Raw genomic sequence first — 56,929 nt, 5'->3', positions numbered from 1 at the left:
CGCGTTCACAAGGGCCGTATGCTGGTCAAGTTTGAAGAGGTGCAGGACAGAACGGGCGCGGAAGCGCTTCGTGGCGCTCGATTATTGATTGACGCTGATGATGTGCTAGACGAGGATGATGCGTGGTATCCCCACGAGCTGACGGGTTTGAAGGTGCGCACGGTTGAGGGAGAGTCTCGCGGTGTTGTCTCTCGCTTTGTGCCCGGAGCCGCGCAGGACCTGCTGGTGGTGGATTACGGTGGCCGTGAGGTTTTGGTGCCATTTGTGAGGCAGATCGTGCCTGAGGTACTGCTAGACGAGGGCACTATCGTGGTTGATCCGCCGGGCGGCCTCTTTGATGATGAGGAGTGAGCACCGTGCGGTTTGATTTGGTTTCTATTTTCCCGCAGTTCTTTGATGTGCTCGATCTGTCGCTGATGGGCAAAGCGAAGGATTCGGGTGCGGTACAGATTGTTGCTCACGATTTGCGAGATTGGACGCAGGATCGCCATCGCACGGTTGATGATTCGCCGTATGGTGGCGGCGCGGGCATGGTGATGCGCGCGGATATTTGGGGGAGGGCGCTGGATGAAATCCTCCAGATCCGCGAAGAAGATGCCACTGATGATTCGCCTTTAGATAGTTCTGCCGGCGTAAGTGACAGTGAGGATAATCCGCGCGCAGCTCGCCGAGTTTTGGCAGTTCCGACCCCCTCGGGAAAACCTTTGACACAGCGTGATGTGGAGAGCCTGTGCGCCGCCGATCAGATCGTGGTTGCCTGTGGTCGTTATGAGGGTATTGATCAGCGCGTCGTCGATTATTACGCGGGCACGCCAGGCGTGGAGGTGTTTGAGTATTCCATTGGCGATTACGTGCTGAATGGTGGCGAGGTGGCCGCGATCGTGCTCGTGGAGGCGGTAGCGCGCCTACTCGATGGGTTCATGGGTAATCCGAAATCTTTGGACGAAGAGTCATTCGAAGGCAACGTCCTCGAATATCCCTCCTATACCAGGCCGCAAGAGTGGCGCGGACTCGTAGTGCCGGACGTGCTGATGGGCGGCAACCATGCACAGATCGAGTCGTGGAGGAGGGGGAAGTCCCTCGCTAAGACAGCGAGGGTGCGGCCCGATCTAATCGATCAAACGAATCCGCAAACTCTTTCGTTGGAGGACCGGGAGGTTTTGGCGAGGTCCGGGTGGATTGCGCCGCTTGACGGTTCAGCTTGGCAGAGGGTGACGATTCGCCCCGCCATAGCTACGGAGGCTGATGAGATCGCGCAGGTTGCGGCCGCCACGTTCCCGGATGCGTGTCCGGCATACGTAACTGAGCAGGCTCAGGCTGAGCACATCGCGAATAATTTATCGAGTGAGGTCGTTGCCTCGTGGCTGGCGGACCCAAATTTTCGTGTTTTAGTGGCTGTAATAGACGGGCGGATAGAAGCGTATACCCTGGTCATCATGTACGAGGATGGCGACTATCCAAGTGATATTCCCGCCGACCAGATTGCGGCTGCCCCCACCTACATTTCGAAGCTTTACGTGACGAAGAAGTGGAGGGGCTCGGGGCTTGCTGGCGGAATTTTTGAGGCCGCGATTGAGGATGCGAAGCCGCTTGTAAAGGGCACTGAGTTCGTGCTGGGCACGGCTAAGGAGAACAAGCGAGCACGGAGCTTTTACCGCAGGCACGGATTCGTGACTTCAGGTAAGCGCGTATTCATGGTCGGCGATATTCGTGACGTTGACGTGGTCATGACCCGAGCTGTGTAGGGCGCTCTGCTCCTCCGCGCCATTACCTGGGGCCGTGAGGTTGGTAACTACCGTAGGCTTCTAGGTAATCCAGTGTCGACTGCGACCTCGTTATATGGCACAATGGAGCGGTTGGAAAATGGCGGTGAAACCTGCCGCAGGGGGACACCGAAGCCAGATTCCACAAGTGTAGTCGGCGGCTAGGCCGCTAAATGATCAGGTCTGACCTGCGGCAGTTTTGATCGGGAGATTAACATGCAGAAGCTAGATTTCGTTGACGAGCCTTCGCTCCGTAGCGACATTCCGGAATTCAAGGCCGGCGACACCGTCAAGGTGAATGTAAAGGTTACGGAAGGTAACCGTACCCGTATCCAGGTTTTCCAGGGTATTGTCATTGCTCGTCAGGGCGAGGGAGTTCGTGAGACCTTCACCGTTCGTAAGATTTCGTTTGGTGTTGGCGTTGAGCGTACGTTCCCGTTGCACGCTCCGACCATTGAGTCCATTGAGGTTGTGACTGTTGGTCGCGTTCGTCGCGCTAAGCTGTACTACCTGCGTGACCGTCACGGCAAGGCCGCTAAGGTCCGTGAGAAGCGCGCTAACTAATTTTAGTGCTTGTGCATGCCCCGGCATTTGCCGGGGCATGACTTTTATAGAGCCTACTCTTGCGTAAGCGTTTGATGTAGGCACATTGAGCTGGATAGTTTTAAGCTAATGCATTGGGAATAGTCTGAGATTTAGGAGAGTTATGCAGGACTTTGATGCGATCGTCCGGCGCGAGGAGCGCTCTTCTGAATCGGAGGCTACATATCAGCCTCGTCATGCGCATCCGGACGCAGAGAATCAGGGTAAGTCGGCCAAGAAACCCACTGTGTGGGGCCGTGTAAGTGAGGTGTTGCTAATCCTTGTTCTCGCGGTGATCTTATCCTCGTTATTGCGTGTGTTTTTAGTACAGGCGTTTTGGATCCCGTCCAGCTCAATGGAGGATACGTTACAGATTGGCGATAATGTCCTCGTGTCTAGGCTTACGCCGGGCCCGTTCGAGCTTGAGCGCGGTGACGTGGTGGTTTTCCGAGATGCTAATGAGTGGCTCCCGCCTGTTGCAGAGCCGGAGGGAGTGTCTGGGGCGATTGAGAAAGCGCTGGTATTTACTGGTTTGCGGCCGGCCTCGGGCGATCAGCATCTGGTGAAGCGCGTGATCGGTATGGGCGGAGACACGGTTGAGTGCTGTGATGATGGCGGCCGTCTGCTGGTAAATGGCCAGGCGATTTCGGAACCGTATTTGAAGGCGGGTTCGGATAATTCTGTCCAGCCATTTAGCGTGACGGTTCCGCAGGGTCACCTTTGGGTGATGGGGGATAATCGCAATAATTCTGCGGATTCGCGCGCACACATGACTATCCCTGATCTTGCTTTTGTTGATGTGAATGACGTTGTGGGCAAGGTGTTTTGGGTTAGTTGGCCTTTGGGGCATTGGTCGAATCCGACGGATAATTCACCTTTTGCGGACGTGCGGTGAGCCAACTTGAAGCTTGCAAGCACGACTGTTGAGCGTGATCTGTCCCGGTTCGGCACCGTTGTTGGCATGGACGAGGTTGGCCGCGGCGCTCTAGCTGGTCCGGTTGCGGTGGGAGCTGCGGTTTCTCCTGGAGGTGAGCCGGAGGTTGCTTTGGCGGATTCGAAGAACTTGTCGCCTGCCGCTCGGGAGCGCTTAGTATTGGAGGCAGTGAGGTGGGCGTGGCCCACGGCTGTGGGGATGGCATCGGCTGCTGAGGTTGATGAGTTGGGCATTACGGCGGCTTTGAGGAGGGCCGGGCTTCGCGCTCTTGGAACGTTGGCCTCTGCCGGGGTGCGGCCGGGCGTGGTGCTACTGGATGGGTCACATAATTGGCTGACTCCAACGGAGGATTTGTTTGGTGCCTGTGAGGGCCGGGACGCGTTTGTTGCTGTTGGTGAGCCTAGGGTGCAGACCTTGGTAAAGGCCGATGCGTCGTGTTCGGTGGTGGCGGCGGCCTCGATTGTGGCGAAGGTTGTGCGCGATCATTTGATGGTGTCTTTGCCGGATCCTGGGTATGGTTGGTCGGCGAATAAGGGTTATGCGTCGGCGGCGCATCGGGAGGCGTTGGCTAAGATTGGCGTGAGCGCTTATCACCGGCAGTCGTGGCGGCTTTTGAAGGATTAATTCGGGCAGGAAGGGGCTTGGGGATGAATCCTGAGATTGAGAATTACGAGAACAACTTGGAGCTGGATCTGTTCCGCGAGTATCGCGATGTGATCAGCTTGTTTAAGTATGTGGTTGAGTCGGAGCGCCGTTTTTACTTGTGTAATCAGGTGGATTTGCAGGTGCATCCGGTGGGCAATGACGTGTTTTTTGAGTTGCGGCTTGAGGACGCGTGGGTTTGGGATATTTACCGTTCGTCGCGGTTTGTGAAGTCTGTGCGTGTGCTGACGTTTAAGGATGTGAATATCGAGGAGCTCTCCAAGTCGGAGCTAGAGCTCCCATAGCTTGCGAGGGCAGTGTGAGTTCCTGAGGACGGCGTGCTTTCCCTTTCTGGGCACGCCGTTTTTGTGCCCTCTTTGGGCGTAACCTTTTGGCCTGCCTAGGTGAGGCGCTCTGGCCTGACTAGGTGAGGCGCTTTGGTCTGACTGCGTGTAGCGCTGCGTCCGGCCCTTGAATGTGCCCGACCCAAATTGCCCTCCCTACATTCCCGCCCCAAACTGCCCTTCCTGCATTTCCAGCCCAGTTACCGAATCCGACTTTCCGACCCAAACTCCCATATCCGTATTCCCGACCTAAACGGATGTATCCGCATTTCAGACCTAAAGGGTCGAATTAGGCAACAGTTATAGTCAGTTCCCCTCACGCTTGCGACAGCTGCGAGTTAGTAGTTATCGATTCCGACCCAAAATGCCCGAATAAGGGACGCTTTGTGCCGTTTTAGGTCTCATTCGTATTCGAGGACTTATGTGTGCTCGGTTTTGTGAGAGGAAGTGCCGGGTTGAGCAGCTGTTTTCGTCGGTTTCCCTCACGGTTCTGTTCTGGTCTGGAGATGAAACAGCGATTCAGACCTAAAGTGCCCATTTAGGTAGCAGTTATAGTCAGTTCCCTTCACAGTCGTGGTGCTTGCGTTGTGCGGCGTCGGTATTCCGACGGGAAATGTCAAAAAGAGGCCCAAGTTTTGCCACTTTCCCTCACGGTCGTGGTTTCGGCCGGCCCGTCATGCCCCGCAGCAACCGAGGAACCTGCCCACCCGGCTTTTCCCCAGCGCTACTGTTCGCGAGCCCGTCCACACCCGCACCCCGTTAGTGGCGAGCTTTTTTGCGCGAGGAAACAGGATGGTGCGCGGGAGGTGCTGATGGGTAGGACACATAGGTTGGGCCAGGTTGGTGAGGATTTGGTGGCGGAATACCTCACCGGCTTGGGCTGGCAGATTTTAGACAGGAATTACAGGAGGCGGGGCGCGGAGCTCGACATTGTGGCGCGTGATCCGAAGCGGGGAATCGTGTTTGTGGAGGTGAAGACTCGTTCGGCTCGAGGGGCGGCAACTGCGTGGGAGTCGATTACGGAACAGAAGATGCGGTTTTTGCGCCGCGGGGCAGCTGTTTGGTTGTCGGAACATGAGCGGAGCGGCTCCGTGTGCATGGATGCGGTGGTCGTGAAAGTGAGGGGAAGGCTGGCTGATATTGAGCATCGGAAAGGAGTGTTATGAGGCCAATTTTGGTGCGCACGCACGCGGTTGCGTGGTCAGGTATTACGGCGCACATTATTGCGGTTGAGACGCACGTGGGTTCAGGCCTGGTGTCGTTCAACTTGGTGGGTATGCCGGATGCGTCGGTGCGGGAGTCGCGCGATCGTGTGCGGGCGGCCCTCCAGTCGTGTGGTGTTGATTGGTTCGAGCATCGGGTAACGGTAAATCTGTCGCCGGCAGGAATTCCGAAGGCTGGATCCGCGTTTGATTTGGCGATAGCGGTGGGACTGTTGGCTGCGCGGGGAGTGGTTTCGCCTAAGGCCGTTGATGGAGCAGTGTTTATGGCGGAGCTCGGTTTGGACGGTTCGCTGCGTCCGATCCGAGGAGTGCTACCGGCGGTGGTTGGGGCGCGCCGTGAGGGGATGACGCAGGTTGTAGTGGCGGAGGATTCGCTCGCGGAGGCGAGGCTGCTACCCGGAGTGGAGGTTCTTGGTTTCGCTCATTTGCGTGATCTTGTTGCTCATTTCGGAGGCCGTTTGCCCGAGGGGTTGCCAGCTCTTTCCGCGCGCGAGGCCCCAGCTGTGCAGCCGGAGGTTTCGCATGCGCATGATGAGGTTGATTTAGCTGATGTGCGGGGCCAGGCGTTCGCGGCGGAGGGGCTGGTGTTGGCCGCGGCGGGCGGTCACCACTTGTTGTTGGTTGGTGAGCCGGGCGCGGGCAAGACGATGCTTGCTAAACGTTTGCCCACTATTTTGCCGCCTCTCGATGATGAGGATGCGATTGAGGTGACTGCGATCCACTCGATTTGCGGCACGTTCGACCCGTCGCGTGGGTTGATGAGGACTCCGCCAATCGAAACTCCGCATCATAGTGCGACGATGGCGGCGATTATTGGTGGAGGAACCGGGGTTCCGCGGCCGGGAGCGATTTCGCGGGCGCACGCGGGTGTTTTGGTGCTGGATGAGGCAGCTGAGTTTTCGCCCCAGGTGTTGGACGCGATGCGCCAGCCCTTGGAATCGGGGGTTGTGAATTTGCATAGGGCGCGCCATCACGTGGAGTATCCCGCCCGATTCCAATTGGTTCTAGCTTCTAATCCGTGTCCTTGTGGGCATGCGATTAGCCGGCGTAAGTCGTGTATGTGTTCGTCGTTGCAGCGTCGCCGCTACATGAGCCGGTTGTCGGGTCCGTTGCTGGATCGGATGGATATTCAGATACCGATGATGACACCGTCGCCAGCTGAGTTGTCGGATCCACCGGCGTATACGTCTGCGGATGCGCGCAAGCTCGTTGCGCAAGCGCGTGAGCGGGCACGCGAGCGGTGGCGTGGCACGCCTTGGACTATGAATGCACATGTTCCTTCGCGGCTCCTTCATGACCCGAAGTGCGGGATTGAGCCGGCGGTGTATAGGGGTGTGGAGCGCGCGATTGAGGACGGCACTTTGAGTTTGCGCGGTGCGGATCGAGTGTTGCGTCTTGCACTGACGATCGCGGATGTGCGCGGCGCGCGCAGGGTCGGCCTGTCAGAGCTCGTTAGTTCTTTGAAGTTTAGAAATGGGGTTGATAATGCGAATTCCTGATTTGACTAGTGAAAAAGAGGTTGCGTGCGCGTGGAGTGCCATCGTGGAGCCGGGCGACGTGGCTGCGGGGGTGTTGCGCGAGCAAATGGGTAGCGCCGCAGCGCTGGAATGGCTACTAACCCAACCGGACGTAGAGAAGCTTTCGCCGCAGATTTTATTTGACGAGGAGGGCCGCGAGCGCCCGTGGGTGAAGGCACTGAAGAGGTGGTTGCCTCGTGTGGAGGATTTGGATGTTCAGCGCGATTTGGATGCGTTGGCTCGGGTGGAGGGAACGGTGCTCTGGCCGGAGCATCCTGCTTGGCCCGAGGGGCTTAATGATCTGGGATTGGAGGCTCCGGCTGCGCTTTGGGTGCGTGGGGAGCTGAAGGCGATGCCGCGGGTAGCGATTGTGGGGGCGAGGGCATCAAGTTCGCACGGTAATTCGATTGCGCGTGATGTTGCGTTTGAGCTTGCCCGCAAGGGCGTGTGTGTGGTGTCGGGTGGAGCGTTTGGTATTGATGCGGCTGCTCACGTGGGCGCGTTGAAGGTGGGGCAGACGGTGGCGGTGATGGCCGGAGGAGTGTCGTACCTTTACCCGGCTTCCCACGCGGGCCTGTTTGAGCAGATCGAGCTGTCGGGCGCGATTGTGGCTGAGTGCCCGCCGGATTGGCGGCCAGCGCGGTGGCGTTTTTTGAGTCGGAACAGATTGATTGCGGCGTTATCGCAGGCGAGTGTGGTGGTGGAAGCATCATCGAGGTCAGGGGCTCTGGTGACTATTCGCCGCGCCCGGGAGATGGGTAGGCCGGTGGGGGCGTTTCCCGGTTCGGTGTCGTCGCAAATGTCAGCGGGTTGCAATGAGGCGATCCGTGAGGGCGTGACTTTGGTGACTGGCGTTGATGACATTTTGGAGTTGATGTCCGGCATCGGTGATTTCTTGTTTGATATGCCCGAGGGGAAGAAGCCGCGCCTAGATGCTGATGTGCAGCGCATTTTCGATGCGCTTCCAGCGAAGGGATCTGCAACGGTTCGTTGGGTAGCTCGAGCCGCTGGTTTGGGCGTGGATGAGGTGGAGCAGGGGATGACTACACTACTGTTGAAGAAGCTGGTTACGTGCGAGGGTGATGCTTTCGCGCGTTGCAGGTAGCGCACATACGCGGCGCGCCAGGCAGGACTAAAGTTGTGCCACCAGTGGTTGTAGTTGGTCATAGATTTGGGAGGAACATGGAGTTGCACGAGTCAACGCTCGATGTTCTGGCCAGATTTGAGCGCTATATGGCGCATAGTCGAGGCATGGCAGACCTTTCGGTGCACGCGTACATGAGCGATGTGTCCTCTGCTCTTGATTTTTGCCTGGGTGCGAGGCCATTTGATTCGGCTGAACTGACGCCGCGGGCGTTTCGTGCATGGGTTGCAACCAAGGTTCGCGAGGGGGGTTCGAGGGCATCTGTAGCGCGGTACGTGGCAAGTGTTCGCTTGTTTGGGCGATGGATGAAGCGTGAGGGAATCGCTCAGGTTGATCCAACTTTGAAGTTGAGGGCTGCGCGAGTGGATGAAACGCTCCCGCAGACGCTAACGGTCGATCAGGCTCGGTCTTTGTTTAACTATTTGCGCCAGCAAACAGAAGGTGGTGATCCGTGCGCTATTCGCGACTGGGCAATGGTTGAGGTCATGTATTCGTGCGGTATTCGTGTTGCGGAACTGACCGGCTTAAACCTGTCGCATTTGAACGCTGCCGAACGCACTTTGCGAGTTCTGGGCAAGGGCGACAAGGAGCGCGTGGTGCCGTACGGCAAGCCAGCTCATGATGCGCTGCGCGTTTGGATTGAAACGGGCCGCCCTGCCCTCGTTACTGATAGCGGCGAGCAGGCGTTGTTCTTAGGCGCTCGCGGTGGGCGCATTAGTCAACGCATTGTCCGAGGACGCCTGGAGTCCGCATGCGCCAGTGCCGGTGTTCCGGTGATTTCCCCGCATGGTTTGCGTCATAGCGCGGCAACTCACATGTTGGAAGGTGGCGCTGATTTGCGCGCGGTGCAGGATTTGCTGGGGCACTCGTCGCTACAAACTACGCAGCGATACACACATGTGGATGCGCGCCGTTTGAGCGCGATTATGAACCAGGCTCATCCTCGGGCGTGAGTGGGGGGCATGATCGATCGCCAACGGTCCCAGTAGTTATTCTTCCAGGGGCTTGAGTATGGGCTCTCCGAAGATGAGGGCGAGGGGGTTTAAGTACAGGTATTTGTTAACTTTGGCTCCCCAGTGCAGGCAATCTGAATCGTGACCGGCTTCAAGGTGACCAACCACGTCACCGGCTTGTACAAACGAGTTTTTCGCGACTGTGGGAGAGACCGGCTCAAACGTGGAGCGTACGCCGTTGGCATGTCTAATAGAAACTAAGTTCCGGTTGAAGAATTCTCCGGCGTAAACCACTGTGCCGTCGGCAGGAGCGTGAATTGCGGCTCCCGCACCAGGGCAGATGTCCACCCCGCGATGTCCTGACGCCCAGGGACTATTCGGCGGGTCGAATAGGCGTCCAACAGGTATGGGAGGTGCTACCGGCATTTGCCAGGAGATCACCACGGAGGGGTCGTATCCACTATGCGAGGGAGAAAGAGTGGGGCTATGCGAGGCTTCGGATCCGCTATTGGTCCGAGAATACGTGCCGCCCACGGTTTGAAAATGTGTACTTCCCACCCAAGCAGAAGAACTGTAGCCTTCGACGAATGTCTCACCCCGGGCAGGTGCGCCAACCATGCTGAGTAACGCACTGCCCGTCCCAAGGGCGGCCAGCAGAGCCATGAATCGATGCGCTAACTCCATGCAGGGTAGGCTACGAACAACGGTTAGCGGCAGCGATTTCGAAGCAAAAAGATTGTGGATATGCCGGGTTTGTGCTCCCTGTGGAAACACGTATGGGGGCGCGTTGTGTGAGCCGTGAAACATGTGGGCGTAAAAGGAGCCTTCAAAGTTCCTAAACGCCCAGATTTTAGCTAGAATCGACGCGGCACCTGCTTGCAGGTGACTATCGCGCGTCCAAATCCGCGTAAGCGGCGTGACCAGCTTCGGTCCCTTCGGGGTGTTGGCTCGTGGGCGCTAGGGCCTTAGGGCAGTAACTGTAATTTTGAGTGGCTAACGCTGCTCGTGAATGGTGCTTTGCACCGAGAGGAAGAGACATGGCTGTTGTAACCATGCGTCAGCTTCTGGAAAGTGGTGTCCACTTTGGTCACCAGACCCGTCGCTGGAATCCGAAGATGAAGCGCTTCATCCTGACTGAGCGTAACGGCATCTACATCATTGACCTGCAGAAGACGGTCGAGGATATTGACAAGGCTTACGAGTTCGTGAAGGAAATGGTTGCTCACGGTGGCAACATCCTGTTTGTTGGCACGAAGAAGCAGGCTCAGGAAGCTATTGAAGAGCAGGCTGAGCGCGTTGGTATGCCTTACGTGAACCACCGCTGGCTGGGCGGTATGCTGACGAACTTCTCCACGGTTTCTAAGCGTCTTCAGCGCATGAAGGAGCTTGAGGAGATCGATTTCGCGGATGTTGCCGGTTCGGGCCACACCAAGAAGGAACTTCTCATGATGGAGCGTGAGAAGAATAAGTTGCAGCGTTCGCTGGGCGGTATTCGCGACATGGCTAAGCTGCCTTCGGCTATTTGGGTTGTTGACACCAACAAGGAGCACCTTGCGATTGCTGAGGCCCGCAAGCTGAACATCCCGGTTGTGGCTGTGCTTGATACCAACTGTGATCCGGATGAGGTCGATTACGGCATCCCGGGTAACGATGATGCTATTCGCGCTGTTGCGCTTTTGACCCGCGTTGTCGCTGACGCCTGTGCAGCGGGCCTGATGGCTCGTTCGGAGCGTCGTCAGAAGTCGGGCGCTGAGGATGCCAGTGCAGAGCCGATGGCTGAGTGGGAGCGTGAGCTTCTGGAGAGCGCCGAAGGCGAGCAGAAGGCTGAGGACGCCGATAAGGCTGAAGAGGCCGGCAAGGCTGAGGTGGCTGCCGAAGAGCAGGCACCGGAGGCTGAGTAATCTAAGGCTGAGTAAGCCTTTCCACTAATACTTGAAGAGGAAAGATTTTCATGGCGAACTACACTGCTGCCGATGTGAAGGCTCTGCGCGAGCAGACCGGCGCGGGCATGATGGATGTTAAGAAGGCGCTTGACGAGGCCAACGGCGACAAGGAAAAGGCGATGGAGATCATTCGTCTTGCTGGTCTGAAGTCGCTGTCTAAGCGTGAAGATCGTACGGCCGGCGCCGGCCTTATTGCTGGCGAGGTTGTTGATGGCAAGGTCGGCGTTATGGTTGAGGCGAATGCGGAGACCGACTTCGTGGTGAAGAATGAGAAGTTCATTGACTTCGCTTCGAAGGTTTTGGCCGCGGCTGTTAAGAGCGGCGCTACGTCCACGCAGGATCTGCTTGAGCAGCCTGCTGAGGATGGCACGGTTAAGGACCTGGTTGACGGTCTTGGCGCTGTTATTGGCGAGAAGATTGAGGTCGGCAAGGTTGCGCACATGGAGGGCGAGAACGTTGAGTTGTACCTCCACCACTCGTCGGCTGACCTGCCGGCGCAGGTTGGTGTGCTGGTAGCAACTGATGCGGCTGGTGCTGAGGTTGCTCGCGACATCGCGATGCATATTGCTGCGTTCTCCCCGCTCTACCTGGATCGCACGACGGTTCCGGCTGAAGTTCTGGAGAAGGAGAAGGAAACCCTTACGAAGCTGACGCTCCAGGAGGGTAAGCCCGAGCACATCGTTCCGAAGATCGTCGAGGGCCGTCTGAATGCGTTCTACGCGGAGAACTGCCTTGTTGATCAGGATTACGCTCGCGATCCTTCGAAGAAGGTTGGCGACGTTCTAAAGGAGCACGGCGCTAAGGTTACGGATTTCGTTCGTTTCCACGTGGGTGCCTAGTAAGTTCCCGATTGTAGCCCCGACCCTTGCTTGCAAGGGCGGGGCTACGGTCATATATCCGTTAAACTATGTGTTGAGTTAGTGCACCGCGATTTGTATTTGTGGAGGGGTTGCAGCTGATGGCTGAGCAGTCTGGCGCCGGGCGGCGCGTTCTTTTGAAGTTGTCTGGCGAGGTTTTCGGCGGCGGAGAGATTGGCCTTGACCCGTCGGTGGTGAACATGATTGCCGCGCAGATTGCGCAGGCGGTTCGCGAGGGCGTCCAGGTTGCTGTGGTTGTGGGTGGAGGCAATTTCTTCCGCGGTGCGGAGCTGTCTCGGCATGGTCTGGATAGGGCTCGGGCTGACTACATGGGCATGCTCGGCACGGTGATGAACGCGCTTGCGCTTCAGGATTTCTTGGAGCAGCAGGGCGTATCTACACGCGTGCAGTCCGCGATTTCGATGAGGCAGGTTGCTGAGCCTTACATTCCGCTCCGCGCGATCCGTCATTTGGAAAAGGGGCGTGTCGTGGTGTTTGGCGCGGGCGCGGGGTTGCCGTATTTCTCAACGGACACGGTGTCGGCGCAGAGGGCGCTGGAGACGCGCTGTTCGGAGCTGTTAGTGGCAAAGAACGGTGTGGATGGAATTTATACTGCTGATCCTCGAGTGGAACCTGATGCGCAACGTCTCGATTATGTGACGTATTCGGAGGCACTCGCGCGTGGGTTGAAGGTAGTTGATGCGGCGGCGTTCTCACTGTGTCAGGAAAACAGTCTTAACATGCGCGTGTTTGGCATGAATGAGCCGGGCAATGTTACCGACGCGCTACTTGGGAAGAAGATCGGTACGTTGGTAACTAATGAAGATTGCGAGAAGGAGAACTAAGAAATGATCGAAGATGCTCTACTTGAGGCCGAAGATGGCATGGAGCGTGCTGTCGCAGCTGCAAAGAAGGATTTCGGAAATATTCGTACGGGCCGCGCTAATCCGGAGATGTTTAACTCCATTCTCGTGGACTACTACGGTGCGATGACGCCGTTGCAACAGCTTGCTTCGGTGCAGATTCCGGAGGCTCGTATGGTGCTGGTAAGCCCGTATGACCGCGGTTCGGTGCAGGCCATTATTCAGGCGATTCGCGATGCGGATTTGGGTATTAATCCAACGGACGACGGCAATCTGATTCGTTGCACGTTGCCGGCGCTCACTGAGGAACGTCGTCGCGATTACGTGAAGCAGGCTCGTACCCGTGCGGAGGAGGGACGCATTTCGATCCGTAATGAGCGTCGCCGCGCGAAGGAAGAACTTGAGCGGATTAAGAAGGACGGCGAAGCCGGCGAGGACGAAGTTGAGCGCGGCGAGAAGCAGCTTGAGGATCTGACGAAGAAGTTCGTGACCCTTGTTGATAGTGAGCTGGAGGCCAAGGAAAAGGATCTGATGACCGTTTAATACGGTAAGTAGGATGTCTGTGGATTTACGACGTATTACCCATCCGGGGCCAACTGAAAACCATAAGCCGTTACCATCGTCGGGGCGGGCAGGGCGTAACCTTCCCGCCGCGATTGGTGTGGGGGTTGGTTTAGCGGCGCTGTTCCTCGCAGTCTTGTTTATTTCGAACGAGGCGTTTGTGGTGCTGGTGTCAGCTGCTGTGGTGCTGGCCCTGCGGGAGCTCGCAGGAGCTTTCGCACGGAAGAATCGTGAGATCGTGCTACCGCTAGCCTGGGTTGGTGGCGTTGGTATGGTTGTGTGCGCCCATTTTTTGGGCTTGGAGGCCGTGCTGGGCGCGCTGACGGTAACGGTGTTTGCCGTGGCGGTGTGGAAGCTGTTGGATGGGCGTAGTCCGCAGGCGGTGCTAGACATCATGGTGACGACGTTCGCGCTGATTTACGTGGCGTTGTTGGCGTCGTTTGTGGTGTTGATTTTGGATTCTCCGGGCGCGCAGGCCGGTGTGATTACTTGGGTTTTGTTGTGTGTCGCTAACGATACGGGCGGTTGGGCGTTTGGAATCATGTGGGGTAAACACCCTATGGCTCCGAAGATCTCGCCGAAAAAGTCTTGGGAGGGCTTCGCCGGTTCGCTCGTGTTCTCAATCGCTGCTGGTATTGGTGGAATGGTTTGGCTCGGCGGGGCCTGGTGGCTAGGTATCCCGCTGGCGTTACTAACTACGGTTGCCGGAACGTTTGGTGATTTGATCGAGTCGCTGATCAAGCGTGATGTTGGCTTGAAAGACATGTCTAACATGCTGCCGGGTCACGGTGGTTTGATGGATCGGCTCGATTCACTGTTGATGACAGCCCCAGTGGTCTATTTCTTCTTGAAGGTGGCTTTGCAGTGGTAGAAGCAAGCAAGCGCTCGGGCCGCCAGGTGATGCCGACGGATCAGGCTCCGGAGGGTGCGAAAACTCCCGATGCGAAGCCGGTCTTGTCGTTTGCTCCGCGCAGGCGGGGAAAGCCGCCGGCACATTTGGCAGATTTGGATTTCGAGGAGCGCGGCCACGTCCTCGTGGAGCAGGGATTACCTAAGTTCCGGGCGGATCAGTTGTCGCGCCACTACTTCCAGCGTCACATAGCGGATCCTGCGTTAATGAGTGACCTGCCAAAGAACATGGCGGAGCAGGTTGAGAAGTCGCTCATGCCGAGGTTGATCAAGAAGGTTCACACTCTTGCAACGGATGACGGGATGACGCTGAAGCATCTGTGGGAGCTTTACGATGGGGCGCGGGTAGAGTCGGTGCTCATGCGCTATCCGGGCCGCACAACGCTGTGTATTTCGAGCCAGGCTGGTTGCGGTATGGCGTGCCCATTTTGCGCAACCGGTCAGATGGGGCTGACACGTAACCTTTCCACCGCGGAGATCATCGAGCAGGTGCGCATGGCGCATGTGGCGTGTGAGAGTGGAGAAGTTGAGGGCGGTCCAACCCACCTGTCGAACGTGGTGTTTATGGGGATGGGAGAGCCGCTCGCGAACTACCGTTCCATTGTGCAGGCCCTCAAGCGGATGACTGATGAACCGCCGCGTGGGTTTGGCATGTCGGCACGAGGAATAACGGTGTCCACGGTTGGCTTGGTGCCCGGAATCGATAAGCTTGCACAGCTGGGGCTTCCCGTAACGCTCGCAGTTTCGTTGCACGCGCCTGATGATGAGCTGCGCGATGAGCTGATTCCGATTAACTCGCGTTGGAAGGTTGGCGAGTTGCTGGATGCGGCGCGACGTTATTTCGTGAAGACGGGCAGGCGCGTGTCGATCGAGTACGCGCTAATTAAAGACATGAATGATCACGCGTGGCGTGCGAAGCTCCTGGCCGACGAGTTGAATAAGCGCGGACACGGCTGGGCGCATGTGAATCCGATCCCGCTAAATCCAACGCCGGGCTCGATTTGGACTGCCTCCACCCCGCACGTGATGAAGGAATTCGTTGAAACACTGCGTGATAACGGGATCGCAACTACCATTCGTGATACACGTGGATCAGATATTGACGGGGCTTGTGGCCAGTTGGCTACCTCGGTGAAGAATAAAGAGGGGCGTCAGTAATGAGTAGCTTTTTCCCAACAGTGGGATTTTTTCGCAAGGGTTATAACAAGGACGAGGTAGATGCGTTCTTCAAACAGGCACGCGCGGTTTATGAGGGGGATCGTGCAAGTTTGGGAATAACATCCGAACAGGTTCGCCGTACGGTGTTTGCTTTGAAGAGGCGCGGTTACGATCCGGCCGTGGTTGATGCTGCGCTGGATCGTTTGGAGTCGGCTTTTATCTCTAGCGAGCGCGCGAATCACGTGGCGGTTAATGGCGAGGACGTCTGGTTGGATCACGTGGCCGACCGTGCAACGACGCTGTACCCGCGTTTGGTTCGCCCTCTGGGTAACCGTTTTGCGCATCCGGAGGCAAAGGAGCGCGGATACCGGGTTGAAGAGGTGGACGCGTTCCTGGATCGAATTGCTCGTTTCTTTGATGATGAAGAAAAGCTCACCGCTGATGAGATCCGCCAGGTAACGTTTCCGAGTGCGAAGGGCGGCGACGCTTACCTCGAGGGGCCCGTGGACGCGTACCTGTCACGCGCAATCGATATTCTCTTGTCGATCGAGTAGTCATGTCTCGTCCACTTTCACTTCTTGGTTCTACCGGTTCTATCGGAACGCAGGCACTTGATGTTGTGCGTGCTAATCCTTCGATTGTCCAGGTCGTGGCTCTGGCTGCGGGTGGGTCTAATATTGACCTGTTGCTCAAGCAGGCGCAGGAGTTTCAGCCTCGGGTAGTCGCGGTGGCTTCAGGGAATGAGGCCGCTATTGCTAGCGCGATGAGGCAGCGAGGTATTGAAGCGGAGCTGTGGGTTGGCGCGGATGCGATAGTGAGCGCTGCGGGCATGCTAGATGAGGATGGCATCGTTCTGAACGGCGTGACGGGCGGCGTAGGATTGCAGCCTACCCTTGCAGCGCTTGACTCGGGTGCCCGTTTGGCGCTTGCAAACAAAGAGTCGCTGGTGGTGGGCGCAGCCCTGGTTCGGGCGGCTATGCAAAGACCCGGTCAGATCCTCCCGGTCGATTCTGAGCACTCTGCGATTTTCCAGTGTTTGGTTCCGGGCCGCCACGAGAAGGGGCTGACGTCTGAGGTTGTCACGGGTAGGTCGGAGGTAGATCACCTGGTGCTCACGGCGTCGGGAGGTCCGTTCCGCGGTAAGAAGCGCGCCGATTTGCAAAATGTTAGCCCCGCGCAGGCTCTTAATCACCCAACTTGGGATATGGGCCCGGTGGTGACGATAAATTCGTCCACGCTGATGAATAAAGGCCTGGAACTGATTGAAGCGCATGTCTTGTTTGATATCGATCCGGGCGACATTGAGACCGTGGTTCACCCACAGTCAATTGTACATTCTATGGTGACGTTTAAGGATGGAGCTACGATTGCGCAGGCTTCGCCTCCCGATATGCGTTTACCGATTGCACTGTCCCTCTCGTGGCCGCAACGTTTGGATCATGTGCAGCAGCCGGTGAGGTGGAATGAGCGTGCGAGCTGGACGTTCGAACCCGTGGATAACGATACTTTCCCAGCGCTCAACTTGGCTCGGGCCGCAGTTAGCGCCTCGCCGACTCATCCGAGCGTCATGAACGCTTCCAACGAGGTGTGTGTGGACGCTTTCATTCACGGTAATCTGCCCTATCTTGACATCGTGGACACGGTTGCGAAGGTAACCGAGGCGCACGAGGGCATTGCCGAGCCTGATCTTGACGATATTTTGAACGCTGAGGCGTGGGCGCGCGAAAAAACGAAGGAACTTATTGGAGGCCGCGTTTGAGTTACGCGATCGGCATTTTGCTCGCGATTGTGGCGCTAATGATCTCGGTTGCCCTGCACGAGCTTGGCCACATGATTCCGGCTAAAAAGTTCGGTGTCTACGTGCCGCAGTACATGGTGGGATTTGGTCCAACTTTGTATTCGAAGCAGGTAGGGGACACCGAATATGGCGTGAAGGCGATTCTGCTTGGCGGCTACGTGCGTTTGGCGGGAATGTATGCTCCGCCGCGCGAGGGAGTGAAGCTGACCAACCGCAAGGGGCAGATGACTCTTGCGCAGGAGGCTCGTTTGTCCTCGGCAGAGGAGTTGCCTGAGGGACGCGAATGTCAAGCGTTCTACAACCTGTCGGTCCCAAAGAAGCTCATAGTAATGCTGGGTGGGCCGGTAACTAACCTGTTACTCGCAGTGGTTCTTTTTGCGGTAATCGTGCTTGGTTTTGGTTTTAATGTGGCCACAACTACGCTGGACCAGGTTCCCCAGTGTATTGGCACTACTTCGCAAACTTGCACTGAGGAGAATCCGAAGTCTCCGGCGTATGAGGCAGGTTTGCGAGCCGGCGATAAGATCGTATCTTGGGGGCCGGTGCAGGCAAGTGCGTGGGCTGACGTTGTGAGTGCTATTGAGCATCAGGACGGCGCGGCAAAGGTAGTTGTGGAACGCGATGGTGCGTTGCAAGAGTTTGATGTGACACCGGTTCAGGTGGGTGAGCGCAAGGTTGCTGGCATCATTTCCAAGGTGGAACGTGAGCGCGGCACCGCCCGCGACGTCGGTGATATTACGTGGCAGACCTTCAAAGGAACGGCCTCTATCGTGGCTGTTTTGCCCCGCGCCGTGTGGGACGTTGGAGTGCAGCTGTTTACGGATGCTCCTCGAGATCCGAATTCTGTGCTGTCAGTGGTGGGCGTTGGCCGGATTGCAGGTGAGGTTTCTGCAGAGCAGGGCGTGGGGATTGTAGACCGGGCAATGCTTTTGCTGAGCCTGTGGGCGTCCTTGAACATGGCGCTGTTCGTGTTTAACTTGATCCCGCTACCGCCGCTTGATGGGGGACACGTGGCAGGCGCTCTCTGGGAGGGCCTGCGCCGGACTTTCAACCGCGTCACGGGAAGGCCGGATCCAGGGCCGGCGGATACGGCCCGCATGGTGCCAGTGTCTTATGTGATTTTTGTTTTGCTGATGGCCATGACGGTGCTCCTCGTTGTAGCCGATATTATTAAGCCGATTAGCCTAGTCTAGGAACTGTTAATAGTTTGCCAGGAATCACCTGGCGCTGATTTTTGGGAGATGTCATCGTGACCGAGATTGCCCTGGGAATGCCAAAGGTGAACGGAGCCCCGTTCCCGCGTAAGAAGACGCGTCTGATACACGTGGGGGATGTTCCAGTGGGCGGTGGTTCACCGATTTCGGTGCAGTCGATGACCACTACGAAGACCACTGATATTGGTGCAACTTTGCAGCAGATTGCTGAGCTCACCGCCGCCGGTTGCGACATCGTGCGCGTCGCGGTGCCATCGGCTGATGATGCGGAGGCGTTGCCCATTATTGCGAAGCAGTCCACGATCCCCGTTATTGCCGACATTCACTTCCAGCCGCGTTACGTTTTCAAAGCGATCGAGGCGGGTTGTGCGGCAGTACGCGTAAACCCGGGCAACATTCGTAAGTTTGATGACCAGGTTAAAGACATCACGAAGGCCGCGGCGGACGCGGGCGTGTCTTTGCGCATTGGCGTAAATGCTGGCTCGCTCGATCCACGCTTGTTGAAGAAGTATGGAAAAGCAACGCCGGAGGCCCTCGCGGAGTCGGCGATGTGGGAGGCGTCTTTGTTTGAGGAGCACGACTTCCACGACTTCAAGATTTCAGTTAAGCACCACGATCCGGTGACGATGATCCGGGCTTACGAGATTCTTTCGGAAAGCGGCGACTGGCCGCTACACCTTGGTGTGACAGAGGCGGGGCCTGAGTTTCAGGGAACGATCAAGTCCGCAACGGCGTTCGGCGCGCTCTTGCGCCAGGGGATTGGCGACACGATTCGCGTTTCGCTGTCCGCTCCTCCGGTTGAGGAGGTCAAGGTGGGTATCGAAATCCTGCAGTCGCTTGGCCTGCGCGAACGTACCCTCGAAATCGTTTCTTGTCCGTCTTGTGGTCGCGCGCAGGTGGACGTTTACACGCTCGCAAATGAAGTTAACGAGGGGTTGAAGGACCTCACGGTTCCTTTGCGCGTGGCGGTAATGGGCTGTGTTGTGAACGGCCCCGGTGAGGCCCGCGAAGCTGATCTTGGCGTGGCGTCTGGCAACGGCAAGGGCCAGATTTTCATCAAGGGTCAGGTGGTTGACACCGTTCCTGAGGCCGAGATTGTGCCTGCCCTTTTGAAGTATGCGAATGAGATTGCGCAAACGATGGGCCTTGAAGAGGGTTCCGGTAGCGTTGACGTGATCAGCTGATTTTACGGCTTCTAATATCTTGTTAATTCGATGAGAGATGGCATCGTTTCCTCTCATCACGCTTTGCAGTTAGGCTGGTAATCGTGCTTACTAACATGTCTGAATTTTTCCTGCGGACGCTTCGTGAAGATCCCGCAGATGCGGAAGTTGCAAGCCACAAGCTGATGGTGCGCGCCGGCTACATTCGTCGTGTGGCTCCGGGCATCTACACGTGGTTGCCTCTTGGTTTGAAGGTTTTGCGTAACATCGAGCAGGTTGTGCGTGAAGAGATGGCTGCGATTGGGGCCCAGGAAGTCCACTTCCCGGCGCTACTGCCGCGCGAGCCGTATGAGAAAACCAACCGGTGGGAAGAATACGGGCCAAACCTCTTCCGGTTGAAGGACCGCAAGGATGGCGATTACCTGCTTGCGCCAACGCATGAAGAGATGTTTACGCTCGCGGTTAAGGACATGTACTCCTCGTATAAGGATTTGCCGCTTTCGCTGTATCAGATTCAAACGAAGTATCGCGATGAGGCGCGTCCACGTGCGGGCGTGATTCGCGGCCGCGAGTTCGTGATGAAGGACTCTTACAGCTTCGATATTGATGATGAGGGGCTCGCTAAGTCTTATGAGCTACACCGGAAGGCGTATCAGCGTGTATTTGAGCGCCTCGGTTTGCCGTTTGTGATTGTGGCCGCGCAGTCAGGCGCTATGGGCGGTTCGCGTTCAGAGGAGTTCCTCTATCCGAACCCTATGGGTGAGGACACGTTTGTGCGTTCTCCTGGCGGTTACGCAGCAAATGCGGAGGCGGTTGTAACGCCGGTTCCAGATTCCGTGGATTACTCGAATACGCCGGCTAAGGAATTGCGTCATACGCCGGACGCGAAGACCATTTCCGCACTTGTCGATCTTTCAAATGAGCTTTATCCGCGCGAGGATCGTCCGTGGGAAGCGGGGGACATGCTGAAGTCGTATGTCGTGACGCTGACGCATCCCGATGGCACGCGCGAAGTTGTAAACATTGGTATCCCGGGCGACCGGGAGGTAGATGAGAAGCGCCTTGAGGCCGCTTTTGCGCCCGCCGAAGTAGAACAGGCAACGCCCGAGGACCTTGCGAAACATCCGGAGTTGGTGGCCGGTTATTTGGGGCCCGAGGTAGTGGGGCCAAACTCGTCGAACCGAACGACTGACGAGGACGGCAACCCGACGGGCTCGGTGCGCTTCTTCGTTGACCCGCGGGTTGTGGAGGGCACGGCTTGGATCGCTGGTGGTAATAAGCCTGATTACCACGTGTACAACCTGGTGATGGGCCGCGACTTCACGGCCGATGGCACGGTTGAGGTTGCTGAGGTGAAGGAGGGAGATCCGGCCCCGGATGGTTCCGGTCCGCTTGAGCTTGCACGCGGTATCGAGGTAGCGCACATCTTCCAGCTCGGTCGCAAGTACGCAAAGGCGTTGGACCTTTCGGTGCTGGATCAAAATGGCAAGTCGCAGGTGGTTACCATGGGCTCGTACGGCCTGGGTATCTCCCGCGTGGTTGCAGCCATGGCGGAGAGCCACCACGATGATCTTGGCTTGTCTTGGCCAATGGTTGTGGCGCCGTTCCACCTGCAGGTGCTTGCGGCGGGTAAGGGCGAACAGATCGCTGATACCGCGGCTGACATTTCTCAGGCTGTGTCGGATGCTGGTTTCGACGTGCTTTACGATGATCGTCCGAAGGTATCGGCGGGCGTGAAGTTTGCTGATGCTGAACTGCTGGGCATGCCGTATGTCCTTGTTGTCGGGCGCGGCTTGAAGAACGGTGTGGTTGAGTTCCGCGACCGTCGCGGCGGTGTCTCAAAGGAGATTCCGGTTGAAGAAGCAAAGCAGATTATTATTGCCGAGCTTGAAGCGAATAGGGGGTCAGCCAAGTGACATACCGTGAGATTAGGGTTATTGGCGACCCGGTTTTGCGCACGCCATGTGAGTGGATCACTGACATTGACGATTCGGTGAAGAGCCTCGTTGAGGACTTGCTAGAGAACGTCGATGAGGAGGGACGCGCAGGTCTTGCTGCCCCTCAAATCGGCGTTGGGTTGCGGGCCTTTTCTTGGAATATCGATGGCGAGATCGGTTATGTGCTCAATCCGAAACTGGTTGAAGTTTCAAAGGACGAGTACCAGGACGGTGACGAGGGGTGCCTCTCGGTTCCCGGCTTGTGGTTCCCAACAAAACGCGCGTGGTATGCCCGTGTTGAGGGGATTGACCTAGATGGTAAGAAGATTACGGTCGAGGGCGAAGAACTAATGGGACGTTGCCTGCAACACGAAACGGACCACCTGGAGGGAATGCTGTACCTAGATCGCTTGGATCGTGCAACGCGCAAGAAGGCATTGCGCAAGGTTCGTGAAATCATGTAATGATGCGCTAGTTGGTAGAAAGCCCCGCTTTGGCGGGGCTTTTGCCATGATTTAGCGAAGTTTTATGCTCTGACGCGTGCTGGCATTGCACTGCGTTGGAGACGCAGACTAGCGTGAGAGAGATTTTTAGGACACAATGGGGAAAGCACCGCTGGATCGGTTAGCCTTTGACGCTTGAGGACGTAGGGGAAGACGAACCTCAAGGAAAAGGGAGGCACCATGTCCGGAAGTTACACCCGCGGTGTTCTTTTCGTACACTCATGTCCGCCAGCACTATGCCCACACGTTGAGTGGAACGTTGCGTCGGTGCTGGATCAGGACGTGCGTTTGGAATGGACCCAGCAGGGCGCTGTGCCCGGCCTTATGCGCGCTGAGTTTTCTTGGGTTGGCCCCGTGGGAACGGGGGCGCAGTTAGCTTCTGCACTTAGAGGTTGGGACGATCTGCGCTACGAGATCACCGAGGAAGCCGTGCGGGGTTCGGACGGTGCAAGGTGGTGTCACACGCCTGATCTTGGTATTTTCCATGCTCCAATGGATGCTTCGGGGAACATGATGGTCCCTGAGGATCGTATTCGCTCGGCGATGGAGGCAACGGATCCAGCAGAGTTGCGCGAGCGCCTTAATCTTGCATTGGGCGCGGCGTGGGATGAAGAGTTGGAGCCGTTTAGGTACGCGGGCGATGGTGTGTCCGTGCGCTGGCTTCACCGAGTTGGTTAGTGAGGATTATCCGTGGGAATCTCGATTGCCGAAATGCTCGGCTATGACCTGTCGGATGAGCAACCCGAAGAATCAAGTAGCGAGTCTGTAAGTGAGAACTCAGACGCGGATGAGGTCGAGGCGGCAGTGGTTGCCGCTCTCCTCGATGAATCAACGGTTGAGGCACAGGATTTTCGCTCCGATATGAGCCTTGCTGATGATTTTGATCTTGATGAGATCGGCCTTTACGCGGTGATTGCGGCTGTAGAGCAAGACCTCAAGATCAGCTTGAAAGATACTGACGTGGCGCAGTTGCAGACCCTGGAAGATCTCGTTGCCCTAGCCCGTGAAACCAGGGGTTGAATCGCCGAAGAAGCTTTGTACTCTATGTGAAGCGTGCCCCTCGATCCACTAAAAACGTGAACTAAGTTACATAGACTGGACTGTAAGTTCAACCGTTAGGGGTGAGCAATGACGGTCCACGGAAGGGTTTGGCAGCCGCGCGAGAAGGCGCAAGTTTTCCCCACTTGGGCGGCGAAGCTTGCGATGTCGATTACCGGGCTTGTGATGCTCGCGTTTGTATTCGTACACATGCTCGGCAATTTGAAAATTTTTGCATCGCACGAAGACTACAACGCATATTCGAAGTGGCTACGCGAGGCGTTTACTCCGCTCTTGCCATACGAGGGATTGCTGTGGATTGCTCGCATTGTGCTCGGCGCCTGCCTGCTCATCCACGTGTTATGTGCGCTACTCGTGTGGAAGAGGTCCCGGGCTAATACTGCAAACGCGCGGCCGAAGGGTTTGAGCGGCTATTTCGCTAAGATGATGCTCCCTACGGGGATCGTGCTTCTGGCTTTCGTGTTTGTGCACATCTTGGATCTGACGGTTGGAGCGCTGGTGCAGCCGGCTTCATTCCAGCACCCAGACGAGCAGTTTTATGCGGCAACCAACATGATCGCCTCGTTGGATCGGCCGGTTATGGCCGTCTTTTACCTGATCGTGCTGCTCGCTCTTGCCATTCATTTGGCGCACGGTTTTGAGCTTGCGATTAATGACCTCGGCGTAACTTCGAGTTCTTGGCGCAAGTGGATGCGGGCAATCGGGATTCTGCTTGCCATATTGATTTTGGTGGGGGACGCGGCCGTGGTTTTGAGCGCGAATCTAGGAGCGGTGTGATGACTATTTTGAAAGGAAACGTTCTGGATGGGAACGTTCCACAGGCAGATGAGCCGGCCTCGCGCTGGGATGAACACAAACAGCGCATGCGCCTGGTTTCCCCATCAAATCGGCGAAAGTTCCGCGTGCTCGTGGTTGGAACTGGGCTCGCGGGAGCGGGCGCGGCGTCCACGCTCGCGGAGCTTGGATACAACGTTACGGCAGTTACCTATCACGATTCGCCAAGGAGGGCGCACTCGGTTGCCGCTCAAGGTGGAATTAATGCGGCGCGGGGTAAGCGCGTGGATGGTGATGGCTTGCTCCGGTTCGTGACGGACACGATAAAAGGCGGTGACTTTCGAGCACGAGAGGCCGAGGCCTGGAGGCTTGCGCAGGAGTCCAACCGGGTGATCGATCACCTCTGCGCACACGGGGTGCCGTTTGCGCGAGAGTACGACGGGGCGTTGTCGAACCGCTCATTCGGTGGCGTGCAGGTGTCGCGCACGTTTTATTCGCGGGGGCAGACGGGACAGCAGTTGCAGATTGCGGCTCATCAGTCGCTATTGCGACAGGTGGCAGCTGGGCGCGTCGAGTTGTGGATTCGCCACGAAATGTTGGATTTGATTGTCGAGGACGGCCGAGCCGTGGGCGCGGTGGTGCGCAGTCTTATCACGGGTGAACTCACCTGCCTCATGGCTGATGCGGTTGTACTTGCTACGGGCGGGTACGGCAACGTGTACAAGTATTCGACGCTAGCTAAGAACTCGAATGCGACTGCCGCGTGGAGGGCGCATCGGCGTGGGGCTGCGATAGCGAATACGTCTTTCATCCAGTTCCACCCAACCGCGCTACCAGTGGAGAATGAATGGCAGTCAAAAACCACCCTAATGAGTGAGTCTTTGCGGAACGACGGCCGTATTTGGGTGCCGAGCCGGGCTGGCGATGATCGGCCTGCCAATGAGATTCCTCAGGCCGAGCGAGACTACTACTTGGAGCGGAAGTATCCGGCTTTCGGTAACCTCACTCCGCGTGATGTGGCTTCGCGGGCGGCGCGTGAGCAGATCATTTCTGGCCACGGGGTAGGCCCGAAGAAGAACGCGGTCAACCTGGACTTTTCCGACGCGATCGCACGGCTAGGCAAAGGCGTGTTGAACGAGCGTTACAGCAACCTGTTCGACATGTACTTTGATGTGACGGGGGAGGACCCGCGGGAAACTCCGATGCGTATCGCTCCGGGCGCACACTTCACCATGGGTGGGCTATGGGTGGACTACAACCTGATGTCTACGATTCCGGGTCTGTTTGTTGCCGGCGAGGCATCTTATGCCTACCACGGGGCAAACCGGCTGGGCGCAAACTCGTTGCTCTCAGCGTGCGTGGATGGCTTCTTCGTTATTCCAAACGTGGTGCCCAACTACTTGGCTACGCTATTGGGCACGAAGCGTCCAGATGCTGGCAGTGCGGCCGCCCTGTTCACACTTTCAGAGGTGAAGAGCCGAATACTGAAGTTGAGGGCCGCAACGGGAACCACCCCCGCAATAGATATCCACGCGGAGCTGGGCAACATCATGTACGAACACTGCGGGGTTTCGCGCTCAAAGGAGGGGCTGGAGAAGGGCATAGAGAAGGTAGATTACCTGCGGCGAAACTACTTGAACAACCTTCGGGTCACTGGCTCGCAACTCAAACTGAATCAGGATCTAGAACAGGCTCTGCGCGTGCAAGACTACCTGGAGCTTGCCCAAACCATGTGCGTTGATGCTTGGCACCGCGAAGAATCCTGCGGCGCGCATTTCCGTGAAGAATACAGTTTCGAGGGCGAGGCCGTTAGGAATGACAATCAGTGGATGCACACTACGGCTTGGCGAACTAAGGATTGGGACTCAGATCCGGTATTCATTGAAGACCGCGAGCCCCTGCATTTTGAAGCGGTTCAGCCGACAACGAGGAGCTACAAATGATTAAGCTAAAAGTTTGGCGCCAAGACCGTCCGGGCACTCGCGGCCAGTTTAAAACGTACGAGGTCGAAGCTGACCCCAACATGTCGTGGTTGGAGCTACTTGATCACTTGAACGCTCAACGTTTGCGCGAGGGGAAAGACCCGATCGCGTTTGACTCTGATTGTCGCGAAGGCATTTGCGGCTCCTGCGGGTTGCTAGTAAATGGGCGCCCGCACGGAGACGCAAAGAATTTGCCCGCCTGCCACCAGCGGGTAGGCGAGCGCAAGGAGGGTGAGGTTGTCACTCTCGAACCACTGCGCGCCAAGCAGTTCCCGGTGATCAAAGACCTAGTGGTGGATCGCTCGGCTTTGGATGAAATTTTGATGGCTGGAGCGTACTCGCATACGGATGCGGGGACGGCTCCCGATGCGGACGAGGCATTTAACACGCACGAGGTTGCCGAACAGGCGTTGGATATGGCTGCTTGCATCGGGTGCGGGGCGTGCGTTGCGGCATGCCCAAACGGGGCGGCAAACTTGTTTACTGGCGCCAAACTTGCGCATCTAGCTTCGCTGGAGGTGCCGGGGCGAGTCAGGCGAAAGCGCGCCAAAAATATGACGGCCGTTATGGAGGCAAACTTCGGCCCCTGCTCTCTATACGGTGAATGCGAAGCGGTGTGCCCCGCGGGGATCCCGCTACGGGCAGTGGCTACCGTTATGCGCGAGCGAGCGTTTGCGCCGGCTCCGAAATAGGCGGTCACAAAGCGCGGCCTCGAATATGAATCATATATATGCTTGTGGTGGTCGAAGTGAAAGGGGCCTTGGATGCAAACGCGCACAGAAGTGGATCTGCTTGGTGAACGGGAAGTTCCAGCCGACGTGTATTGGGGTATCCATACCCTTCGAGCCATAGAGAACTTTCAGATTTCGGGTACGCGCCTAGAAAGCTATCCGCATTTCATCATCGCGATGGTGCAGGTGAAGAAGGCGGTGGCTCGGGCGAATAGGCGTCTTAAGGTGCTTCCGGAGGATAAAGCGCGTGCGATTGAGGCGGCTTGCGACAAAATCTTGGGAAGTGAAGATTTTTGCGATCAGTGGCCACTCGATTTGTTCCAAGGCGGTGCGGGAACGTCCGTAAACATGAACACTAATGAGGTGATCGCAAACGTAGCCCTCGAGATGCTGGGCTTCGAAAAGGGGCGTTACGACATTATTCACCCCAATGACGATGTGAATAAGTCGCAGTCCACCAATGACTCGTACCCAACGGGCTTCCACCTGGCGGTGTACCGCGAGCTCGTAGACTTGCGTCTGTCGGCCTCGCGCCTCATGGATGCGTTGGATGAGAAGGCCCACGAGTTCGCTGACGTGCTGAAGATGGGGCGTACCCAGCTTCAAGATGCTGTGCCGATGACTTTAGGGCAGGAGTTTGAGGCGTTCACCGTCTCGCTGCGTGAAGAGTTGCGTGTGATTGATCAGGCGGCAGACCTACTGCTGTCAATCAATCTTGGCGCCACTGCGATTGGCACGGGGCTGAACACGCCGGAGGGATACCCGCAGGTAGCGGTAGAAGAACTGTCCAAGGTGACGGGGCTACCTTTCCGCAGGGCCGCAAACCTGATCGATGCGACATCTGATACTGGCGCTTTCGTGTCGGTGCACGGGGCGCTGAAGCGTTTTGCGGTGAAGCTTTCGAAGATTTGTAATGATCTGAGGCTTTTGTCATCTGGGCCTACGGCGGGTTTGCAGGAGATTAACCTGCCGCCCATGCAGGCTGGGTCGTCTATCATGCCAGCCAAGGTGAACCCGGTGATTCCAGAGGTTGTGAACCAGGTTTGTTTCAAAGTGGTGGGCAACGACATGACCGTCACGATGGCAGCCGAGGCTGCTCAGTTGCAGCTCAATGTGATGGAGCCGGTTATCGCCCAGGTGCTGTTCGAGTCAATGCGTTTGCTGGAGAACGCTACGGTAACACTCGCCGAGCGTTGCATAACGGGCATCACGGCAAACCGGGAGCATTTGCATGAACAGGTGATGGGCTCAATCGGCATTGTTACTTACTTCAATGAGCTGATTGGGCACCAAAACGGCGACATGATCGGTAAGGAAGCCGCGCGCACGGGTCGGCGGGTTTCCGACCTAATAGTTGAGCGGGGTTTGTTGCCGCGCGAGGAGGTTGAGGCAATCTTGACTGCGCAAAACCTCGTGTCGCCCGAGTATGAAGGAAAGATTTGGGAGGCCGGCGAGCGAGGTCTGCCAACTGATGCTAAGGACTTGAGTTCTTAAATATACGGGCCGCCTACGCGGCTTAAAGCAAAAGGGGGCCGGGTATTAGTTATGCCCGGCCCCTTCGGTGCAACGGATTGAAATGTTTTGCAAAGCTTTGGTGAAATGCGCTTAAGGTCGGTAGTTTGCCCCAAAAGCTGGACAAGCTAGGTTGGAAGATGCTGTAATGGTCTGAAATAGTTGCAATATTTTGCAGCACCTGTGACTTTTTACAACTCAATGATGAGGAGAATAATGAGAGTCAAGAGTTTTTGGGCTGGATTGTTAAGCCTGGTCTTGCTATTTGCCGGCTTGGTGGCATTGCCAGTCCAGGCGAATGCTACTGAAACGTCTGTAGACGTAAAGGTGAAACCGCTCGCCAGCGTTTCTGAAAGTGATTACGGGAACTACTCGGTGTGGCTTTGGTACTCGGGTGAGGATGGAAAGTCCGTGCCTTTACACGTGGGAGCGGGCGGCGAGCTTCAAGCAGCGTTTTCGATCCCTGAAGGTGCTACGAATGCGGGTATGCTCGTTCGTCGTGCGCAGGATGGAAATGAGTGGGCTCACCAGTCACAGGATGTGCCATTGGAGGTGGGAAAGAACCTGCAGGTGAGCGTAGTCGAAACCGAGCAGTCAAAGAACTGGCAGGTTGACGTAACCGAACAGGCAGCGCCAAGCCCAGAACCAGGCGAGAATCCGGACCCTTCCTCGTATACTGCGGAGCTCACCGTTCACTACGTGCGTTACACCGGCAACTATGATGGCTGGAACATCTGGACATGGCTACCGAATCAGGATGGTCAAAGCGTTGCATTGACGGATGGGACGGCAACTTGGAGCGTAGAGTCTGACCAGCCGATTACCCGGGTCGGTGTGATATTGCGTCGCTCCACGGCAGACAACGAGTGGGCAGAGAAAAACACGCCCGATGATCTATTCATTACCGAGTTTAAGGACGGCAAAGCCGAGGTGTGGATAGCGCAGGGTGATCCGAACGTTTACTACTCGCAGGACGCCGTTCCAGCTACCCCGGACTTGTCTTGCCATGAACTGCATTCAAAAGAGTTTAATGACAAGTATTTCTACGATGGTGAACTGGGAGCCCTGTACACCCCGGACTCCACGACGTTCCGGTTGTGGGCGCCGACGGCAGCCTCAGTTGGCCTCGTAAATTATTCCAACAGTGGTGAAGTCTTGCCTATGACCAAGGGAGAACGCGGAACCTGGGAGTACATTTTCGAGGGCGATGCGAACATGATGGAATACCGCTACCGCATCGAGTTTGAAGATGGCAAGGTCGATGAATCGCCGGATCCGTATGCGCGTTCGTCAACGGCAAACTCTACACGTTCGGTCGTTATTGATGTTGCAAATGTAAACCCGCAGGGCTGGAACGGCGCGCGTATGAAGCCGTTTAGCGGGATCGAGGACGCGACTATTTACGAGGCGCATGTTCGTGATATGACGATTGCTCCAAACAACGGTATTTCGAACAAGGGGAAGTTCCTGGGACTTACTGAGACCGGTACGAAGACTGAGAAGGGTAACGTGTCAGGGCTGGATTACATCAAGTCGCTTGGCATAACACACGTTCAGTTCCTGCCTATGTACGACTTCTACACGGTAGATGAGACGGGCGATCTTGGCTATGACAAGCAGTACAACTGGGGTTACGACCCGGTGAACTACAATGTGCCGGAAGGCTCGTACGCTTCTGATCCCACAGACCCTGCATCGCGCGTGCGCGACATGAAGGCCATGATCGATGCGGTTCATGATGCTGGCATGTATGTGGTGATGGATGTTGTGTATAACCACGTGTATGACACGCAACTGTCGCCGCTACAGCGTACGGTTCCGGGCTACTATTTCCGTCACACGGATGGATGCGCTTTGCAAAACGGCACGGGTGTGGGCAACGAGACCGCCTCGGAGCAGCCTATGATGCGCAAGTACATGATCGATTCGCTCAAGTTCTGGGCGCAGGAGTATTCGATTGACGGTTTCCGATTCGACCTCATGGGTATTCATGATGTTGAAACGATGAATGAGATTCGTTCTGAGCTAAACAAGATTGACGAGAGCATCGTCATGCTTGGCGAAGGCTGGAACATGGGCAATCATCCTGAGGGAGTTAAGGGAGCGAACCAGGATAATGCGACGCTGATGCCGGGTATCTCGTTCTTTAACGACAAGTTCCGTGACACGATGAAGGGAACTCACAACGCAGAAGGCGGAACCGGCTATGTGTCTAGAGGTGGCGCAGACAACGTCGCGTGGGACGTGTTCAACCTGATAAAGGGAGCCAACCATGTTCGTAACTACGCGGATGCGTCGCAGTCTGTGAACTATAACGAGGCGCATGACAATCTGACGATGTACGACAAGCTTAGGGGCTCGCTCCCTGGTGCTTCGGAGGAAGACATAGTGCGCAGACATGCGTTTGCAACACAGATTCAGTTCCTCTCAAATGGCGCCAATTTTGTCCACGCCGGTCAGGAGGCGCTACGAACTAAGGGAGGGGAGGAGAACTCCTATAAGTCGCCTGATAGTGTCAACGCATTTGATTACGATCGTGCCGCAGATTTTGAGGACTCAGTTGCTTACTTCCGTGAGCTCGCGAATTTCCGTGCTGAAAACAGCTGGGTGCGCCTAGTGGACTATTCGAAGATTGAGCAAGCATATGAGGGAGTGTCGATTAAGGACGGTGACAAGCGGTTCTCCTACAAAGTGACGCTTGCGGATCAGCCTGAGCGCATCGTGTTCGTGAACCCAACGGATGCGGACTGGAATGTCACGCTCCCGGAAGGCAATTGGAAGCTGCTCCTGTCTGGTCTGAATGATGCGCCAATGGCCCGCATGTCAGACGGTGATACCAGTTTCAGCGGTGACGTTGCGATCGGTCACGTGTCAGCTGTTGTCTTTGAGAAGGCGCCGGATAAACCCGCCGAAACGGAGCCAACGACCGAAACGGAGGCCACAACCGAGACGGAAGCTACGACCGAGACGGAAGCTACGACCGAAACGGAGCCCAGCACGAAGGGGACGGAAGTGCCGGCGGATAACGACAAACCCACGGTGACACAGAGTCCCAGCGGTTCGCAGGTTCCTTCGGTAACTTCTCAGCCCACCTATTCGCATGGGCGGGGCGAGTCGAAACCGTTGGCGAAAACGGGTGCGGAAGCCGGACTCCTTGCGTTCTTCGCGTTGGCGTTAGCAGGAGCTGGTGTCCTTGCAATGCAAACATCACGAAGGCACTAACGTGTTGTGACAGTAAAAATGATCCCGACGGCAATTGAAATGGCCGTCGGGATCATTTTTGTGTTCCGAGAGATTTAGGCGTCGCCGCCCTCACCGCCGGAGTGGCCCGCATTCGGGTTGAACAGGTCATACTTGTCAATCGCCTGCTGAAGTACGGAGCGGTCCATCTTACCTTCCTCGACAAGGCCCTGGAGAGCGCGGATTACAACCGACTCAGCGTCTATCTTCAGGTAGCGACGTGCCGCTGCGCGAGTGTCGGAGAATCCAAAACCGTCCGCGCCAAGCGGGTAGTACTTGCCGGGCACCCAGCGAGCGATCTGGTCATGAACGAGGTGCTCGAAGTCAGAAGTCGCAATGGTTGGGCCTTCAGCCTGCTCCAAAACGGAGGTGACGTAAGGCTTGCGAGTCTCCTCGTTCGGGTGTTCGAAGTTGTACTTGTCTACCGCGATCGCTTCGCGGCGTAGCTCGGTCCAAGAGGTCACCGAGTAGACAGCTGCGTCGACGCCCCAGTCTTCGCGCAAAATCTTTCGCGCCTCGCGAACCCATGGCAGGCCCACGCCAGAGGCTAGCAGCTTAACCTTCGGGCCGTTGCCCTCGAAGTTGTCAAGCATGTACATGCCCTTGATCAGGCCGTCGACATCAAGGTTTTCCGGCTCTGCGGGCTGGTGGATCGGCTCGTTGTATACCGTGAGGTAGTACATGACGTCGCGGTCACGGCCAGACTCGTTCGGGCCGTACATGCGCTCGATTCCGTCCCTCACGATGTGGCGAATCTCGTAAGCGTAGCCCGGATCGTAGGTGACCACAGCGGGGTTCGTGGAGGCAATGACTGGCGAGTGGCCGTCCATGTGCTGCAAGCCTTCACCGGCAAGCGTGGTCTTACCCGCAGTAGCGCCAATAATGAATCCGCGCGAGAGCTGGTCGCCCGCAGCCCAGAACTGGTCTGCCGTCCGTTGGAAACCGAACATCGAGTAGAAGATGTAAACGGGAACCATCGGGAAGTTGTGGGTGGCGTAAGAGGTACCCACAACCTGTAGCGCAGCCGCAGAACCGGCCTCGTTAATGCCCGTGTGAAGAACTTGGCCTTCCTTTGCTTCCTTGTAGGAAAGCATCATGGAGGCATCTACGGCCGTGTAGTTCTGCCCGTGCGTGTTGAAGATCTTTGCGGACGGGAAGATCGCGTCCAGGCCGAAGGTACGGGCCTCGTCGGGAATGATCGGCACAATGTACTTGCCGAACTCCTTGTCCCTAATCAGGTCTTTTAAAAGACGCACGAACGCCATGGTGGTGGCAACCTGTTGGGCGCCCGATCCCTTGGCAAGGGCGTTGAAAGGCTTGTCTGCCGGCATTGGCAGGGCCTTGTCATCCCGGTGGCGCGAGGGGAGGAAACCGCCAAGCTTAGCGCGACGCTCAAGCATGTACTGCAATACCGGATCGTCATCGGCCGGCTTGTAGTACGGAGGCAGGTACGGGTTCTTCTCGAGCTCCTCATCCGAAATTGGAATGCGTAGGAGGTCGCGAAGGCCCTTCAGGTCATCAACCGTGAGCTTCTTCATCTGGTGGGTTGCGTTGCGGCCAGCGAAGTGCGGGCCCAGCGCGTAGCCCTTAATGGTGTGCGCCAGAATGACGGTGGGCTGGCCGGTGTGCTCGACAGCGGCCTTGTAGGCGGCGTATACCTTGCGGTAGTCGTGGCCGCCGCGGCGCAGATCCCATATCTCGTCGTCGGTCCAGTCCTTAACCATTTCCTTGGTGCGCGGGTCGCGGCCAAAGAAGTGCTCGCGCACGTATGCACCATCGTTTGCCTTGAAGGTCTGGTAGTCGCCGTCAAGGGTTTCGTTCATGATGTTTACGAGGGCGTGGTCCTGGTCGGCTTCTAGCAGACGGTCCCAGCCTCGTCCCCACACAACCTTGATTACATTCCAGCCGGCGCCGCGGAAGAACGATTCGAGTTCCTGAATGATCTTGCCGTTACCGCGGACCGGGCCGTCGAGGCGCTGCAGGTTGCAGTTAATAACGAACGTGAGGTTGTCCAGGCCCTGCTGCGCTGCAAGCTGAAGCATGCCGCGTGATTCGGGCTCGTCCATTTCACCGTCACCAAGGAACGCCCACGTGTGCTGCTGCGAAGTGTCTTTGAGGCCGCGCAGTTCTAGGTACTTGTCAAACCAAGCCTGGTAGATCGCCTCGGCGGGGCCAAGACCCATGGACACCGTGGGGTACTCCCAGAAGTCGGGTAGCTGACGCGGGTGCGGGTAGGAGGGGATGCCGTGCTCGGTGGAGACCTGCTGGCGGAATCCGTCCATCTGCTCTTCGGTGAGCCGGCCTTCGAGGAAGGCGCGCGCATAAACGCCGGGGGAGGAGTGGCCTTGGAAGAACACGTGGTCACCGCCGCCTGGGTGATTCTTCCCGCGGAAGAAGTGGTTAAAGCCAACCTCGTACAGGGTCGCTACCGACGCGTAAGAAGAGAGGTGTCCGCCAACGCCAACGCCGGGCCTCTGGGCGCGCATGACCTGAACGGCAGCGTTCCAGCGCATCCAGCGGCGGTACTGACGCTCGGTCGCCTCATCGCCGGGGAAGTATGGTTCTTGATCAACGGGAATGGTGTTGATGTAGGGAGTGGTGAGTTCTAGAGGAATCTGAACGTCTTTGCGACGAGCTTCTGCAAGCATGTGAAGCAGGATATAGCGGGTGCGTGGCCCGCCTTTTGCTTCATAAAGGCTTCTTAGAGATTCCAGCCATTCCTCGGTTTCGTGCGGGTCATTGTCCGGCACTTGACTCAGCATGCCATTGACTACTGGGCGGTGATCTGCTTCAGCCACGAATCCTCTTTCTCTCGAAACGTATCCACTAGTGGATCGTATAGTTTTCTTTGGTTCTAATCATCCCCGGTTTTGGTAGTTTTTGCACTTGGTACCGGCTTGATTTTTGTCCACGTGTGCCTGAAAACACAGGAAGTGTAAAACAGGATGAGGACGTGGAGCCTGCTTGGCTCATATGTGGACTATTTGGCATGCGTGTGCCTGAAACTTAGGTAGACTGAGCGCGTGATATCAAAATCTGATTCCCGAAAGGTGGATCCGACGGCTCTTTCGAGTCTCGGTTATAAAAGCGGCCAGATTGTTCAAGAGTTTTATTGGGACGAAGATACCGATGATTCTTTGCGCGCCGCAGTTGAAGATGCAACGGGCAACGAGCTTGTAGACGTTGATTATTCAGACGTTGTAGATGGCGTGATTGTTTGGTGGCGTCTGGAGGATTCGGAGGAGGACGACCTGGCAGATGTCCTGCTGGATGCCTCTGCGAATATGGACAATGGTGGGGTTGTCTGGGTGCTTACTCCAAAGTCGGGCACGCCAAATCACGTTCCGCCCGAGGTAGTGGCCGACGCTGCACAGGTTGCGGGCATGAGCGCCACGTCTGCAGCCATGGTCTGCGAGGACTGGTCGGGAATGCGTTTAATCGCTCAGGCTCGCCAGTAGACTGAGACTATTGCCACTGTTTTATGAAATAGTGGTTTGTAAGATGAAATTTGCTCCCGGAGTTGGGTATGATCTTTGACGTTCCACTCCGTTGGAGTTGGGCCTATAGCTCAGTTGGCTAGAGCGCCACGTTTACACCGTGGATGTCGGGGGTTCGAGTCCCTCTGGGCCCACAGGCAGATGCCCGGCGAAAGCCGGGCATCAGTTGTATCTACAGCTCTCGATCGAATGGTCGTGACCTTCTGTGCGATTGTCCGGCCTGAGAGGCCGGCTGCAGACCCGGTAATTTGGTTTGGTTCGTGCGGTAGTCTCGAGGCATGTGGACTGTTTCTGATGTTATGGAAATTATGGAGGCCCGCTACCCGCAGCGCCTCCAAGAGTCGTGGGATAAGAACGGCTTGATCGTCGGGGATCCTGACCAGAAGGTAAGCAAGATCCTCCTGGCTGTTGATCCCGTTGCTGAAACGGTCACGCAGGCGATTGAGGACGGCTACGACATGCTAATTACGCACCATCCTCTATACCTGCGCGGCACCAGCTTCGTGTCGCGTTTAGATTACAAGGGCAGGATTGTGCACGATCTCATCAAATCTGACGTGGCCCTCATGAACGCACACACCAACGCTGATTCGGCGGCACGCGGCGTGGCCTGGGCGCTGGCGCAGGCGGTCGGTATTGAAGGCGAACCATTTGATCCCATCGATGAGGACGAGGCGGGTACCGCTCGCGGTTTGGGCCGCATCGGCAAGCTCGAGGCGCCGCAAACGCTACGGGAGTTCGCTGATCGCGTGGCAAGAGCGCTCCCCGCTGGTCCGCACGGTATTTTCGTGGGCGCGCCCGGCGGCGATCTTGATGCGCCGGTCAGAACTGTTGCCGTGTCAGGAGGGTCGGGCGACTCGTTCCTCGCGCGCGCCCGCGAGCTTGGGGCCGATGTATACGTCACCGCGGACCTGCGTCACCATCCGGCCAGTGAACACCTCGAAGAGGGTGGCCCGGCCCTCATCTGCGGTTCGCATTGGGCAACTGAATGGCTGTGGCTACCGCACTTGGCAGATGATCTTGAAGAAGCTGCCACGGATGCGGGTGTGCAACTACAGGTGGATGTTTCGCGATTTGTTACCGAACCGTGGAACCTGCACCTGGAAACCCTTGGATAAACTATTGGGGTAGGGCGCGTCAGCCTAATACACTTTGATTAGAACTAAAAGCACTACCGAGTGAAAGAGCGGGCATAGTGAAAGCTTCAAAAGCGGACCAGGTGAAACTTCTTGAACTACAACAGGTTGACACGCGGATCTTGCAGTTGCGCGCGGCCCGCAGTAAACACCCGGCGGTCAAAGTGCTCGACGCGCTTGAGGGGCGAAAAGCTGACCTGGAGCGCGCAAAAGTAACCGCGCGCTCCGCCGCAACGGACGCAAACCGTGAAGTGAAGCGGGTTGAGAATGATTTGGAGCGCCTCACCTCCCGTCAAGATGTGATGAGCGAGCGCCTCGCCGCAGGTGAAGGATCCCACAAGGACCTCACCGCCATGCAACACGAGCTGAACCAGATGGCTCAGCGCCGCAACGTCCTCGAAAATGAACTGATCGACGTTATGGCTTCGTTCGAGGCCGCGCAGGAAACCGTTTTGGAACTAGACCGCCAGACCGAAGCCGTTGGAACCGATGAGCAGGCCGCAATCGCGCAGCTTCAAGATGCGATGGGCGAGGTCGAAGCTGAGCTTAACGAAAAGCTTGCAAAACGTGGCGAACTTGCGGGCGAAATCGACTCTGAGTTGCTGGATGAATACGAGTACTACCGCGAGCGCACGGGTGGCATCGGCGTGTACGAGGCGAAGGGCCGCCAAATCGTGGGCATGGTTGTGGATCTTCCTGAATCGGAATGGCATGACATCACGATGCTTGCTGAGGATGAAGTGCTCATGTCCGACGAGCTTGAAGCAATCATCATCAAAACCGAGTAGGCGCTAGCTCGTCACAATCACGAGCTCGAGAAAATCGCGGCGTTGTCTAACTTCGATGCCCGTAAAATCGGCGCCGGTTAGTGAACGCGCGGTATCGAGCACAAAATCGATGGACCCGTCAGCCTCGCTCGCGTGCTCCAATAGAGCGCCAGCGAGGATTCCGCGGTATTTCTTCGCATTGTGTGAAACCACGGTGCGTTTCCCGTCGCGTTCGCGCACCGCATTCACTCGGATGAGGTCACATTCGGCGGACGTGCCCGGCCAGGCTTTTTGATACGCACCAGAGCGCGCATCAACCACTACGCGATGGTGGGCGTGCTGTCCCATGAGGGTTTCTAGGTGCTTCTTCCACCATGGGGCAAGATTGCCTAGACCCGGTAGTTTCGTATCCATTGATAGGCGGTAGGGCGGGATGGGGCAGGCCAGGTCTACCACTCCGAATAGGGCAGATTGAACCCAGATCTCAAAGTCCGGGCTCGCCGTGTACTGCGCACCAATCTCGCCAAATCGGCCAGCTTCGTAAAGTACGCCTGAATAAACTTGCCAAGCGGGGCCAGCTTGTGCTGAACGCAGGTGTTTGTTCGCTTCAACCTCGTCGGCAATGGTCTTGCCTACTTTTAGGATTTCCAGGGCGTCGCGTCGCGCAGAAGTTTCAATCAAGCAATCGAGCACGCTCTGGCGTGCATCTGCGAGCTGCGTGGAAAACGGGGCGATCGCGTCGGCATCAAAATTGACGGTCGAAGCGGGAAGGGTCTTGCCTTCGGATGGAGGTAAAAGTACAAGCATGCGTCCAACTCTAGTAGACTTGAGCGGCGGAGAAGATGGCTGGATGGCCGCGACATTGTCGAGGAACGTCCGGACTCCACAGGACACGGTGGTGGCTAACGGCCACCCGGGGTGACTCGCGGGATAGTGCCACAGAAAACAAACCGCCCGTTTTTGGGTAAGGGTGCAAAGGTGGTGTAAGAGACCACCGCGGCCCAGGTGACTGGGCTGGCAGGGTAAACCCCACCGGGAGCAAAACCAAGCAGCGTGCCGGGCTGTCCGTCCAAAGCGCGCGGGTAGGTTGCTAGAGGCCGCTGGTAACAACGGCCCGAGATAGATGGTCATCGAAGGGGCTTCGCCCTGGAACAGAATCCGGCTTACAGGCCGTCTTCTCCGCCTTTACTTAAACGCGCCGCCCTCATTTATCAATGAATGAGGGCGGCGCAAAACCTAAGCGATCTATGCGGTTAGATAACGTTTGGCTAGAGCCGCGGCGCCTACGATGCCCGCAGTGTTGAATAGCTTGGCGGGAACCATGGGTGTTTTGATGTCGATGAGCGGCATGAACCGGTCATGCTTCTTAGACACGCCGCCGCCCACTACAAACAGGTCGGGAGTGAACAGCATCTCCAGGTGGGAATAGTACTTGGTGAGTCGCTTCGCCCACTTCTTAAACGACAGGCCTTCAGCCGTGCGCACTCCCGATGAGGCCCGGGATTCCGCATCGTAACCATCAATCTCAACGTGGCCGAGCTCCGTATTCGGCTGCAGTTGTCCGTTGTAGATCATCGCGGTACCAATGCCGGTGCCGAGCGTGGTAACAATAACGAGGCCGTCAACGCCCTTGGCTGCGCCGTAAACAACTTCGGCATAACCGGCGGCGTCTGCATCATTGACGGGATAGACCTTGCGGCCAAGTTCTGCTTCCATAAGCTCGATGACGTTCACGCCTTCCCACGACTTGTGCAAGTTGGCCATGAACAGAACCACGCCGTGCGAGACAGGGGCGGGGAACGTGATGCCAACAGGCATGGCAACAGGCAAATCAAACTGGTCAATCAGTTCTTTACAGGTTTGCGCTACGGCTTTGGGAGTGGACTTTTTTGGCGTAGGAATGCGCACGCGTTCCGTGGCGAACTCGCCGGTGTCAAGGTTGACCACGGCTCCCTTGATGCCGGATCCGCCAATGTCTATGCCAAAAGCAAGGTTTTGTTCCACTGCTTGTTCCATGGTGTGCTCCTTAGTTTTAGCGCAGGGTGAGGATCTCGGCGCCGTCCTCGGTAACTGCGATCGTGTGTTCAAACTGGGCGGTACGAGATCGGTCTTTGGTGACAACCGTCCAGTCGTCGTCCCACTGCTCCCATTCGATGGAACCGAGAGTGAGCATTGGCTCAACGGTGAAGACCATGCCAACTTCCATTATTTCGGTTGCGCGCGGCGAATCGTAGTGAGGGATGATGAGGCCGGAGTGGAAGGCTTCGCCAACGCCGTGCCCCGTGTAGTCGCGCACCACACCGTAGTCGAAGCGCTTGGCGTACTTTTCAATGACCCGACCAATCACGTTGATTTCACGGCCAGGCGCGATTGCCTTAATCCCGCGATACATAGCTTTCTCGGTGCGCTCGCAAAGCAGGCGAGATTCCTCATCAACCTCACCAACGGTAAACATGGCGCAAGTGTCGCCGTGTACCCCGTCGATGTAGGCGGTTACGTCGATGTTGACAATGTCGCCCTCTTCTAGGGGGCGCGAGTCGGGGATCCCGTGGCAAATCACTTCATTGATAGAGGTGCAACACGATTTCTTGAAGCCCATGTAGTCAAGGCAGGAAGGGTAGGCGTCTTGCCCGATGATGTAGTCGTGAACTATTTGATCCAAGTGGTCAGTGGTCACGCCAGGTGCTACAGCCTCGCCGGCTTTAGCTAGTGCGTCGGCCGCGATTTTGCCGGCCCGGCGGATCTTCGCAATGGTTTCAGGCGTTTTGATATCAGAGGTGGTAACCACCTCAGGCCCGTCATGAAACAGATATTCGGGTCGTTCAATGTGGTCTGGGACGTGTCGCTTAGGAGAGATGAGTCCTGGTTTTGTGTTGCCGAGCGGGGCGCGAAGCGCCAGCTGTGATGCGGAGGTCATGAATCTTGCTCTCTAGTTGGTTTTGTAATGGTCCGGGCCGGGGAAGGATCCGTCCTTCACTTCTTTGGTGTAGGCAGTAACCGCGTCTTTTAGGCTTTCGCGAAGGTTCGCGAACTTCTTGACGAAGCTCGGCACCCACTCGTACATGCCGGCCATGTCTGCCCAGACAAGTACCTGCCCGTCCGTGTCCGGTCCCGCTCCAATCCCAATAGTAGGAACATGCAGGGCATCGGTCACGGCTTTGGCAACCGGGGCGGGTACGAGTTCGAGGACGATGGCAACCGCGCCAGCTGCTTGGAGGGCAAGCGCGTCGTCAATCATCTTCTGCTTCGCTTCGCCGCGCCCTTGCATTCGGGGGCCTCCCAGGGCGTTTTCGGACTGCGGTGTGAATCCAAGGTGCCCCACAACGGGGATGCCCGCTTGGGTTAGTAGTGCGACGGTGTGTGCGATTTCCGCGCCCCCCTCGAGCTTGACGGCATTGGCTCCAACACGGATTAGGCGAACAGCATTATCGAATGCTTCCTTCGAGTCCGCCTCATACGCTCCAAACGGCAGGTCGGCCACAACGATTGGCCGGTTTATGGAGCGAGCCACAGCCGCGGTTGCGCGTTCCATATCCTCCATGAGGACGGGAATGGTTGAACCGTAGCCCAGCTGAACGTTGCCGTAACTGTCTCCAACGAGGATCATGTCCACACCTGCCTCTTCAAAAATGGGCGCGGTGAGGGCGTCGTAAGCGGTTATCATCGTAAGTTTGCGACCGGCACTTTTAGCCATCGCAAGGTGATGCATGCGCCACTTCTTCGGTTCTTTGAACGATTCTTGGGCTGTATCTACACTCGTCATGTTTTCAATTATGCGCGGTAGCGCGCAAAAGTCACTTCATGTGTTTTGCAAGCTATGGGTTTGTCTAGCAAATTGGAACAATTCCGCAGTTAGAGGCCTTAGGCGCTAGTCTGGTAGTCGTTGATAAGCGACAAGGATTGATATGTCGAACATTGATGAGAATGTAGAAGTAAACCCTTTGGACGCTGAGCAAATGGATGCGACTGTGCAGCGTGCTTTGGAGGCTATTGGTAGTGCGTCGACTCTAGAGGAATTGGCGCAGGCCAAGCGGGAGCACTTCGGTGATGGGTCTGCGGTGGCGCTTGCAAGTCGCGTAATCGGCGGACTCCCGGGGGCGCAGAAGGCAACCGCAGGTAAGGCGGTTGGAAAAGCGCGTGCTGCAATCACCGCCGCTCTCGATGAGCGAAAGGCCTTGTTGGAGGCTGAAGAAGAAGCTCGCGTTTTGGCCATGGAGGCTGTGGATGTAACCGCTCCGGTAAAGCGTCAGCCCGAGGGCGCGCGTCACCCGCTTCAGGTTTTGATTGAAGAGGTGGCGGATTTCTTTACTTCGATGGGCTGGGAGATAGGCGAGGGGCCGGAGGTTGAACACGAGTGGTTCAACTTCGACGCGTTGAACTTTGACATTGATCACCCTGCAAGGCAGATGCAGGACACGTTCTATATCGATGGTCGCTCGGTTGGCGGCGAGACTGAGGGTGATGCGAATCTGGTGCTTCGCACGCACACGTCGCCCGTCCAGGCACGTTTGTTGCTTTCGCATGATTTGCCCCTGTACGTAGCGGTGCCGGGCAAGGTGTTCCGTTCCGATGAGCTTGACGCCACGCACACTCCCGTATTTCACCAGGTGGAGGGCCTCGCGGTGGATAAGGGGCTAACGATGGTGCACTTGAAGGGCACTTTGGACCACTTCGCGAAGGCGATGTTTGGCCCCGAGGCCAAGACTCGCCTGCGCCCGTCGTTCTTCCCATTTACGGAGCCGTCCGCAGAGATGGACCTTTGGTTCCCGCAGAAGAAGGGCGGCGCCGGCTGGATTGAGTGGGGCGGTTGCGGCATGGTCAACCCGAACGTGCTACGCGCCTGCGGTATCGATCCTGATGAATACACGGGCTTCGCTTTTGGCATGGGGCTTGAGCGCACCTTGATGTTGCGCCACGAGATTGCTGACATGCATGACATTGTGGAGGGCGATCAAAGATTCTCCCTCCAGTTCGGAACAACGGGGAAGGGGAACTAAGAATGCCAAACGTACCGATTTCTTGGCTTCGCGATCATGTGGAGGTTCTCCCCGGCACTGATGCACAGCGCCTCGCCTCCGATCTGGTGAAGGTTGGTTTGGAAGAAGAGACGATTCACCGTGCAGCTGTGCAAGGCCCGCTGGTGGTTGGTCGTGTCCTTACGTTGGAAGCTAAAGAGCAGTCCAACGGCAAGATTATTAACTACTGCCGCGTGGATGTTGGAGTTCACAATGATGCGCCCGGTGAGGGCAAAGAGCCTTCGGATCTGCCCTCACGCGGCATTATTTGCGGTGCCCATAACTTCAAAGTGGGAGACCTGGTTGTAGTTGTCCTTCCGGGCGGCGTCCTTCCGGGTGATTTCGTTATTTCTGCACGCAAGACCTACGGCCACATTTCTGACGGCATGATTTGTTCAGAACGCGAACTTGGCCTGTCGGATGAGCACGATGGAATTATCGTGCTCACAGAAAAATTTGATGAAAGCGAGATTCCTGCACCAGGTGAGGACGTTATTGGTCTTCTCGGCCTGGGTGAAGAACTGTTGGAAATCAATGTCACGCCAGATCGAGGCTACTGTTTTTCCATGCGCGGGGTCGCAAGGGAATACTCGCATTCGACAGGAGCGGAGTTCACAGACCCAGGTCTTGCTCAAAATCTAAAGACACAGCCTCCGGCTGCTAACGCTGAAGGTTTCAAGATCGAGGTTGATGATAGCTCTCCGATTCATGGCAGGGTAGGTTGCGATAGGTTCGTTACCCGCATCGTGCATGGTATCAACCCAAATGCGCCGACGCCAGCATGGATGGTTAAGCGTCTGGAAGCGATGGGGATGCGCTCCATCTCGCTACCGGTCGACATCACCAACTACGTGATGTTAGATCTCGGCCAACCGCTACACGCATACGATTTGGCGGCGCTCGCGGAGCCTATAGTGGTGCGCCGCGCGAACGGTGGCGAGACCCTCGTGACCCTCGATGAGGTCGAACGCAAGCTCGATTCGGAAGACCTTCTGATTACCGATAGCCCTAACGGCCAGCGCGGTAGCCGGATTCTTGGTCTGGCTGGCGTGATGGGTGGCCAGTATTCAGAAGTCGAGGAGGCCACTACTGATGTTTTGGTTGAGGCCGCGCACTTCCACGCTGTCTCTATTGCGCGTACATCGCGGCGCCACAAGATTCCTTCGGAGGCTGCAAAACGCTTTGAACGAGGGGTGGATCCAGAGCTCCCGCCGGTTGCAGCACAACGCGTGGTTGATCTGCTGGTTGAGTACGGCGGTGGCGTAGCGGATTCACCGGTTACTGATTACAACGAAGTTCCCAGGCGCGAAGCTATCGACATGAGGCTGTCTGAACCAGCTCGCTTAACCGGCGTGGAGTACGGTGAGCAGCGCGTTATCGAGCTCCTCGAAACTATTGGTGCAACGGTCGAACGCCGTGAAGATAATCTTTCCGTGATGGCTCCCTCGTGGAGGCCGGATTTGACGGAGCCTTGTGACCTTGTAGAAGAGATCGCGCGCCTTGACGGCTACGACAATATCGAACCGGTACTGCCTAAGGCGCCAGCCGGTGTTGGATTGCCCAAGGCACAGGTGGCCCGCCGGTTCGCGGCACGCACGCTTGCAGACCGCGGTTTTGTCGAGGTCGGATCCTACCCATTCATTGGCGACGCGCACGATCGCCAGCGCATTCTGGATGGCGATGAGCGTAGAGAGGTGGTTACTCTTCGTAACCCGCTAGTGGATGGCGCGCCCAATCTGCGCTCTTCCATCATCGATACGCTACTGGAAACGGCGCAGCGCAACGCTGCCCGCGGTGCTGAATCAGTTCGCGTTTTCGAGCTGGGCATGGTTACGCGCCCGCAGGGTACGAAGCCTTCTCCTATTCCTTCGGCAGAGCAGCGCCCCAGTGGCCGTGAGATTGGTGCCCTTCATCGCGGAACTCCTAAACAGCCGTGGCACCTTGGTCTCGTTGCCGGTGGGTCAGCGGTTGGCAGTGCCATTCGTGCAGGGGCTCGGGACTTCGGTTGGGCTGATGTTTTAGAGGCTGCCCTCGCTGTCGGTTCTGCTTTGGGCGTGCAAGTAGAGGTTGCGCCGCTGTACCGCGATCCGCAGGTTCAGTTGCCCCACGGAAAGCCTGCTCCGAAGCCGGTTGCTACCCCGGAGGAAGCCGCTCCGTGGCACCCGGGCCGCTGTGCAGTGCTGTTCGTCAGGCAGAAAAAGAATTTGGTTGAAGTTGGTCGCGCGGGCGAGCTTCATCCGGCCGTGGTTAAGGAATACGGTTTGCCTAAGCGGTCGGGCGCACTTGAGCTAGATCTCGATGCATTGATCAAGGCAATGCCGGCCAACCCGATTACGGTTTCTGCCGTTTCCACTTTCCCCGTGGTGAAGGAAGATATTGCCGTTGTGCTGGATGCGGATATTCCCGTCTCGATGGTGGTTGATGCGATCTACGCCGCCGGGGGAGATTTGCTGGAAGGCGTGGAGTTGTTTGACGAATACCGTGGTTCGCAAATCGATGAAGGCAAGCGATCGTTGGCGTTCGCACTCCGGATGCGCGCTGCCGACCACACGTTGAAGTCGGATGAGACGGCAAAGGTCAGGGAAGCGATAATCACGCGTCTTTCTAACCAGCTTGGCGCAAAACTGCGCGCCTAACTGGTTGAGCGGGGAGTTCGCGCTTCGATTTGTGGTGTGAACTCCCTGTCTCAAACTGTGCTATCGGTAATAAATAGGGCAAACTAGAGCTATGAAGATTTTGGTTGTATGGGCATCTCGCCACGGATCTACCCGTGACATCGCCAATGCGATTTACGAGGAGATGCGTAGCGAAGGTGTTGATGTAGACATTGTCAATGCTGCGGACGCGAAGGACATTTCTGAGTACGGCGGTGTTGTGCTCGGTTCTTCCGTTCACATGACGCAGTGGGAAGAGTCGATGCGTACCTTCATGAAGGAACATCAAGCGGAGTTGTTTGAGAAGCATCTGTGGACGTTCTCTGCGGGGCTGTCTTCAGTTCCCACAGGGCTCGTGAAGGATCCGGCTCGCGTGGGCGCCACCCAGATCGGTGTGCAACCGCGGATGAACAAGCAATTCTCAGGATGTCTCGACCCGTCCAAGCTGACGTTGCGTGAGCGCACGATTGCTCGTCTTGGCGGCGCAGTTGAAGGCGACTTCCGCGATTGGGATGACATTCGTGGGTGGGCGCGCTCTGTTGCTAAAGATGTAAAGTCTCTGGGCTGAGACTATCCCCGGCTCGTTTTCGGGTCGGGGATTCACTATATAAACACTTAGTTGATAACTATTCATAGCATGTTATAGTTATTCGCATGAGTGTTTCTGTTGGCATTGTTGGCGCATCGGGCTTTGCGGGTAGCGAGATCGCCCGTATTCTGAGTGAACATCCGCATTTCGATGTCCGCGTGCTTGTTGCCGCTTCTTCTGCGGGCACTCGGTTTGGTGATTTGAACCCGCATATTCCAGCTTTAGCCGACAAGATTATTCAACCGTTTGAAGTTGATGCTCTGTCGTCTCTCGATCTGGTTTTTGTGGCCCTTCCGCATGGTAAATCTGCAGAGATTACTAGCGCACTGGAAGGCGGCCCAGTGGTGATCGATGCGGGTGCGGATCACCGTCTCAAGTCAAAGGAGTCGTGGCAGCAATTCTACGGCGGCCCGCACATGCGGGCGTGGGACTATGCGATGCCCGAACTTGTCCACGCTGATGAGGCGGACGCAATTCTCTCCGGGAAGCAGAAAAAGGCGGATACTCAACGCAAAATCCTCAAAAACTCACGCGCCGTGGCAGTGCCCGGTTGTAACGTTACTGCGGTGACGCTTGCAATGATGCCGGCTGTGGCGGCGGGATTTGTTAGCTCCGGGTCACTTGTGGCTACGCTTGCCGTTGGCTATTCCGGCGCGGGGCGCAGCGCCAAGCCACATTTGATGGCAACCAGTGCACTTTCCAACATTGCGCCGTACTCAGCAGTTGGAAAGCACCGCCATATTCCCGAGATTGTGCAAAATCTACAGGTTTGCGGAGCGGGCGAAATTGAGGTGGAGATGACTCCCGTCCTCGTTCCCACTTCGCGAGGGATCGTTGCAGTGGTGAACGCTGCCACGGATGGTGTGTCGACTTCCGAATTGCAAGAGGCGTACTCGGCCGTCTACGGCGCAGAGAAACTGATCGATCTTTCCCCGGCTTACCCTCAATCTGGTCCGGTGGTAGGAACCGGCCGCGCGCAGGTGTGGGCGGGAGTGAACCCGAATACGGGTGTTCTCACGGCGATGACAGCGATCGACAATCTGGGCAAGGGAACTGCAGCTGCCGCGGTTCAAGCGGCTAATTTGGCGTTTGGTTTCGACGAGTGCCTCGGCATCTACATGAACGGAGTGTTGTGATGGTCACGGGTGTTTGTTTCCCAAAGGGCTTTGCGGCGGCCGGAATCGCAGCGGGTTTAAAAGCATCCGGAGGTAAAGATCTCGCTCTGGTAGTAAACGAGGGGATTTTACCGGCAGCGGCCGCAGTTTTTACATCGAACCGTGTAGAGGCAGAGCCCGTTAAATTCTCGCGCGCACAGATGCGAAACGGCGTGGTTACACACGTATTGCTCAATTCGGGTAACGCTAACGCCTGTACGGGAGAGCAAGGCCGAAAGGATGTGGAAGCTTGCGTGAATGAGCTTTCCCTTGCGGCGGGTGTGGACCAGGCAAAAATAGTGGTTTGCTCCACAGGAGTGATCGGAGAGTACCTTGATACGGCGGCTATCACCCGGGCGATTCCAGCCTTGGTGAGCGGCCTTGAGGTATCGGGCGCAACCAGCGCGGCCTCGGCAATCATGACAACCGATACCGTTCCAAAAGAGGTCCAGATTGAGGTGGACGGGTGGCGCGTTGGAGGTATGGCCAAGGGGGCGGGGATGCTGGCTCCTGCACTTGCCACCATGCTGTGCATGATAACAACCGACGCGGTTATTGATAATGAAGCTCTTGATAGCGCCCTTCGTCACGCCGTCCAGGTGAGTTTCAACCGCCTCGATACGGACGGATGTATGTCCACTAACGATACGGTGATAGTGCTCGCTTCGGGAGAATCGGGGATTACGCCAGATGAGGCTACTTTCGCTACTGCATTGGAGCAGGCTTGCACAAAGCTGGCGAAGATGCTTCGTGATGACGCGGAGGGGGCTGAGCATTTCGTAGACATCACGGTTAGTGGTGCAAGTAGTGAGGTGGCCGCAGTCGAAGTGGCACGTGCGGTGTCTCGTTCAAACTTGATGAAGACCGCAATTTTTGGAAATGACCCAAACTGGGGGCGCATTTTGTCGCAGATCGGCACGGTTCCAAGCTGGGTAGCTCCGTTTGATGTGGGCAAGGTAAATGTTTCAATCAACGGCGTGATGATTTGCAAGAACGGCAGTGTCGGTGATCCTAAGGAATCGCTTGATTTGGCGGCATCCCAGGAGGTCAAGATAGAGATCGACCTGGGTGCTGGCAATAGTTCAGCAACCGTTTACACAACGGACTTGACGCACGCGTACGTACGCGAGAACAGTGCATACACATCATGAGTAATCTTTCAGCATTGGACAAGACCAAGATTTTGCTTGAGTCCGAGCCATGGCTGCGGCGTTATTCGGGCCGCAAAGTTGTGATCAAATATGGTGGCAATGCAATGATCTCGCCGCAGTTGCAACGCGCATGTGCGGTTGACGTGTCGTTTTTGCATACGTGGGGCGTGCATCCAATAGTGGTGCATGGGGGCGGCCCACAAATCACCGAAATGCTGGATCGCCTAGGGCTACAGGCCCCGTTTGCGGATGGCTTTCGCGTGACAACGCCTGAAGTGATGGAGGTGGTGCGCATGGTCCTGGCTGGAAAAGTGCAGCGCGAACTCGTATCACTCCTGAATGAACGCTCGATCGCTGCAGTGGGGTTGTCTGGTGAGGACGCCGCACTGTTACACGCACGTCGCAAGGTGCAGGTCGTTGATGGTAAACCGGTAGATTTGGGGCAGGTCGGTGACGTGGCGGGGGTAAACCCAGCGCCTGTAGAGGATCTTGTTAGTCATGGCCGTATCCCGGTGATCTCGTCGATTGCGATTGATGAGGATTCTCCAGGCGATGTGCTTAACGTTAACGCTGACGCGGCTGCGGCGGCGATCGCGGTGGCCGTGGGAGCGCAAAAACTCATTATGCTTACGGACGTGGAGGGGATTTACCAAGACTTTGAAGATAAATCTTCGCTGCTTAATCGGATGAGCCGCGCGCAACTTGAAGAGTTGATGCCATCGCTTGCTGCGGGAATGATCCCGAAGGCGCAGGCCGCTTTGTCTGCGCTTGCAGGCGGCGTTGAGCAGGTGCATGTGATTGACGGACGCGTTCCCCACTCGATGCTCCTAGAGGTTTTCACCGACGAGGGCGTGGGCACGATGATTACCGAGGAGGGGTAGCTGTGGATTCAAACTGGCTTGCCCGCTATGAGGAATCTATGCTCGGCGTGTTTGGTGTTCCTGCGATGGTGTTGACCCGTGGGGAGGGCGTGTACGTGGAAGATGCGGATGGCAACACGTACATGGACTTGCTGGGCGGAATCGCTGTGAATGCACTTGGCCACGCCCATCCGGCTATTGCGCAGGCGGTTGAAAAGCAGGTGCGCACGCTGGTGCACGCCTCGAATTTCTTCGCAACGATGCCCCAAATCGAACTGGGCGAAGCACTGCGTGAGATCGTGGGCGGATCTGGCCAAGCCAAAGTGTTTCTTTCAAACTCGGGAACAGAGGCAAACGAGGCCGCCTTGAAGATCGTAAAGGCGCACGGGAACGCTACTGGTAAGAATCGCATTCTTGCGTTAAAAAACGCATTCCATGGCCGATCTCTCGGGGCGCTGTCCCTTACGTACAAGCCGGCTTATAGGGAGCCTTTCGCACCCCTCATCTCGAATATAGAGTGGATCGAGCCTACAACTATCGCTTTAGAGAAGGCATTTTCCGCAGGTAATGTTGCGGGTGTTTTCCTCGAGCCGATTCAGGGTGAGGCGGGAGTAATCGAGGTTCCGCCTAATTTCTTGACGCGGGCGCGCACACTGTGTGATCGAAACGAAGCGCTCCTCGTTGTAGACGAGGTGCAAACCGGAATGGGGCGTACAGGACAGTGGATGGCCCATCATAGCGCCGGGGTGGTTCCAGACGTTGTGACCCTTGCAAAAGCACTCGGTGGGGGAGTTCCGATCGGCGCAACGATTACTTTATCTTCCGTTGCAAGCGCGGTTTTGAAGCCGGGTATGCACGGAACCACGTTTGGAGGTAACCCCGTTGCCGCGGCTGCGGCGCTCGCGGTGATTCGTACGATCAAGTCCGATGGCCTCCTCGAACATGCACGAATCTTGGGGGATCAGTGGATGGATAGCATCCGTGCTCTCAAGAATCCGCATATTAAACAGGTTAGAGGCCGCGGCTTGCTGGTCGGCATTGAAATTGATGAACCGCGTGCCGGCATGGCTGTTAAGGTGGCGCAAGCCAGCGGGTTTATCATTAACGCGGCCAATCCCACAACCATCCGGATAGCGCCACCACTGATACTTACCGGGGAGCAGGCGGATGCGTTCACGGCGGCCTTGCCCGGCATTATTTCAAGAAGCTATAGCGAAGGAGAGCTGTGAAAGATTCGGATAACACCCGCACGCCAGCCTCGAAGGCTGGGCGGCACGCGGCGATTGAACAGATCCTCGCAACCCGGCAGATCGCGTCTCAGTCGGATTTGCGCGAAGCATTAGAAGAGGTCGGCATTTTCGTTGCTCAAGCAACGCTTTCACGTGATCTTTTGGAAGTGCGAGCAACAAAGGTTAGAGGCGTGGACGGACGCCAGATCTATGCGCTGGCTAACCCGGAGCGACCGGTGGAATGGGGCGAGGAAGGCGCGGAACAGAAGTTGCAGCGCTGGTGCCAGGATCTGCTGGTAGGAGGAGCCACAGCAAACAACTTGGTGGTGCTTCGCACCCCGGCGGGAGCTGCTAACCTCCTCGGCTCGGCTATCGACTTTTCTAGGGATGAAACGGTACTCGGATCCGTTGCGGGAGATGACACGATTATCGTCGTATGCGTATCAGATGAGGCCGCGCAGGCGTACTGCGACAAGCTACTCAAATATGCGGAAGGCGTTAAAACTTCCAGCCAAGAGCTACAGAAAGAAGAAAATAAATGAGTAAGAAAAACCGGATTGTTCTTGCCTACTCGGGCGGTCTAGATACCTCTGTTGCGATCGGTTGGATCGGGGAGCGTACAGGCGCGGAAGTTATCGCCGTTGCCGTTGACGTGGGCCAGGGCGGTGAGGATCTTGAGGTGATTCGCCAGCGTGCTCTAGACTGCGGTGCCGTTGAGGCCTACGTAGCTGATGCGCGTGACGAGTTCGCTAACGATTACTGTATGCCAGCGCTGAAGGCAAACGGCCTCTACCAGGGTGAATATCCTCTGGTTTCTGCGCTTTCTCGCCCGCTGATTTCCCGCCACCTGGTGAAGGCGGCCCGCGAATTTGGGGCCACTACGATGGCACACGGGTGTACGGGTAAGGGCAATGATCAGGTTCGTTTCGAAGTGTCGTTTACCTCGATCGCGCCGGACTTGGATTGTATTGCTCCGGTTCGTGACCTCGCACTTACTCGCGACGTGGCAATCGATTACGCCAACAAGCACAAGCTACCCATTGAGACCACCAAGTCAAACCCGTTCTCTATTGACCAAAACGTTTGGGGTCGCGCCATCGAGACAGGCTTCCTTGAGGATCTGTGGAACGCGCCCACCAAGGACGTCTACTCTTACACGGATGATCCCACTTACCCCCCGCTTCCAGACGAACTCGTCTTGACTTTCGAAAAGGGCATCCCCGTGGCGATTGATGGCCGCAAGCTCACGCCCCTGCAGATTATTCAAGAGCTCAACACGCGCGCCGGCGCTCAGGGCGTTGGCCGTATTGACATCGTTGAAGACCGCATGGTTGGTATCAAGTCTCGTGAGATTTACGAGGCCCCGGGTGCGGTTACGTTAATTAAGGCGCACCAGGAGCTGGAGAATGTCACTCTTGAGCGTGAGCAGCACCGCTACAAGCGTCGCGTAGACATGCGCTGGGGTGAACTCGTTTACGAGGCACAGTGGTTCTCGCCGCTCAAGCAGTCTCTCGACGCTTTCATTGATCACACGCAAAGCTACGTGTCCGGCGATGTGCGTATCGTCCTGCACGGTGGCCGCGTGACGGTAACGGGACGCAAGTCTGATACCTCGCTGTATGACTTTAACTTGGCCACCTATGAAACGGGTGACACATTTGACCAGTCCCACGCTCGCGGATTCATTGAGATCTACGGTCTAAGCTCTAAGCTCGCCGCCGCCCGCGACGTTCGTTTTGAGCACGGTGACGCGTTCGAGGCAACCAAGTAGGGGATATGTCAAACGACAACGTTAGTCTTTGGGGCGGTAGGTTCACCGGCGCGCCCGCGCAGGCGTTGGATGCGCTTTCGGTTTCTACCCATTTTGATTGGCGATTAGCCCGAGTGGATATTGCTGGTTCGAAAGCACATGCGAGGGAGCTTGGCCGAGTCGGCCTGCTCACCGAAGCAGAGCTTGACGCCATGCTAGCGGCGCTTTCCTCACTCGATGAGGACGTGGCGAGCGGCAAGTTTGCGCCGCAGCCCGGTGATGAGGACGTGCATACCGCACTGGAGCGTGGCTTACTCGAACGCGCCGGAAGTGAACTGGGTGGCAAGTTGCGTGCGGGGCGTTCTCGAAATGACCAGATCGCCACACTAATCCGCATGTACTTGCGTGATGAGGCAAAGCACCTGTCGGGCCGAGTGCTCGACCTCGTGGATGCTATTTTGCATCAAGTTGGTGAGGCGGGTGAGGCAATCATGCCGGGACGTACCCACATGCAACACGCCCAGCCCGTCCTCGTCGCCCATCATCTGATGGCGCATGCGTGGCCACTGATCCGGGATTTAGAGCGCCTTTCTGACTGGGATAAGCGCGCTGCGAAGTCCCCTTACGGTGCGGGTGCGCTTGCGGGTAATACGCTGGGGATGGATCCGGCCAATATTGCCGCAGAACTTGGGTTTGACGAGGTTTGTGAGAACTCGATTGACGCCACGTCCGCGCGTGACGTGGCCGCCGAATTTTCTTTCATCGCGGCGATGATTGGTGTGAACCTTTCGCGTTTGGCGGAAGAAATCATCATCTGGAACACGGTCGAGTTTGGGTACGTGACACTCGATGATTCATTTTCGACAGGATCGTCGATTATGCCGCAGAAGAAGAATCCGGATATTGCAGAACTTGCGCGCGGTAAGTCGGGCCGGATGATTGGTGACCTCACTGGCTTGATGACTGTCTTGAAGGGGCTTCCGCTCGCTTATGATCGCGACCTGCAAGAAGATAAGGAGCCGGTTTTCGATCAGATCGATACACTCGATGTCCTCTTGCCAGCAATGACCGGGATGATCCAGACCATGACGCTGCACACCGATCGTATGGAGTATCTGGCTCCCCGCGGTTTTTCACTGGCAACCGATATCGCGGAATGGTTGGTGAAGAAGGGCGTGCCCTTCCGCGATGCGCATGAGATCTCGGGGCGCTGCGTGGCGCTTGCAGATGCAACTGATCGTGAACTGTGGGATCTATCGGATGAAGAGTTCTGCGGGATTCATGAGGCTTTAACGGCTGATGTCCGGAGTGTACTTTCCGCGCAGGGCTCGGTTGCGGCCCGTGCCGGTCGGGGAGGTACGGCTCCAAGCCGGGTGCGCGAGCAGAAGGCCGAGTTGGAGCAAAAGGTTACGCAGCTCCGGCGCCGCCTCGCATCTAGCTAATGATGTTCTAAGAGTCGGGCGGGCTTGCGGTATTTTCGCAGGCCCGCCCGATTTGTTTTACCTAATGTAAGTAGAACTTTGCAGTTGCTCCTGCAAGGTCTCGTCCTTGAACTGGAAGCCCGCTTCAAGAAGTCTTGTTGGTACAGCGTATTGTGAAGAGGTGGCAAGCACGGCCATGTCGCCAAGTACCATACGCAGGGCGAACGCAGGCACAGGGGGGCCGGGAACGCGACGGTAGTGGGCGGCTGCCCCGGCTGTGAACTCTTCGTTCGTGCATGGATTTGGCCCGGTCAGGTTGAACGCACCTTCCAGTTGCGAATTCTCTAACAGGAACCGCACCGCGCGCACGTGGTCGCGTAGTGAAATAGTGGGCATCCATTGTCGCCCGTCGCCCAGGCGGCCGCCGAGGAATGTTTTGAACAGGGGTTCGAGGGCGTGGAGCATACCTCCGCCATCCTCCAGAACCAGGCCAGTACGAATGTTGACAACGCGGTTCACCTTGGCGCGCCGAGATTCGCGCTCCCACACTTGGCATAGTCCGCCAAGAAAGTCATTGGCGGGCTGCGAGTCTTCTTCCAACACTTCGTTGTCGCGCGAACCGTAGTAGCCAACTGCGGAGCCGGTGAGGAATGTTTTGGGGCGCTGGGATTCTGGTAGGGAGTTAATAGCGTCGGCCAGGGTTTTGACTGATTTTAGCCGCGAGTTCACCAGCTCATGTTTGTATGCGTGGGTCCAGGGCCAGCGCGCGAGCGGCGCGCCGTTAAGACAAACCACAGCATCGACTCCCGCGAGGTCTTGGGGGTCGATGTCGTAGGCGTCGGGGTGCCAGCGCACTTCGCCAGGCCCCGGTTCGCTACGCGTTAAGCGAGTGACTTCCCAATCGCCGTTCTTCAGTTCATTTTGTAGTGCGGTGCCAACAAAGCCGCTCGCGCCGCCTATAACGATCCTTTTACGCATGGTTCATTGTTACACCTACCCGCACGGGTGTGCATTAGGGTAGCTTCATTTGGCCAGGTTTGATCCACCCGCGTTTACGCATGATTTCGGAAAACCCTAACGTGAGTAGCGCGGGAGCAACGAAGTGGAGCCCAACGATTAGTGCCAGTAGCGTCGCAGGGTTCGTGGTTTCGGACATGACAGTCCAAGTCATGATTTGGCCGACTAGGCCGGAGGTGCCCATGCCCGCGCCAGCAGCGTTGCTCTCCATGTGGAAGACGGTTGTAGCTATGGGGCCGAGGATAGCAGAGGTGAGGATCGGTGGGATCCAGATTTGGGGGTGGCGCAAGATGTTGGGTACTTGCAGCATGGATGTTCCAAGTCCTTGGGCGATGAGGCCGGAAACCTTGTTTTCGCGGTAGGAGGCCACGGCGAACCCAACCATTTGTGCGGAGGTTCCAACGGTTGCGGCTCCGGCTGCGAGGCCGGATAGTCCAAGAATGATCGATAGCGCGGCGGACGAGATGGGCAGAGTGAGGATGATGCCCATGACCACGGAAACGATGATTCCCATTGTGAAGGGGCGATGCATGGTGCCCCAGTTGATGATGTCTCCAAGGCTTAGCATCATGGCTGAGATTGGAGGACCAATTAGAAGTCCAAGTAGTGATCCGGAAACGATTGTTACAAACGGTGTCACGAGGATGTCCACGGGAGTTTTCCCGGACACTGCCCGGCCGATTTCAACGGCTACGAACGAGGCAAGAAAAGCTCCGAGAGGCTCTCCGGGGCCGATCAGTTGCATGGTCAGGCCGTCTACTACTCCAGCGTCGAGGATTTTGCCCGCGTGGGCGCCAACCATGCCCGCAACTCCGGTGCCTGCGAGTACATAGGTGCTGGCTTCTAGCCGGTGTGCGACACCAATACCGATGCCTGCCCCAGTCAGAACGGAGGCGATGGATCCCATCAGCACCAGTGGTTTTCCAACAACGTCGGGGAGCAGGTTTCCAATTGAAACCATAATTGTGCCAATGATTAGTGTGGCAAAAAGGCCATGTGCCATGCCGGTTAGGCCGTCGATAAAGAATCGGTTTGCCGAGGTTTTTACTCTATTTGGGATTTTCATCGCCCATCTCCAAAGCGCTACTGTATATACACTCAGGTAGACGTTATCAGAGCGTTGAGTTATCCCAAATTCGGATTATTGCTTGGGCTCGGACAAGAAGCCATGTTCGCCTAACGCCGCCTCAATCGCGTCGAGTGTTTCTTCACTATCGGCTTCGACCGTATGCTTGTGGTAGCCGTCAGTGAGTCGAGAGAGACGTTGGGGCCGTTCAAAGCTTTCCAGGAAGTTTTTCAAACTCTTGGGTGATATCACGTTTAGATCGGCGCTGATTTCTCCGTACTGCGGGTGATCGATCTTGATGTCCAGCACGCGTCCGCCATGCTCGATAATTAGCGCCAGTTCGGTTTTGGTTTCGCCGTAGTCGTGGCGAACTTTAAATTCGCGTCGAGGTAGCTGGACCGGGCGAATCAGCAGGTATCCACGATTGGTTGAAAAGATGGGGACGCCTTCGGCGCGCAAGAGGGCAATATCTTTGACGATGACTTGCCTGGTCACGCCAAGCAGGTCTCCAAATGCGGTGGCGGAAATAGGAGCGTCCGAGCTTTCTAGCTTTCTCAGAATCGTGCTACGCCTGTCGTTGCTAATACAGCGATTTCCCTTTCTCACCATAGGAACACGTTAGCCAAAAGATGATAAATAGTGAAAAATTGTGGCGGTGGCTTAGAATGCCATCGGAAAATGTTGTTATTTGGAAGGAATAGAAGTGGCCGATCTAATTGATGATCTGCAGTGGCGGGGATTGATCCGTCAGCACACCGATCTAGATAAGTTGCGTAAGGAACTGTCTTCGGGGCCGGTCACTTTCTATTGCGGTTTTGATCCAACTGCACCTTCGTTGCATCACGGGCATTTGGTCCAGTTGATTTTAATGCGTCACCTACAGCTCGCGGGACATCGTCCTTTGGCTTTGGTTGGCGGTGCAACCGGCCTCATTGGCGATCCGCGCATGTCGGGCGAGCGCACATTGCAGCCTCGTGAGGTTGTTGAAGGCTGGGTAGAGAGCCTGAAGAAGCAGATTTCGCGCTTCCTTGATTTCGAGGGCGAGAACGCCGCACTAATGGTGAACAACTTGGATTGGACGTCAGAGCTATCCGCTATCGACTTGCTCCGTGATTTGGGTAAGTTCTTCCGGATGGGAACGATGCTCTCCAAAGACGCGGTTGCCCGGCGCCTGAGCTCTAAGGAAGGCATTTCTTACACGGAGTTTTCGTACCAGATCCTCCAAGCTAATGACTACCTGCAGCTTTACCGTCGTTACGGTTGCACGCTTGAGACTGGCGGCGATGATCAGTGGGGCAACCTGGTTGGCGGCCTCGACTTGATTCGCAAGGTGGAGGACGTGGAGGTCAGCGTAATGACCACGCCTCTCATCACGAAGGCGGATGGCACGAAGTTTGGTAAATCAGAGGGCGGGGCCGTCTGGCTGAATCCGGACATGTTGTCGCCGTACGCGTTCTACCAGTTCTGGCTGAATGTGGATGATGCTGATGTGGTGCGTTTCTTGAAGGTTTTCACATTCCTAGATCGCCCGGAGATTGAGCGTCTTGAGAAAACGGTAGAGGATGCCCCGTATAAGCGTGAGGCGCAAAAAGCTCTTGCAGCTGAGGTGACCAAGTTGGTTCACGGTGAAGAAACTTTGCAGCGCGTGCTGGAAGCCACCGACGCTCTGTGGGGTAGTGGCGACTTGAAGAAGGTTGATGCAGCGACTTTGTCTGCGGCTACGTCGGAGTTGCCGGCCGGCGAGGTCGCATTTGGTGAGGCAACGATCGTGGACGCTCTGGTTGCAGCCGGTTTAGAAAAGGGCAAGCGTGCCGCGCGCACAACAGTATCCTCGGGCGGCGCGTACCTAAACAATGAGCGTGTTGAGAGTGAAAACCAGATTATTAGTGCCGAGGACGCCTTGGCAGATGGAACCGTTTTGATCCGTAAGGGAAGGCGGAACCTAGCAGTAGTGCGTCCTGCCAAGTAGGGAAGTTCAACCTGGTGGCCGGGAGTGTGGGGCAAGTATGCCCCACACTCCCGGCCCAAACTTTGCGTGTGGTGGGAGTCACCGCAGATTCGTTTGACCGGCCAAAAGTGAATGTGTAAAGTTGAAACTCGTTGCGAGACAGATGGGCAAAGTCCAAAAGCTTCGCGGCCTGCTTCTAGGAAGTGTGATCCGAGTCAGGAATCTTGACAAGTGATTGCAACCTGGTAAGCTAGAGAAGCTGTTTCAAGCAGTGAAAACTCAGAAACGGCGTGACACCTCACTTCTTTCCCTACTAGATTTTGTTGGGATGAGTGTGTGTGGGTGTTGTTTGTGAACTCGATAGTGTGT

Annotated in this window: 52 protein-coding genes, 1 tRNA gene and 1 other RNA gene (1 of these 54 cut by a window edge); 45 read left to right on the top strand and 9 right to left on the bottom strand. The window is 56.6% G+C overall.

Features of this window, described 5'->3' with window-relative positions:
* The 10 genes from rimM to HMPREF2854_RS06180 all read left to right on the top strand — a co-directional run.
* Positions 1-351, top strand: the 3' portion of a protein-coding gene (gene rimM, locus HMPREF2854_RS06225) for a ribosome maturation factor RimM (RefSeq protein ID WP_070620541.1). Its footprint begins 150 nt before the window's first position; 351 of the gene's 501 nt are visible here — the last part of the coding sequence; its start codon lies off the left edge, out of view; the stop codon is at positions 349-351.
* Between the two features lie 5 nt (positions 352-356).
* A complete protein-coding gene (gene trmD, locus HMPREF2854_RS06220; RefSeq protein WP_070620673.1) occupies positions 357-1,745 on the top strand; it encodes a tRNA (guanosine(37)-N1)-methyltransferase TrmD in 1,389 nt (462 codons plus the stop codon).
* A gap of 234 nt (positions 1,746-1,979) precedes the next feature.
* Positions 1,980-2,327, top strand: a complete 348-nt coding sequence (rplS, locus tag HMPREF2854_RS06215) for a 50S ribosomal protein L19 (protein ID WP_070620538.1) — start codon at positions 1,980-1,982, stop codon at positions 2,325-2,327.
* Positions 2,328-2,469: 142 nt separating this feature from the next.
* Entirely contained in the window at positions 2,470-3,240 is a 771-nt protein-coding gene (gene lepB / locus HMPREF2854_RS06210; RefSeq protein ID WP_070620535.1) for a signal peptidase I, read from the top strand.
* A 66-nt stretch (positions 3,241-3,306) separates the two neighbouring features.
* Entirely contained in the window at positions 3,307-3,903 is a 597-nt protein-coding gene (locus tag HMPREF2854_RS06205) for a ribonuclease HII (protein WP_083309432.1), read from the top strand.
* 23 nt (positions 3,904-3,926) lie between these two features.
* Positions 3,927-4,226: a DUF2469 domain-containing protein gene (locus HMPREF2854_RS06200; protein WP_034510720.1), complete on the top strand. Its 300-nt coding sequence runs from the start codon at positions 3,927-3,929 to the stop codon at positions 4,224-4,226.
* A gap of 851 nt (positions 4,227-5,077) precedes the next feature.
* On the top strand, positions 5,078-5,431 hold the full coding sequence (locus HMPREF2854_RS06195; RefSeq protein ID WP_070620529.1) for a YraN family protein: 354 nt from the start codon (positions 5,078-5,080) through the stop codon (positions 5,429-5,431).
* On the top strand, positions 5,428-6,987 hold the full coding sequence (locus HMPREF2854_RS06190; RefSeq protein WP_070620526.1) for a YifB family Mg chelatase-like AAA ATPase: 1,560 nt from the start codon (positions 5,428-5,430) through the stop codon (positions 6,985-6,987). The genes HMPREF2854_RS06195 and HMPREF2854_RS06190 overlap by 4 nt, the downstream gene beginning before the upstream one ends.
* Positions 6,974-8,110, top strand: a complete 1,137-nt coding sequence (gene dprA / locus HMPREF2854_RS06185; RefSeq protein WP_070620522.1) for a DNA-processing protein DprA — start codon at positions 6,974-6,976, stop codon at positions 8,108-8,110. Before HMPREF2854_RS06190 ends, dprA begins: the two co-directional genes overlap by 14 nt.
* Before the next feature lie 77 nt (positions 8,111-8,187).
* On the top strand, positions 8,188-9,102 hold the full coding sequence (locus tag HMPREF2854_RS06180) for a tyrosine recombinase XerC (RefSeq protein ID WP_070620519.1): 915 nt from the start codon (positions 8,188-8,190) through the stop codon (positions 9,100-9,102).
* 36 nt (positions 9,103-9,138) lie between these two features.
* Here the strand turns inward: HMPREF2854_RS06180 and HMPREF2854_RS08750 are convergent, their stop codons facing one another.
* Complete coding sequence (locus HMPREF2854_RS08750; RefSeq protein WP_070620516.1) at positions 9,139-9,450, bottom strand: M23 family metallopeptidase; 312 nt, start codon at positions 9,448-9,450, stop codon at positions 9,139-9,141.
* A 689-nt stretch (positions 9,451-10,139) separates the two neighbouring features.
* Between HMPREF2854_RS08750 and rpsB the strand changes: the two genes are divergently transcribed.
* From rpsB to pulA, 19 genes are all read left to right on the top strand, one after another.
* Positions 10,140-11,003 (top strand): 30S ribosomal protein S2, encoded by an 864-nt coding sequence (gene rpsB / locus HMPREF2854_RS06170; protein WP_070620513.1) that lies wholly within the window; start codon positions 10,140-10,142, stop codon positions 11,001-11,003.
* A gap of 50 nt (positions 11,004-11,053) precedes the next feature.
* The gene (gene tsf, locus HMPREF2854_RS06165; protein ID WP_070620510.1) at positions 11,054-11,884 is read left to right on the top strand and encodes a translation elongation factor Ts; all 831 of its coding nucleotides are present in this window, start codon (positions 11,054-11,056) and stop codon (positions 11,882-11,884) included.
* Between the two features lie 119 nt (positions 11,885-12,003).
* The gene (gene pyrH / locus HMPREF2854_RS06160) at positions 12,004-12,747 is read left to right on the top strand and encodes a UMP kinase (protein ID WP_070620507.1); all 744 of its coding nucleotides are present in this window, start codon (positions 12,004-12,006) and stop codon (positions 12,745-12,747) included.
* A gap of 3 nt (positions 12,748-12,750) precedes the next feature.
* The gene (gene frr, locus HMPREF2854_RS06155; RefSeq protein WP_070620504.1) at positions 12,751-13,308 is read left to right on the top strand and encodes a ribosome recycling factor; all 558 of its coding nucleotides are present in this window, start codon (positions 12,751-12,753) and stop codon (positions 13,306-13,308) included.
* A gap of 19 nt (positions 13,309-13,327) precedes the next feature.
* Positions 13,328-14,197: a phosphatidate cytidylyltransferase gene (locus tag HMPREF2854_RS06150; RefSeq protein ID WP_395994407.1), complete on the top strand. Its 870-nt coding sequence runs from the start codon at positions 13,328-13,330 to the stop codon at positions 14,195-14,197.
* 29 nt (positions 14,198-14,226) lie between these two features.
* Positions 14,227-15,393 (top strand): dual-specificity RNA methyltransferase RlmN, encoded by a 1,167-nt coding sequence (gene rlmN / locus HMPREF2854_RS06145; RefSeq protein ID WP_070620670.1) that lies wholly within the window; start codon positions 14,227-14,229, stop codon positions 15,391-15,393.
* The gene (locus HMPREF2854_RS06140; RefSeq protein WP_070620498.1) at positions 15,393-15,947 is read left to right on the top strand and encodes a DivIVA domain-containing protein; all 555 of its coding nucleotides are present in this window, start codon (positions 15,393-15,395) and stop codon (positions 15,945-15,947) included. Before rlmN ends, HMPREF2854_RS06140 begins: the two co-directional genes overlap by 1 nt.
* A 2-nt stretch (positions 15,948-15,949) precedes the next feature.
* Positions 15,950-17,152, top strand: coding sequence for a 1-deoxy-D-xylulose-5-phosphate reductoisomerase (gene dxr, locus HMPREF2854_RS06135; protein WP_070620495.1), 1,203 nt, complete (start codon positions 15,950-15,952; stop codon positions 17,150-17,152).
* Complete coding sequence (locus HMPREF2854_RS06130; RefSeq protein WP_083309425.1) at positions 17,149-18,384, top strand: M50 family metallopeptidase; 1,236 nt, start codon at positions 17,149-17,151, stop codon at positions 18,382-18,384. Before dxr ends, HMPREF2854_RS06130 begins: the two co-directional genes overlap by 4 nt.
* Positions 18,385-18,461: 77 nt before the next feature.
* A complete protein-coding gene (ispG, locus tag HMPREF2854_RS06125) occupies positions 18,462-19,589 on the top strand; it encodes a flavodoxin-dependent (E)-4-hydroxy-3-methylbut-2-enyl-diphosphate synthase (RefSeq protein WP_070620664.1) in 1,128 nt (375 codons plus the stop codon).
* A gap of 83 nt (positions 19,590-19,672) precedes the next feature.
* The gene (locus tag HMPREF2854_RS06120; protein WP_070620492.1) at positions 19,673-21,484 is read left to right on the top strand and encodes a proline--tRNA ligase; all 1,812 of its coding nucleotides are present in this window, start codon (positions 19,673-19,675) and stop codon (positions 21,482-21,484) included.
* Positions 21,481-21,969 carry a peptide deformylase gene (gene def / locus HMPREF2854_RS06115; protein ID WP_034510676.1) on the top strand — a complete coding sequence of 163 codons (489 nt, stop codon included), beginning with the start codon at positions 21,481-21,483 and terminating at the stop codon, positions 21,967-21,969. The genes HMPREF2854_RS06120 and def overlap by 4 nt, the downstream gene beginning before the upstream one ends.
* A 219-nt stretch (positions 21,970-22,188) precedes the next feature.
* Positions 22,189-22,686: a DUF3145 domain-containing protein gene (locus HMPREF2854_RS06110; protein WP_070620488.1), complete on the top strand. Its 498-nt coding sequence runs from the start codon at positions 22,189-22,191 to the stop codon at positions 22,684-22,686.
* Between the two features lie 12 nt (positions 22,687-22,698).
* Positions 22,699-23,028, top strand: coding sequence for an acyl carrier protein (locus tag HMPREF2854_RS06105; RefSeq protein WP_070620484.1), 330 nt, complete (start codon positions 22,699-22,701; stop codon positions 23,026-23,028).
* Positions 23,029-23,136: 108 nt separating this feature from the next.
* Positions 23,137-23,844 (top strand): succinate dehydrogenase cytochrome b subunit, encoded by a 708-nt coding sequence (locus HMPREF2854_RS06100; RefSeq protein WP_070620480.1) that lies wholly within the window; start codon positions 23,137-23,139, stop codon positions 23,842-23,844.
* Complete coding sequence (locus HMPREF2854_RS06095) at positions 23,844-25,784, top strand: fumarate reductase/succinate dehydrogenase flavoprotein subunit (protein WP_070620477.1); 1,941 nt, start codon at positions 23,844-23,846, stop codon at positions 25,782-25,784. The genes HMPREF2854_RS06100 and HMPREF2854_RS06095 overlap by 1 nt, the downstream gene beginning before the upstream one ends.
* Entirely contained in the window at positions 25,781-26,515 is a 735-nt protein-coding gene (locus tag HMPREF2854_RS06090) for a succinate dehydrogenase/fumarate reductase iron-sulfur subunit (RefSeq protein WP_070620474.1), read from the top strand. The genes HMPREF2854_RS06095 and HMPREF2854_RS06090 overlap by 4 nt, the downstream gene beginning before the upstream one ends.
* 72 nt (positions 26,516-26,587) lie before the next feature.
* Positions 26,588-28,048 (top strand): aspartate ammonia-lyase, encoded by a 1,461-nt coding sequence (gene aspA / locus HMPREF2854_RS06085; RefSeq protein WP_070620471.1) that lies wholly within the window; start codon positions 26,588-26,590, stop codon positions 28,046-28,048.
* A 234-nt stretch (positions 28,049-28,282) separates the two neighbouring features.
* Positions 28,283-31,288 carry a type I pullulanase gene (gene pulA, locus HMPREF2854_RS06080; protein WP_070620466.1) on the top strand — a complete coding sequence of 1,002 codons (3,006 nt, stop codon included), beginning with the start codon at positions 28,283-28,285 and terminating at the stop codon, positions 31,286-31,288.
* 74 nt (positions 31,289-31,362) lie between these two features.
* Here pulA and aceE read toward each other — a convergent pair whose 3' ends face one another.
* A complete protein-coding gene (gene aceE, locus HMPREF2854_RS06075) occupies positions 31,363-34,068 on the bottom strand; it encodes a pyruvate dehydrogenase (acetyl-transferring), homodimeric type (protein ID WP_070620661.1) in 2,706 nt (901 codons plus the stop codon).
* A 261-nt stretch (positions 34,069-34,329) separates the two neighbouring features.
* Here aceE and HMPREF2854_RS06070 point away from each other — a divergent pair, with 261 nt between their 5' ends.
* From HMPREF2854_RS06070 to HMPREF2854_RS06055, 4 genes are all read left to right on the top strand, one after another.
* The gene (locus HMPREF2854_RS06070; RefSeq protein WP_232219420.1) at positions 34,330-34,764 is read left to right on the top strand and encodes a DUF3052 domain-containing protein; all 435 of its coding nucleotides are present in this window, start codon (positions 34,330-34,332) and stop codon (positions 34,762-34,764) included.
* Between the two features lie 99 nt (positions 34,765-34,863).
* Positions 34,864-34,937: transfer RNA gene (locus HMPREF2854_RS06065), tRNA-Val, on the top strand.
* A gap of 144 nt (positions 34,938-35,081) precedes the next feature.
* Positions 35,082-35,921, top strand: coding sequence for a Nif3-like dinuclear metal center hexameric protein (locus tag HMPREF2854_RS06060; RefSeq protein WP_070620464.1), 840 nt, complete (start codon positions 35,082-35,084; stop codon positions 35,919-35,921).
* Positions 35,922-35,998: 77 nt separating this feature from the next.
* Entirely contained in the window at positions 35,999-36,727 is a 729-nt protein-coding gene (locus HMPREF2854_RS06055; RefSeq protein ID WP_070620461.1) for a zinc ribbon domain-containing protein, read from the top strand.
* A gap of 3 nt (positions 36,728-36,730) precedes the next feature.
* Here HMPREF2854_RS06055 and HMPREF2854_RS06050 read toward each other — a convergent pair whose 3' ends face one another.
* Entirely contained in the window at positions 36,731-37,513 is a 783-nt protein-coding gene (locus HMPREF2854_RS06050; RefSeq protein ID WP_070620459.1) for a YaaA family protein, read from the bottom strand.
* Between the two features lie 31 nt (positions 37,514-37,544).
* Between HMPREF2854_RS06050 and rnpB the strand changes: the two genes are divergently transcribed.
* An RNA gene (gene rnpB, locus HMPREF2854_RS06045) (RNase P RNA component class A) lies at positions 37,545-37,888 on the top strand.
* A gap of 63 nt (positions 37,889-37,951) precedes the next feature.
* Here the strand turns inward: rnpB and ppgK are convergent.
* From ppgK to panB, 3 genes are read right to left on the bottom strand one after another with little or no spacing between them, the layout of a single operon-like run.
* Entirely contained in the window at positions 37,952-38,722 is a 771-nt protein-coding gene (gene ppgK, locus HMPREF2854_RS06040; RefSeq protein WP_070620456.1) for a polyphosphate--glucose phosphotransferase, read from the bottom strand.
* A gap of 16 nt (positions 38,723-38,738) precedes the next feature.
* Complete coding sequence (gene map, locus HMPREF2854_RS06035) at positions 38,739-39,623, bottom strand: type I methionyl aminopeptidase (protein ID WP_016445027.1); 885 nt, start codon at positions 39,621-39,623, stop codon at positions 38,739-38,741.
* A 12-nt stretch (positions 39,624-39,635) separates the two neighbouring features.
* Entirely contained in the window at positions 39,636-40,469 is an 834-nt protein-coding gene (gene panB, locus HMPREF2854_RS06030) for a 3-methyl-2-oxobutanoate hydroxymethyltransferase (protein ID WP_070620454.1), read from the bottom strand.
* Between the two features lie 142 nt (positions 40,470-40,611).
* On the opposite strand from panB, the gene pheS reads away from it, so the two are divergent.
* From pheS to argH, 10 genes are all read left to right on the top strand, one after another.
* A complete protein-coding gene (pheS, locus tag HMPREF2854_RS06025) occupies positions 40,612-41,703 on the top strand; it encodes a phenylalanine--tRNA ligase subunit alpha (RefSeq protein WP_070620451.1) in 1,092 nt (363 codons plus the stop codon).
* A 2-nt stretch (positions 41,704-41,705) separates the two neighbouring features.
* Complete coding sequence (gene pheT / locus HMPREF2854_RS06020) at positions 41,706-44,357, top strand: phenylalanine--tRNA ligase subunit beta (RefSeq protein WP_070620448.1); 2,652 nt, start codon at positions 41,706-41,708, stop codon at positions 44,355-44,357.
* 91 nt (positions 44,358-44,448) lie between these two features.
* On the top strand, positions 44,449-44,943 hold the full coding sequence (locus HMPREF2854_RS06015) for a flavodoxin domain-containing protein (RefSeq protein WP_070620444.1): 495 nt from the start codon (positions 44,449-44,451) through the stop codon (positions 44,941-44,943).
* 86 nt (positions 44,944-45,029) lie between these two features.
* The gene (locus HMPREF2854_RS06010) at positions 45,030-46,100 is read left to right on the top strand and encodes an Asd/ArgC dimerization domain-containing protein (RefSeq protein ID WP_070620441.1); all 1,071 of its coding nucleotides are present in this window, start codon (positions 45,030-45,032) and stop codon (positions 46,098-46,100) included.
* Entirely contained in the window at positions 46,100-47,269 is a 1,170-nt protein-coding gene (argJ, locus tag HMPREF2854_RS06005) for a bifunctional glutamate N-acetyltransferase/amino-acid acetyltransferase ArgJ (RefSeq protein WP_070620438.1), read from the top strand. The genes HMPREF2854_RS06010 and argJ overlap by 1 nt, the downstream gene beginning before the upstream one ends.
* The gene (gene argB / locus HMPREF2854_RS06000; RefSeq protein WP_070620429.1) at positions 47,266-48,150 is read left to right on the top strand and encodes an acetylglutamate kinase; all 885 of its coding nucleotides are present in this window, start codon (positions 47,266-47,268) and stop codon (positions 48,148-48,150) included. The genes argJ and argB overlap by 4 nt, the downstream gene beginning before the upstream one ends.
* A gap of 2 nt (positions 48,151-48,152) precedes the next feature.
* Positions 48,153-49,358 (top strand): acetylornithine transaminase, encoded by a 1,206-nt coding sequence (locus HMPREF2854_RS05995; RefSeq protein WP_070620426.1) that lies wholly within the window; start codon positions 48,153-48,155, stop codon positions 49,356-49,358.
* Positions 49,355-49,900, top strand: coding sequence for an arginine repressor (locus HMPREF2854_RS05990; protein ID WP_034510949.1), 546 nt, complete (start codon positions 49,355-49,357; stop codon positions 49,898-49,900). Before HMPREF2854_RS05995 ends, HMPREF2854_RS05990 begins: the two co-directional genes overlap by 4 nt.
* A complete protein-coding gene (locus HMPREF2854_RS05985; protein WP_034510948.1) occupies positions 49,897-51,129 on the top strand; it encodes an argininosuccinate synthase in 1,233 nt (410 codons plus the stop codon). Before HMPREF2854_RS05990 ends, HMPREF2854_RS05985 begins: the two co-directional genes overlap by 4 nt.
* A 5-nt stretch (positions 51,130-51,134) precedes the next feature.
* Positions 51,135-52,550 carry an argininosuccinate lyase gene (argH, locus tag HMPREF2854_RS05980; protein WP_070620423.1) on the top strand — a complete coding sequence of 472 codons (1,416 nt, stop codon included), beginning with the start codon at positions 51,135-51,137 and terminating at the stop codon, positions 52,548-52,550.
* A gap of 57 nt (positions 52,551-52,607) precedes the next feature.
* Here the strand turns inward: argH and HMPREF2854_RS05975 are convergent, their stop codons facing one another.
* The 3 genes from HMPREF2854_RS05975 to HMPREF2854_RS05965 all read right to left on the bottom strand — a co-directional run bounded on the left by HMPREF2854_RS05975 (position 52,608) and on the right by HMPREF2854_RS05965 (position 55,221).
* Positions 52,608-53,507: a TIGR01777 family oxidoreductase gene (locus HMPREF2854_RS05975; RefSeq protein WP_070620420.1), complete on the bottom strand. Its 900-nt coding sequence runs from the start codon at positions 53,505-53,507 to the stop codon at positions 52,608-52,610.
* A gap of 34 nt (positions 53,508-53,541) precedes the next feature.
* Positions 53,542-54,612 (bottom strand): PTS sugar transporter subunit IIC, encoded by a 1,071-nt coding sequence (locus HMPREF2854_RS05970; RefSeq protein ID WP_070620417.1) that lies wholly within the window; start codon positions 54,610-54,612, stop codon positions 53,542-53,544.
* Between the two features lie 75 nt (positions 54,613-54,687).
* Entirely contained in the window at positions 54,688-55,221 is a 534-nt protein-coding gene (locus HMPREF2854_RS05965; RefSeq protein ID WP_070620414.1) for a transcription repressor NadR, read from the bottom strand.
* A gap of 94 nt (positions 55,222-55,315) precedes the next feature.
* Between HMPREF2854_RS05965 and tyrS the strand changes: the two genes are divergently transcribed.
* Positions 55,316-56,581: a tyrosine--tRNA ligase gene (tyrS, locus tag HMPREF2854_RS05960; RefSeq protein ID WP_070620411.1), complete on the top strand. Its 1,266-nt coding sequence runs from the start codon at positions 55,316-55,318 to the stop codon at positions 56,579-56,581.
* Positions 56,582-56,929: the final 348 nt, after the last annotated feature.

This window comes from Actinomyces sp. HMSC075B09 (assembly GCF_001812395.1).
GTDB classification, from domain to species: Bacteria; Actinomycetota; Actinomycetes; order Actinomycetales; family Actinomycetaceae; genus Gleimia; species Gleimia europaea.
Note: the sequence above shows the minus strand (reverse complement) of the source record. Positions and strands in the feature narration are given on the sequence as shown.

What these genes read in the sequence shown, in the direction of transcription:
- rplS (WP_070620538.1), top strand. Translation starts at nt 1,980, where the DNA reads ATGCAGAAGCTAGATTTCGTTGACGAGCCTTCGCTCCGTAGCGACATT.
- lepB (WP_070620535.1), top strand. Translation starts at nt 2,470, where the DNA reads ATGCAGGACTTTGATGCGATCGTCCGGCGCGAGGAGCGCTCTTCTGAA.
- HMPREF2854_RS06205 (WP_083309432.1), top strand. Translation starts at nt 3,307, where the DNA reads ATGGACGAGGTTGGCCGCGGCGCTCTAGCTGGTCCGGTTGCGGTGGGA.
- HMPREF2854_RS06200 (WP_034510720.1), top strand. Translation starts at nt 3,927, where the DNA reads ATGAATCCTGAGATTGAGAATTACGAGAACAACTTGGAGCTGGATCTG.
- HMPREF2854_RS06195 (WP_070620529.1), top strand. Translation starts at nt 5,078, where the DNA reads ATGGGTAGGACACATAGGTTGGGCCAGGTTGGTGAGGATTTGGTGGCG.
- HMPREF2854_RS06190 (WP_070620526.1), top strand. Translation starts at nt 5,428, where the DNA reads ATGAGGCCAATTTTGGTGCGCACGCACGCGGTTGCGTGGTCAGGTATT.
- dprA (WP_070620522.1), top strand. Translation starts at nt 6,974, where the DNA reads ATGCGAATTCCTGATTTGACTAGTGAAAAAGAGGTTGCGTGCGCGTGG.
- HMPREF2854_RS06180 (WP_070620519.1), top strand. Translation starts at nt 8,188, where the DNA reads ATGGAGTTGCACGAGTCAACGCTCGATGTTCTGGCCAGATTTGAGCGC.
- rpsB (WP_070620513.1), top strand. Translation starts at nt 10,140, where the DNA reads ATGGCTGTTGTAACCATGCGTCAGCTTCTGGAAAGTGGTGTCCACTTT.
- tsf (WP_070620510.1), top strand. Translation starts at nt 11,054, where the DNA reads ATGGCGAACTACACTGCTGCCGATGTGAAGGCTCTGCGCGAGCAGACC.
- pyrH (WP_070620507.1), top strand. Translation starts at nt 12,004, where the DNA reads ATGGCTGAGCAGTCTGGCGCCGGGCGGCGCGTTCTTTTGAAGTTGTCT.
- frr (WP_070620504.1), top strand. Translation starts at nt 12,751, where the DNA reads ATGATCGAAGATGCTCTACTTGAGGCCGAAGATGGCATGGAGCGTGCT.
- rlmN (WP_070620670.1), top strand. Translation starts at nt 14,227, where the DNA reads ATGCCGACGGATCAGGCTCCGGAGGGTGCGAAAACTCCCGATGCGAAG.
- HMPREF2854_RS06140 (WP_070620498.1), top strand. Translation starts at nt 15,393, where the DNA reads ATGAGTAGCTTTTTCCCAACAGTGGGATTTTTTCGCAAGGGTTATAAC.
- dxr (WP_070620495.1), top strand. Translation starts at nt 15,950, where the DNA reads ATGTCTCGTCCACTTTCACTTCTTGGTTCTACCGGTTCTATCGGAACG.
- ispG (WP_070620664.1), top strand. Translation starts at nt 18,462, where the DNA reads ATGCCAAAGGTGAACGGAGCCCCGTTCCCGCGTAAGAAGACGCGTCTG.
- HMPREF2854_RS06110 (WP_070620488.1), top strand. Translation starts at nt 22,189, where the DNA reads ATGTCCGGAAGTTACACCCGCGGTGTTCTTTTCGTACACTCATGTCCG.
- HMPREF2854_RS06100 (WP_070620480.1), top strand. Translation starts at nt 23,137, where the DNA reads ATGACGGTCCACGGAAGGGTTTGGCAGCCGCGCGAGAAGGCGCAAGTT.
- HMPREF2854_RS06095 (WP_070620477.1), top strand. Translation starts at nt 23,844, where the DNA reads ATGACTATTTTGAAAGGAAACGTTCTGGATGGGAACGTTCCACAGGCA.
- HMPREF2854_RS06090 (WP_070620474.1), top strand. Translation starts at nt 25,781, where the DNA reads ATGATTAAGCTAAAAGTTTGGCGCCAAGACCGTCCGGGCACTCGCGGC.
- aspA (WP_070620471.1), top strand. Translation starts at nt 26,588, where the DNA reads ATGCAAACGCGCACAGAAGTGGATCTGCTTGGTGAACGGGAAGTTCCA.
- pulA (WP_070620466.1), top strand. Translation starts at nt 28,283, where the DNA reads ATGAGAGTCAAGAGTTTTTGGGCTGGATTGTTAAGCCTGGTCTTGCTA.
- aceE (WP_070620661.1), bottom strand. Translation starts at nt 34,068, where the DNA reads ATGCTGAGTCAAGTGCCGGACAATGACCCGCACGAAACCGAGGAATGG.
- HMPREF2854_RS06060 (WP_070620464.1), top strand. Translation starts at nt 35,082, where the DNA reads ATGTGGACTGTTTCTGATGTTATGGAAATTATGGAGGCCCGCTACCCG.
- HMPREF2854_RS06050 (WP_070620459.1), bottom strand. Translation starts at nt 37,513, where the DNA reads ATGCTTGTACTTTTACCTCCATCCGAAGGCAAGACCCTTCCCGCTTCG.
- ppgK (WP_070620456.1), bottom strand. Translation starts at nt 38,722, where the DNA reads ATGGAACAAGCAGTGGAACAAAACCTTGCTTTTGGCATAGACATTGGC.
- map (WP_016445027.1), bottom strand. Translation starts at nt 39,623, where the DNA reads ATGACCTCCGCATCACAGCTGGCGCTTCGCGCCCCGCTCGGCAACACA.
- panB (WP_070620454.1), bottom strand. Translation starts at nt 40,469, where the DNA reads ATGACGAGTGTAGATACAGCCCAAGAATCGTTCAAAGAACCGAAGAAG.
- pheS (WP_070620451.1), top strand. Translation starts at nt 40,612, where the DNA reads ATGTCGAACATTGATGAGAATGTAGAAGTAAACCCTTTGGACGCTGAG.
- pheT (WP_070620448.1), top strand. Translation starts at nt 41,706, where the DNA reads ATGCCAAACGTACCGATTTCTTGGCTTCGCGATCATGTGGAGGTTCTC.
- HMPREF2854_RS06015 (WP_070620444.1), top strand. Translation starts at nt 44,449, where the DNA reads ATGAAGATTTTGGTTGTATGGGCATCTCGCCACGGATCTACCCGTGAC.
- HMPREF2854_RS06010 (WP_070620441.1), top strand. Translation starts at nt 45,030, where the DNA reads ATGAGTGTTTCTGTTGGCATTGTTGGCGCATCGGGCTTTGCGGGTAGC.
- argJ (WP_070620438.1), top strand. Translation starts at nt 46,100, where the DNA reads ATGGTCACGGGTGTTTGTTTCCCAAAGGGCTTTGCGGCGGCCGGAATC.
- argB (WP_070620429.1), top strand. Translation starts at nt 47,266, where the DNA reads ATGAGTAATCTTTCAGCATTGGACAAGACCAAGATTTTGCTTGAGTCC.
- HMPREF2854_RS05985 (WP_034510948.1), top strand. Translation starts at nt 49,897, where the DNA reads ATGAGTAAGAAAAACCGGATTGTTCTTGCCTACTCGGGCGGTCTAGAT.
- argH (WP_070620423.1), top strand. Translation starts at nt 51,135, where the DNA reads ATGTCAAACGACAACGTTAGTCTTTGGGGCGGTAGGTTCACCGGCGCG.
- HMPREF2854_RS05975 (WP_070620420.1), bottom strand. Translation starts at nt 53,507, where the DNA reads ATGCGTAAAAGGATCGTTATAGGCGGCGCGAGCGGCTTTGTTGGCACC.
- HMPREF2854_RS05970 (WP_070620417.1), bottom strand. Translation starts at nt 54,612, where the DNA reads ATGAAAATCCCAAATAGAGTAAAAACCTCGGCAAACCGATTCTTTATC.
- HMPREF2854_RS05965 (WP_070620414.1), bottom strand. Translation starts at nt 55,221, where the DNA reads ATGGTGAGAAAGGGAAATCGCTGTATTAGCAACGACAGGCGTAGCACG.